At 42.6% G+C, this 56,317-nt stretch carries 32 protein-coding genes (1 of these 32 running past the window's edge); 17 read left to right on the top strand and 15 right to left on the bottom strand.

Annotation, left to right across the window (positions count from 1 at the left end; translation table 11 throughout):
- Positions 1-169: 169 nt before the first annotated feature.
- Both T497_RS0114960 and T497_RS0114955 read left to right on the top strand, forming a co-directional pair.
- Entirely contained in the window at positions 170-736 is a 567-nt protein-coding gene (locus T497_RS0114960) for a sigma-70 family RNA polymerase sigma factor (protein WP_028516309.1), read from the top strand.
- 12 nt (positions 737-748) lie between these two features.
- Positions 749-1,822, top strand: coding sequence for a hypothetical protein (locus T497_RS0114955; protein ID WP_028516308.1), 1,074 nt, complete (start codon positions 749-751; stop codon positions 1,820-1,822).
- A 289-nt stretch (positions 1,823-2,111) separates the two neighbouring features.
- Here T497_RS0114955 and T497_RS0114950 read toward each other — a convergent pair whose 3' ends face one another.
- The 4 genes from T497_RS0114950 to T497_RS18890 form a co-directional block, all read right to left on the bottom strand.
- On the bottom strand, positions 2,112-4,397 hold the full coding sequence (locus tag T497_RS0114950; protein WP_028516307.1) for a hypothetical protein: 2,286 nt from the start codon (positions 4,395-4,397) through the stop codon (positions 2,112-2,114).
- Positions 4,398-4,739: 342 nt separating this feature from the next.
- Positions 4,740-5,945 carry a hypothetical protein gene (locus T497_RS0114945; RefSeq protein WP_028516306.1) on the bottom strand — a complete coding sequence of 402 codons (1,206 nt, stop codon included), beginning with the start codon at positions 5,943-5,945 and terminating at the stop codon, positions 4,740-4,742.
- Between the two features lie 19 nt (positions 5,946-5,964).
- Positions 5,965-7,317, bottom strand: a complete 1,353-nt coding sequence (locus tag T497_RS17835) for a leucine-rich repeat domain-containing protein (RefSeq protein WP_051530709.1) — start codon at positions 7,315-7,317, stop codon at positions 5,965-5,967.
- 390 nt (positions 7,318-7,707) lie between these two features.
- Entirely contained in the window at positions 7,708-10,284 is a 2,577-nt protein-coding gene (locus T497_RS18890; RefSeq protein ID WP_080693407.1) for a dockerin type I domain-containing protein, read from the bottom strand.
- A gap of 364 nt (positions 10,285-10,648) precedes the next feature.
- On the opposite strand from T497_RS18890, the gene T497_RS0114925 reads away from it, so the two are divergent.
- Positions 10,649-11,161 (top strand): hypothetical protein, encoded by a 513-nt coding sequence (locus T497_RS0114925; protein WP_196243054.1) that lies wholly within the window; start codon positions 10,649-10,651, stop codon positions 11,159-11,161.
- A gap of 54 nt (positions 11,162-11,215) precedes the next feature.
- Here T497_RS0114925 and T497_RS18885 read toward each other — a convergent pair whose 3' ends face one another.
- Positions 11,216-13,783: a dockerin type I repeat-containing protein gene (locus T497_RS18885; protein ID WP_242840031.1), complete on the bottom strand. Its 2,568-nt coding sequence runs from the start codon at positions 13,781-13,783 to the stop codon at positions 11,216-11,218.
- A 537-nt stretch (positions 13,784-14,320) separates the two neighbouring features.
- Here T497_RS18885 and T497_RS0114915 point away from each other — a divergent pair.
- Entirely contained in the window at positions 14,321-15,181 is an 861-nt protein-coding gene (locus T497_RS0114915; RefSeq protein WP_155266929.1) for a hypothetical protein, read from the top strand.
- 133 nt (positions 15,182-15,314) lie between these two features.
- Here T497_RS0114915 and T497_RS0114910 read toward each other — a convergent pair whose 3' ends face one another.
- Positions 15,315-16,868 (bottom strand): ABC-F family ATP-binding cassette domain-containing protein, encoded by a 1,554-nt coding sequence (locus T497_RS0114910; protein ID WP_028516301.1) that lies wholly within the window; start codon positions 16,866-16,868, stop codon positions 15,315-15,317.
- 206 nt (positions 16,869-17,074) lie between these two features.
- Here T497_RS0114910 and T497_RS0114905 point away from each other — a divergent pair, with 206 nt between their 5' ends.
- Positions 17,075-18,613, top strand: coding sequence for a sodium/proline symporter (locus tag T497_RS0114905; RefSeq protein ID WP_028516300.1), 1,539 nt, complete (start codon positions 17,075-17,077; stop codon positions 18,611-18,613).
- 384 nt (positions 18,614-18,997) lie between these two features.
- Here the strand turns inward: T497_RS0114905 and T497_RS0114895 are convergent, their stop codons facing one another.
- The 4 genes from T497_RS0114895 to T497_RS0114880 all read right to left on the bottom strand — a co-directional run bounded on the left by T497_RS0114895 (position 18,998) and on the right by T497_RS0114880 (position 26,152).
- Positions 18,998-21,706 carry a calcium-binding protein gene (locus tag T497_RS0114895; protein ID WP_028516299.1) on the bottom strand — a complete coding sequence of 903 codons (2,709 nt, stop codon included), beginning with the start codon at positions 21,704-21,706 and terminating at the stop codon, positions 18,998-19,000.
- Between the two features lie 291 nt (positions 21,707-21,997).
- Complete coding sequence (gene metF, locus T497_RS0114890; RefSeq protein ID WP_028516298.1) at positions 21,998-22,879, bottom strand: methylenetetrahydrofolate reductase [NAD(P)H]; 882 nt, start codon at positions 22,877-22,879, stop codon at positions 21,998-22,000.
- Positions 22,866-25,139 (bottom strand): 5-methyltetrahydropteroyltriglutamate--homocysteine S-methyltransferase, encoded by a 2,274-nt coding sequence (gene metE, locus T497_RS0114885; protein WP_028516297.1) that lies wholly within the window; start codon positions 25,137-25,139, stop codon positions 22,866-22,868. The genes metF and metE overlap by 14 nt, the downstream gene beginning before the upstream one ends.
- A gap of 101 nt (positions 25,140-25,240) precedes the next feature.
- The gene (locus T497_RS0114880) at positions 25,241-26,152 is read right to left on the bottom strand and encodes a LysR family transcriptional regulator (RefSeq protein ID WP_028516296.1); all 912 of its coding nucleotides are present in this window, start codon (positions 26,150-26,152) and stop codon (positions 25,241-25,243) included.
- A 253-nt stretch (positions 26,153-26,405) separates the two neighbouring features.
- Here T497_RS0114880 and T497_RS0114870 point away from each other — a divergent pair, with 253 nt between their 5' ends.
- A complete protein-coding gene (locus T497_RS0114870) occupies positions 26,406-26,984 on the top strand; it encodes an RNA polymerase sigma factor (RefSeq protein ID WP_028516295.1) in 579 nt (192 codons plus the stop codon).
- Positions 26,981-28,906 carry a hypothetical protein gene (locus tag T497_RS0114865; protein ID WP_028516294.1) on the top strand — a complete coding sequence of 642 codons (1,926 nt, stop codon included), beginning with the start codon at positions 26,981-26,983 and terminating at the stop codon, positions 28,904-28,906. Before T497_RS0114870 ends, T497_RS0114865 begins: the two co-directional genes overlap by 4 nt.
- A 125-nt stretch (positions 28,907-29,031) precedes the next feature.
- On the opposite strand, the gene T497_RS0114860 is transcribed toward T497_RS0114865, so the two are convergent.
- Together T497_RS0114860 and T497_RS0114855 are read right to left on the bottom strand one after the other, a co-directional pair.
- A complete protein-coding gene (locus T497_RS0114860; RefSeq protein ID WP_028516293.1) occupies positions 29,032-32,901 on the bottom strand; it encodes a leucine-rich repeat protein in 3,870 nt (1,289 codons plus the stop codon).
- Between the two features lie 432 nt (positions 32,902-33,333).
- Complete coding sequence (locus T497_RS0114855) at positions 33,334-37,899, bottom strand: leucine-rich repeat protein (protein ID WP_028516292.1); 4,566 nt, start codon at positions 37,897-37,899, stop codon at positions 33,334-33,336.
- 307 nt (positions 37,900-38,206) lie between these two features.
- Here T497_RS0114855 and T497_RS17830 point away from each other — a divergent pair, with 307 nt between their 5' ends.
- The gene (locus T497_RS17830) at positions 38,207-40,852 is read left to right on the top strand and encodes a BspA family leucine-rich repeat surface protein (protein ID WP_051530708.1); all 2,646 of its coding nucleotides are present in this window, start codon (positions 38,207-38,209) and stop codon (positions 40,850-40,852) included.
- A gap of 245 nt (positions 40,853-41,097) precedes the next feature.
- Positions 41,098-42,849 (top strand): BspA family leucine-rich repeat surface protein, encoded by a 1,752-nt coding sequence (locus T497_RS0114845; protein ID WP_028516291.1) that lies wholly within the window; start codon positions 41,098-41,100, stop codon positions 42,847-42,849.
- A gap of 66 nt (positions 42,850-42,915) precedes the next feature.
- On the opposite strand, the gene T497_RS17825 is transcribed toward T497_RS0114845, so the two are convergent.
- On the bottom strand, positions 42,916-44,427 hold the full coding sequence (locus T497_RS17825; RefSeq protein ID WP_028516290.1) for an SGNH/GDSL hydrolase family protein: 1,512 nt from the start codon (positions 44,425-44,427) through the stop codon (positions 42,916-42,918).
- Between the two features lie 293 nt (positions 44,428-44,720).
- Here T497_RS17825 and T497_RS0114835 point away from each other — a divergent pair, with 293 nt between their 5' ends.
- The 5 genes from T497_RS0114835 to T497_RS0114820 all read left to right on the top strand — a co-directional run bounded on the left by T497_RS0114835 (position 44,721) and on the right by T497_RS0114820 (position 48,448).
- Positions 44,721-46,301 carry a hypothetical protein gene (locus T497_RS0114835; RefSeq protein WP_051530707.1) on the top strand — a complete coding sequence of 527 codons (1,581 nt, stop codon included), beginning with the start codon at positions 44,721-44,723 and terminating at the stop codon, positions 46,299-46,301.
- 195 nt (positions 46,302-46,496) lie between these two features.
- Positions 46,497-46,634 (top strand): hypothetical protein, encoded by a 138-nt coding sequence (locus tag T497_RS18880; RefSeq protein ID WP_242840030.1) that lies wholly within the window; start codon positions 46,497-46,499, stop codon positions 46,632-46,634.
- On the top strand, positions 46,589-47,062 hold the full coding sequence (locus T497_RS17110) for a sigma-70 family RNA polymerase sigma factor (protein WP_242840032.1): 474 nt from the start codon (positions 46,589-46,591) through the stop codon (positions 47,060-47,062). Before T497_RS18880 ends, T497_RS17110 begins: the two co-directional genes overlap by 46 nt.
- 15 nt (positions 47,063-47,077) lie before the next feature.
- Complete coding sequence (locus T497_RS0114825) at positions 47,078-47,938, top strand: hypothetical protein (RefSeq protein ID WP_028516288.1); 861 nt, start codon at positions 47,078-47,080, stop codon at positions 47,936-47,938.
- A gap of 66 nt (positions 47,939-48,004) precedes the next feature.
- Positions 48,005-48,448 (top strand): hypothetical protein, encoded by a 444-nt coding sequence (locus T497_RS0114820; RefSeq protein WP_028516287.1) that lies wholly within the window; start codon positions 48,005-48,007, stop codon positions 48,446-48,448.
- Positions 48,449-48,489: 41 nt separating this feature from the next.
- On the opposite strand, the gene T497_RS0114815 is transcribed toward T497_RS0114820, so the two are convergent.
- Positions 48,490-50,406, bottom strand: coding sequence for a fructose-bisphosphatase class III (locus T497_RS0114815; RefSeq protein ID WP_028516286.1), 1,917 nt, complete (start codon positions 50,404-50,406; stop codon positions 48,490-48,492).
- A gap of 267 nt (positions 50,407-50,673) precedes the next feature.
- Here T497_RS0114815 and T497_RS0114810 point away from each other — a divergent pair, with 267 nt between their 5' ends.
- Positions 50,674-51,480 (top strand): hypothetical protein, encoded by an 807-nt coding sequence (locus T497_RS0114810; protein ID WP_028516285.1) that lies wholly within the window; start codon positions 50,674-50,676, stop codon positions 51,478-51,480.
- 98 nt (positions 51,481-51,578) lie between these two features.
- On the opposite strand, the gene T497_RS0114805 is transcribed toward T497_RS0114810, so the two are convergent.
- Positions 51,579-52,202 carry a tyrosine-protein phosphatase gene (locus T497_RS0114805; RefSeq protein WP_028516284.1) on the bottom strand — a complete coding sequence of 208 codons (624 nt, stop codon included), beginning with the start codon at positions 52,200-52,202 and terminating at the stop codon, positions 51,579-51,581.
- Between the two features lie 529 nt (positions 52,203-52,731).
- Here T497_RS0114805 and T497_RS17820 point away from each other — a divergent pair.
- Positions 52,732-54,978, top strand: coding sequence for a putative bifunctional diguanylate cyclase/phosphodiesterase (locus T497_RS17820; protein WP_051530706.1), 2,247 nt, complete (start codon positions 52,732-52,734; stop codon positions 54,976-54,978).
- A gap of 88 nt (positions 54,979-55,066) precedes the next feature.
- Positions 55,067-56,317, top strand: the 5' portion of a protein-coding gene (locus T497_RS0114795; protein WP_028516283.1) for a GGDEF domain-containing protein. 174 nt of this gene lie beyond the right edge of the window; the window shows 1,251 of its 1,425 coding nt (coding positions 1-1,251); its start codon is at positions 55,067-55,069; the stop codon falls past the right edge of the window.

Here is a 56,317-nt window from a genome sequence, read left to right as displayed (position 1 = left end):
TTTGAAAAAATACATTTGTGATTATTTAAATGCTTTTTTTCTTTTCAAAACATTGAAAGTCCCCCAAAAATGTGATAAAATATTTTTTTAGAAAAAATGTCCTACTTGATATCACAAGTACGAGTGTATATAATGAAAGCGATTGCTGAACTGAATAGGAGGAATACATATGACAGATCAGGAGTTCAAGAAATACATGGAACGATCTCCGGAAGAGTGCATGAGAGTAGTTTTTGATGAATACTGCAATTATGTATACGTAATAGCTGCAACTAAACTAAAAAACTGCGGTACTACGGAAGATATAGAGGAATGTGTGAGTGATGTTTTTACTGAGGTATTCAAAAGGATAAATTATATTGGTGAGCGCAATGGCGACCTGAAAGGATTTATCGGAGTTATCGCCAAACGCAAAGCAATAGATATGTACAGAAAACTTAGTGTAAAAGCTGATAGAACCATATCAACCGATGATGAAGGATTCATAGAAATATCGTCCGGAGAAAACATAATAGAATCTACTGAGATGTCAGAACGTAATTCCATCTTACTTAATAAAATAAAAGAATTAGGTGAACCTGACACGACGATCATAATAAAGCAGTACTACTACAATATGACAGTAGCTGAAATAGGGAAAGCAATTTCAATGACATCAGCCGCAGTACAGAAACGAAGCGTTCGGGCAAGACAAAAGCTGAAAACGATGCTTTGTGAAGTCGGCATAAATTATTAAGGAGGGATATGTATGAATAAGAAAGACGAAATGTTCAATGAATTCGACATTGATCTTGAAACTGCAAACAGAATTGCGAAAGAGTACCCGTCCCTGTCAGATTCAGCCAGAGAGAGGATGTTTAATATGACTAAGGAAAAAATGAATATATCAAATTATACTGATGAGGGAAACAATAACAGCGTATATGGTGTGGAAAGATACAATCGTCCAAGATGGATAAAATTTGCAAGTATGGCAGCGACATTTGCTATAATCGCAGGTGGCATCGGTGGCGGAGGATATCTGCTCCGCAATATGAAGAAGCCGGTTCCGGCTGTAAGCTCATCATCAGAGACAGAAGTTACTACTACATCTTCTGTAACAACAAATGTTACCACAACTACAGCAGTTGCTGAGACAACTACAGCGACAACTGAGTCAAAGAGACTGACTCCTGAAGAGGCAGCGCATAAGCTTACAGATAGTTATTGGGATTATGAGTGCTTCTTTGATAGTGTTGCACATACAAAGGCTGATTATGATGCTGAAAGCTTAAAGTTCAATTACACTATGCAGTATGCTGGATATACACCTGATATTGAGCTAATATATTACAAAACTATTGATGAAAGACTTACAGAGAAAACTATGGACGGTCTGAAGAAGATATACAATACTTATTTCAGCAAAAACTACGATCCATTCTATTCTGTAAATGCTGAATATACCAATAACAATGAGTTATTCGGACCTTCATTTACAGCAGATACTCTTCCTGCTGACGGCAAATTGGATCGTGCATATACCTACATCATGTATGAGGGTGAATTATACCAGTATTGTCCGGGTAAAGGCTATTTTGGCGGTTATTATTGGACAGATGAGCAGATAGATATATCTGATATTACAGAAGGCTCCTTTACATTGAATAGAAAATTTAAAAATGATGGAAATGAGGTATATGAGCCATCAAAGGGCGAAGTAACATTCAGAATAGCATTCGATGAAGATGCTCAGGATTGGAGAATTGAGCAGAAAGATGTTGAATATGAATACCAAGATAATTCCACAACAACTGAGACTAATTCTACATCTATCGAATAAGCTGCACATAAGCTTACTGATGATTATTAATCAGGGCAATGGTGCTCGTCCGAATGAAGCGCCATTCAGCTTATAATACATAATAAGGAAGCCATTAATGACGATAATTATGAGTTCATTGACCTTGTAAAAGAATATAACGATGGACTGATATTATTCTTGAATACTTCAGATATGAAAACTCTTGCAAGCGCATATAGGAATTTCAAAAACCAGCTATTTTACAAGAAGAAAGACGAGAAAAATAAAAATAGGGGACGGTAAGTTTATCGTCCCCTTTGTTATTTAATCAATATTTGTCAAGAACCTGTCTTCTGAGCTCTATCATATCGAAATTATCAAATACTCCGTCATAATTGAGGTCGAAATTCTTGTTATTAAGATCGCATTCCTCGCCAAGGAGATATTTCTGGAAAAGACATATATCATCTGATGTGAACTTCTCCCTGTTAAGTCTCTCAACTATAATATCATTACGGACAAGCTCTATTTCTCCGCCGCCAATGCCGCATATATTAGCATTAAGAGCTACATTTGTGATAGGGCCTACTTCAAGTCCAGCATTTTTCCATGCTATAACAGCGTCAAGAAGATAGATAGTTCCTGATGCAATTGTATCATTAGGAGTCTTGGTTTTAGCTATACAATAATATTTCACATTCTTTTTGCCACCGGCAGTGACAACATGATCGTTATAGTACACATAGATATCGTATTCCCGATCGGTAAACTCCTCCGTACCGAGATACTTGGCTTCTTTTGGAACAGCATCATAATTCAGCACAGGATACATATAAAAATCTATGTATTCCTCGCCGTGCTCATCACACATTCGGCCCTCAGCACCTATGCTGTAATTGTTATCCGTGCTTATATTAGCCTTGAAATTCATATTGATAAAGTCGCCCTTATCATTGTCTATCTGCTCGTCCGCCATTTCAAAGTTCATGCTCTTTCCAAACTTGAAAATACTGTCATCATAATTCTGGAAACAGTCACCGACAATAGTTCCGTTCTTTTTGAGAGTACACTTTCCATTCTCTGTGCAGAATACCATGCTGCCGCCCTCAATAATAGGCTCGGCAGGAGCGTTTATCGATGTATTGTCAATCACTCTGTCATATACGTCATCTTTCTTTACAAGATCAAATTCAGCATTTTCAAGGTCAAATTCACCTGTTCCGGCACCAAATGATTCAGCAAACATTAATATTTCGCTTATCTTGTTTGTCTTTTCCAAATAGTTCTTTAGCCAAACATCGTAATGTTTCTTGAGATCAATATCGCCAACTGCTCCGTATGCCTCCTGTTCAAAGCTAACCTGTGATATGCACCATATCTGAGGTGCAGGCAAGCCCATACAGGACTCATAGTTAAATGTCCTTGAATAAATATCATACTTTATACCGTCTACCTCAACACAGTCAAGGTGTTTAACATCAGCCCTGTCATGACCGTCGTCTACAAAGTCCTTTGTATTGCTGAACTGAACAATATTTATGGTAGTTAAACTGTCACGGTCAAAGAGCTCAACTCCTACCGCATATTTATCCTTAGCCTTGACGGAAGCCTCATAGTGAACGTTCATCTTTTCATATTCATCAAAAGACACCGCCTTTTCGTCAAGAATACCTCTGAAAAACTCACTGTCCGAATTAGTTGAACTATTTTCATACACACAGTGAGCTGTTCCGTCATCAGAGACCGTCATTCCGTTGCGTAAGCCTTTATCCAACGACGAATAGGCGTAATACTGTCCATTAAGCCAGACAGGGTTGCGTGAGTCATAATGGTTCTCAACTTTTATACTCTCCTTGTGAGGAACATTGGCCAAAGTAACATCATTTACGAATATCTTTCCCTTTTCGCCTGTTCCGCGGACATAAAGCTTAGGTTGCTTACCTATTTCTATTTTAAAGCCATTATTCTTTAACTCGGCGTCTATCGCCTTAAAGTCTATCTTTTCGCTTATGCTGCCACCGTCAAGGCTCTCGCAGCGAACAATATATATGATTTCAACAGGAACATTCTCCTCCTCGGTGATAATTACGTAATAATCAGTGCCGTTTATGCTTATTTTTTTTGCATTATCGGTATCTGCACTGAAAGCATCCTCTGTATATGAGTCAAGAACTCTTATTTCTGCTGCTTTTTTATTCTCAGCATCGTAACATTCCACCACAGCTCCAATAGCATAGCTTTCTGTGCCTTTAAGGGCTGCCTCATATTTTACGAAGCAATCCTTGACATCGTCTATAGACTGTACCTTTCCCTCACCGACAAGGAACTCCGCATGTCTTGTACCATCCCAGTTACAAACGTAATAACCGCCCACAGAATTACGAACGATTGTTGCCTCGCCATCATCGTCATCAGCCTTCCATGCTATGAGGTCATTGCACGAATAAGGAGCCTTGAATTCCTCGTCATAATAAGTAAGACTCACCGCGGCACTGTTTGTCACCTCCGAAGATTCCGTCTCTCCCACAGCATTTACAGGAAAAACAGTCATAGCTGCCGCTGTTACAGCGCAGGCAGTCAAAGCTGACAAAAAAAGCTTTATTTTTTTGTACATTGTCACACCCTCCCTAAACATAAAAAACATATATATATTTATTATATCTACGCCAGAAAGTTTTTACAAGTCCTTTATTGCGGCATTCTGCAAAGGTATTATTATTTCTAGCAAAATGTATTACTGTTCTATCGCAATTATCGTAAAGTCGAAACGGAATAACACTAATTAGGTTGTGATTAATTCATTTATGTTATATTATATAATATTAATATTGATGGTAATAATGAATCTAAACGAACTTATAGTGGCGGTATTGTCGCTCTCTGCGGTTGCTACAACAAAAGCATCTGCGCCCACAGTTGCTGCGACACAAAAGGCAGTCTTGGTACTGAGTTGACTTTAAGTGATTTCGGATTCGTGCTTACGGGTAAGGCGGAATGCCTCTGTTCTACATTCAGGGTAATGTTCATAGAGTCCCAAAAACCGTGTTTCATCTACCGGAATGATGTTTATGTCGAACAGATTGTTTGTGTATGGGACGTAGTAGTCGTCCGGTATCATAATTTGCGTATCAAGGTCAGAGGAATCAATGTCGATTAGCAAGTCCTGTGTGCCATCGTCTTTTATGCCAATCAGTTCGCTGTATGTGTTAATGAAAAAACGGTACTCACCGCATCCTTTAAGAACACTAATTTTCGTTTTGTTCCAATTATCTCCAGCGGTGTATATCGTCTGTCCACAGCTACATGATTCAAGATCAAATTCAGAAACGACAGCTTCATTGATTGTATGTTTGTCCGGAGCATAACTCACTTTTTCCTGAAGCAGCACCGGCTTATCATCTCTGTCAAAGCAGAGGAGTTTATAGTTGTAATATGTGTCATCTTTGAGCAGATCCATTACGCCAGAAACTTCTGCTGTTTTTTTGTCAATCTGCAAGACGCTGCTGTCAGGCAGCGTCATATACAACACATCGCCCACACAGACAAAACTTTCATTGATTCGGTAATCAATTTGGTAATCCTGAAAATCATTTATCGGAATGGCAGATAGCAATGTTCCATCTTCAGCATAGTGGCTAAGAAGATATTTCTCTCCACGGGTAATTGACCATATCTCGCCTTTTCCGAGTGCAAACCATTGGTCAGCACGTGTGTAATCCCCCTGATTTTCGGGTGGATTGAGCAAAGATAATTCTATCATCTGCATATCCTCGCTGATGTACAGATAAGCCCTGCCCAGCCCCTTACCGTAGCAGACTATGCCTCTGAATCCGTCTGCTGAACGTTCTAATTTGTCAAAGCTTCTGATATCATCCGGCAGCTTGATCGATTCACATCGAACAATATTGGATAGAGGAGAAGTATCCTGCACAGTCGTTCCGGTATCTGCAAATGTTTGAGTGATGATGATATGTTCCGGTGTAGTCGTTTGAGTTTCTGTCGCTGTCTGTGTGCTGATGTTATCTTTTGTTGCAGGCTGTTGAGTTTCTGTCAACGTTTGTGTACTGGTGTCCTGTTCCGGTTCGGTAGTATGTTTCTGCTGACAGCCTGTGAGCAAGAGTGCTGCTGATATCATGGCAGCAAAGTAGTGTTTGTGTTTCAATTTCATTCTCCTTTATTATTCAGATCTTATGCTTTTTTCTGCTAATAACAAAAATCGCCGCTGCTGCAATGCCTATAACTGCAAAACCTGCTGCTCCTCTGTCTCCTGTTTTCGGAGAATTTGTCTTTGTTTTTGCTGTAGTTGTAGTAACAACAGGATCGAGAGCCGAGAATTTGATGTTGTTATCCTTAGCGTACCGTTCGGCTAAAGTTCCCTTATATCCGTAGATAGTAAGATTCGGGCTGCAATCGAGAAATACATCTTTTTCAATCGTATCTATGCCCTCAGTTGACTCTTTTATCTTAGGAATAGTGACCTTAGCCAGATTTGAGCAGCCCGTAAAGGCATTATTTGAAATGGATTCTACTCCCTCGGGAATAGCTACTTCGGTCAGACTTGTACAATTACTGAAAGCATATGAGCAGATTATCTTAATACTTTTCGCGAGCTTAACCGAATTCAGCGCTGTACAGCCATCGAAAGCAGCGTTCTGAATATTTTCGACACCCTCATTGATAGTAAGGGAAGTCAGACCTGTACAATCGGCAAACGCTGAAGCTCCTATCATCTTAACAGTACCTGGAATAGTTAACGAAGTAAGCCCCGTACAGCCTTTAAAAGCATATGAACCTATGTCCGCAACGCCCTCGGGAATAGTAACAGAGGTCATATTTGCGCAGTTCTCAAATGCATTAAAATTGATGACTCTGACACCCTCAGGTATATCTACCGATGTATTCTCGGGCATTGCGCCTTTATACTTATATAAAACGTGTGCTGCGATAACAAGTCCGTCAGGCTGATCGTCGTACCATTTTGTATTCTTGAAAGCATCACGCAGGATCATCTCGATATTTTCAGGAATATTTATAGTATCCAATTCAGTGCAGTTCTCAAAAGCGTTAAAGCCTATATAGCGAATGTTTTCAGGCAGAATAACAGACTTTAAATTAGTACAATCCTTGAATGTTTCATCATCTATATGCGGAACACTGTCGGGTATCGTTACGGAGGTCAGACCTGTACAGCCCTTAAATGCTCCGCCTGCTATTCTCGAAACGCTGTCCGGGATGGTTACCGAGGTCATTTCCGTACAGTCTCTGAACGCAGTGCCTGATATAGTCTCAACTTTTTTTCCGTTGATCTCAGACGGTATCTTCACCTCAGCGGCATTACCATTATACTTTGATATGATCACTTCGCCGCTGTCCGTGACTTTATAGTCAACAGACGAACTGTCATCGAGCGCATATGTACCCTCTTCAACAATGGTATATGCTGTTACCGCCGAACATTCAAGTGAATTAGCATTGAATACAATTAATGAGCCTGCAACTGTAATTGACGTAATTAATGATATTGCCTTTTTCATAGCTTTACTCCTTATCGTTTTTATTTGGTTTTATTCTTTAATACTTTCCTGAATTCTGCATTAATATCCAAAAATAGCAATTAGATACTGCGCAGTTATTCTTTTTCTTATTTGACGATATAAAAAGAGAAAACTACGCGCTTTTCATAATTACATACTGCATATTTCTACAAAAGCAACATAGAATGCATTAATCGCCCCCCGAAATTAAGCAAATATACCATATCGTTTTTTTAACATGCATTCATTCTGTCTTACTAAGCAAAATAAGTAACCAGAGACAGACATAAAGAAATAGGCTCAAAGAGCTAAGGAAAAATATGGTTTTATGCACCAGAAATAAAAAAGCAGGGGCAATTTGCCCCTGCAAATTCTTAAGTATATACGTTTTTATTGTATCTTGCTGCCGCCCCATTCAACAACGGTAAAGCCCTTTCTCTCAAAGGTCACAAGCTGCTGAGGCTCGATATCCACGGCTTCTTCAAGCGGAACATAAGCCATGAATACACGCAGTAAGCTGTCGGGGGCGGGAGTTATGTTCAGCTTTGCAGAATTTGTATACACATCACCTTGGAAAGATATGAGATTATACTTGTTATGCTCCATTAAAGGCAGCCAGTATACGATGAATTCGTTCATTTCGTCTTCTGTTAAGCCCATATATGCGAGCTTTTCTTTGAGGAAGCTCTCTGTATCACTGCCTGCAACACAGAAGCCTTTGGAAAAATCAAATCTTGTACGGCAGTTTGCTGCGTCCCAGAACAGATATCTGTGATTTGTACCGTCAGCTTTGTTCACGAGTTTTCCGTCGGGATAAGCTGTTACGTCCCAGCCGTTATTATACTTTGGGTATGTTGTTGAAAGCTCTGCTTCTGTCAGTTCAAGCTCCACATGAACATCTGTCGTTTCTTCGGGATAGAGATAAATTACAGGCTTATCAAGATACTCATCAAAATAAATCGTAACAGTCCTGTTATCATCTTCAATAGTCTTTATCCAGCCATACCTGCCTTTATATTCAGTAAACAGCCATTTATCATTATCTGTCTGATACCCCAGTTCATGAAGCCGTGTTCCATTCGGGATCAAAGTTATAGCTTGGTAGCTTTCATTCGGTCCGGAATATAGTTTAAGGTCATTTACCATAACGCGTAATGGCGAACCATTTGTAGTACGTTTATCAGGCTCAACATAGGTTGTTGAGCTGAGATATTTATCCAGAAGCTTTTCCAGTTTCACAAGTACATTGGTCATATCAGCTCTGGTTTCTTTTTCGTCTCCATTTTCATAAGAAAGAATCGTTTTGTAGTTGAATCCGTCTATTACCTTTTCGTGTGGAGTTTTGTTGTATTTGTCAATGATCCAATCATAATTCAGAGACATTATCTCGCTATAATCAGCTTCGGATATCTCAACGATCATCGGCTCGGTATCATCATAGCCCTTCTGATCATCATAAGAGAGAATGTACTTTCCATCATCTTTATAAACTTTCCATACTATGTGTACTCCTGCATATCCACCTGTTTTAGTAATGCTGAGTGAAACAGGTATATTGAGCGGCTGAATGAGAGCTTTCCTCATCAGACACAGGTCAAATACATTCAGCACATTGTCATTACAGAAGTCTGCTGCTTTCCAATTTATGAGCTTAACATCAGCTGAGCCGAGCAGCCATTTCTGCAGCAGTACCAAATCGGCAACATTGAATTCATCGTCATCGTTGATATCGCCTGTGGGTGTAAACTTCAGCTTGAATACAACGTCCGCAGAGCCGTTATCATACTTTTTAATAATAATATGATCATCAGGCACAACAGTTCCGTTGTAGTAACCTGCTGATTTACCATTAGTATCTTGCAGATAATATCCAACAGGCAGATTATGGATATCCAAGCCAAACGAGAAATTGTAACCGTCAAAGAAATTGCCTAAATCTACAACCGCAGGGTTAGTTCTGAATCCAACCGGAAACATATTACAGTTGATCTTGCCCTCAGGAGTATCTTTGCTGATATCTGTCCATATTCTTTGTATTGCCATCTCAGGAAGCGTAAGGAGTTCTCCGGTGTCATAATCAACAAGGGAAACTCGCATATTCCCCGAAAGAAGGATACTCTTTGCATCGTTTATAACTGCACAGTCAGCAACAAGAGATTTTTTGCCCTCATCATCACTTGCGTGCAATAACACGAAATCGTAGGATATCTTGTCATAACCGTCCTTGACTGCCTTGTATACGCAGACTTTATTGATCTCTCCGCCGTCAACAGGAACAGAAGATTCGGGGCTGCAATCGCTTACTGTTTCAAGCTCAAAGCACTCTTTTCCGGTATCATTCAGAACCCAGTCATAGGCAGTGCCTGCGTCATGAGAAAGGCAGAATACAACATAATTATCTTTTACTGATAAATTGGTATTGCTTTCTGCATATTTCCGATATTCCTCCTCACAGTCAGGCAGCCAGCTGTAGATATCAGTCTCTACGACCTGAGTTCCGATACTTGTAAAGGAGTATTCCTTCTGCAATTCCGCGTCGCAGCTGAATTGCACCTTGAAATCAGGCTTTGATGTCGACGCGTTTTTGTATGTCATTACTTCATAGGCAGTATCAGTATCTTCGTCTACAAAAGTATTATGATAGAATACTGTAACAAGACCGCCTGTGTTCTTAATGTCATATTTCTTTGTACTGTAAGAAGTCTCTTTAAATACAACACAAAGCAGATCGCTGTCATAAAACGGATAGCTGTCATTCTCATCGCCTATATGCACAACTCCATACTTATTGCGGAAGTTTACTGCATCATCAAAGCTTTGCGGGATCCAGTCAGGAAATGAAGATACATCAGCCGTTTCTTCTGAATAAGCATTCAGAGGTGTGAATACATTCAGCGTTCCTGCTGTAAAGGGAATAATTGCCGTTGAAGCTGCTATAAAAGCAGCTGTGAGTTTCTTTAAGATCATTATGTTCACCTGCCATTTTTCAGATTTGCAGCATATAACTGCTTAATCACATTATACAATGATATCTCACTGAATGCAAGAGATAATTGCATTTTAGTCTATATATGCATTAACGTATGAGGAAAGCAAAATGTGCGGCTTAAACCGTAAACTTTCTGTGAACACACAGCAGTATGTTTCAGCAATCGGAGAATACTGTTCGGAACAGGCTGAAGCTCATACTTAATAATCAACAGACCGTTTATTGATTTTTCCTATGTTCTTGATTGAAAACGAATAATGTTGTATAATTACCTACAGCAGCGGCGTAGATCAGGTAATCGACGGATATATGAGCTATGACGCTAAAAATGAGAAACTGTACATGAAAGGTGACGGACACCTTTTCTATCAGGAAAAAGAAAACACCATAGAGCTTATAATGAACGGTCATGATACGTCTGCTTTCAGGACTGTGGAAAAGGAAACAGGAAATACAGACCGTCTCGGATTATACAGATACAGCAACGGATATGCTTCTCCTCCGCCTGATAATTACATCTATCTGTGCAAGGGATTAGAGAAAGGTTTTACGCCGAAATTTCTTCATATTTATAATGAAAATAGTGATTCTAAATATGACATCAGAGAGTCAGACGGATTTATTGAATTATACCACCCAAAAGAGGACGGTTACTCGCGTATTGTTCTGACTGAAAAAGTACAGCTGATATCTTTAGAAAGCATTTGGGGAGAAGGAAAGAGTATATTCAGGCTTGATGACTATGTATTCGATTCGCCTGATTTCACTATGGAGGACGTTGAACAGATATATGAAAGCATAAAGGCAGAAGATGAAAAACAGATAGAAGAGATCAGAAAAAAGAATGAAAGCTGAAAAGAAATCCGCCCGTTAAAGGGCGGATTTTCGCTTTATTGTATGTGATAACTATTATTGTATCTTGCTGCCGCCCCATTCAACAACGGTAAAGCCTTTTCTCTCAAAGGTCTCAAGCTGCTGAGGCTCGATATTCACGGCTTCTTCAAGAGGAACATAAGCCATGAATACGCGGAGCAGACTATCAGGTGCAGGTGTGATGTCAAGCTTTGCGGAATCGGTATACGCATCGCCCTGGAAGGTAATGAGATTGTACTTATTATGCTCCATTAACGGCAGCCAGTATACTATGAACTCGTTCATTTCGTCTTCTTTCAGTCCCATATATGCGAGCTTTTCCTTGAGAAAACTCTCTGTATCACTGCCTGCAACACAGAAGCCTTTGGAAAAGTCGAATCTTGTACGGCAGTTTACTGCGTCCCAGAACAGATATCTGTGATGTGTACCGTCTGCCTTGTTCATGAGCTTTCCGTCGGGATACGCTGTAACGTCCCAGCCGCCATTATACTTGGGATAGGTTGTTGAGAGCTCTGCTTCCGTAAGTTCAAGCTCAACATGAACATCTGTCTCCTGCTGCGGATACAGATATATCACAGGCTTTTTCGCAGCTTGTTCAAAAAAGATCGTCGGAGTTTTGCCGTCCTCTTTAACCACTTTTATCCAGCCATAATGGCCGTTGTATTCCGTAAACAGCCATTCGTTGTTGCTTTTATGAACGCCCTTTTCGATCAGACGAGTATCCGCTGGAATGTATGCAACGGTGCTGTACCTCTCATCGGGACCTTGGTAAAGTTTAAGACCGTCTTTCAGAACAAAGAATGGAACACCGTACTCGAAGCTCTCATCAGGCTCAACATAAAAGGAATACTTATCCTTCAGATCTCTGAGTTTTGTCGTGATACCCGGCGTTCTGTCTGAAACCGTCTTTATCTTAGAACCGTCTGAATAGCCGAGTTCGAGCACAAACTCACATTCACTCCATCCGGGTCCGTCGTGATCTTTCATGTTCCGGATCATACTGTCATAATCCTGAGCCATTATCTCACGATATTCCTGCTCTGAGATCTGAATAACATCAGACTGTGGCTCCTGATCAAATGTCATATCCTGATAAGACAGAAAATATTTTTCGCCTTCACAGTACACTTTATATATGATCATTGCGCCTGCGACTCCGCCGGATTCCGTGACGCTGACCTCGACAGGCAGATCTATTGATTTAAGAAGTGCTTTTCTCATCAGACACAGGTCGAATACATTAAGAACATTGTCGTTGCAGAAGTCTGCCGCTTTCCAGTTATCAAGCTTAGCATCAGCTGAGCCAAGGAGCCACTTTTGCAGCATTACCACATCGGCAACATTGAATTCACCGTCATCGTTTACATCGCCTGTGGGAACGAATTTCAGCTTGAATACCACATCAGCAGAGCCGTTTTCATACTCTGTAACGTTAATATGATCGTGCAGAAAACCTCCTTTGGAATAAACTACAAAAGCTGTATCAGCAGGTGCAGCATATCCTTCAGGAATATCATTGCTGCCCAATTTGAATGCAAAATGATCCGCTTTGGAATAATTCCATAAATTATCAATAATCGTAGGATTTGTTTCTATTCTATAGATAGGACCTGTTGCCTTTTCACCTTCAGGTGTATAATATCTGATATCCGTCTCAATGGCTGCCATCGAATTTTCAGCGATTTTCAGCGGTTCTCCTGTATCATAGTCAACGAGGGTGACTCTCATATTACCGGAAAGCAGTATGTTCTGAGCATCATCGACTATCGCGCAGTCTGCGACCATAGTCTTTTCAACCTCTTCGGGAAGATATGGCTTTCCATAGTTCGCAGCATAATCATGCGATATCTTTGCCATACCGTCTTTTTTAGCTTGATATACAACTACTCTGTGCTGCTCTCCGCCGTCAAGAAGCTCAGGCGTTTCTTCATTGCAGTATTCTGTCATTACATAATCAATGACAGAGCGGTCATAATCGTTATCAGGAGTTGGATACCAGTCAAATGCCGTGCCCGCAGCTGAATCAAAACAGAACACTAAATAATTATCTTTTGCAAATATCTCACGGCCCGTTAGATAATAATTCCTGTACTCTTTAAAACAATCTGGCAGCCAGCTGTATATATCTGTCTCAACTGCATTAAGCGAGTCATCTATTGAGAAAGTGTATTTCTTTTCGCCATTTACGTTTACCCAGGTATCCAAAAAAGAGATCTCAAATTCACCCGGCATTATGGGCTTATAGACTATGACTTCATAATTGAAGTCACCGTCCTTTGAGGCGAAGATATCATGCCTCATACACTGTGTCATGCCTTTTGTAGTATTTACATCATAACGCAGTACACCCCGTGGTTCGCCTTCGGGTACTTTTTCTGCCTGTTCCTGAAACACAGCACAGATGAGCCCGTCCTCAATATGTATTGCTCCATAGGTATTTCTGAACTCCAGAGCAGAATCAAAATCAGACGGAAGCCAGTCCGGGGGTGGAGCTATACCATTTATTTCCTCTGCATACGAAATAGGTGCAGTAGCATTAAATGAAAGCGGCGTAATTGCGGTTGCAGCTGCTATTAGAGCGGCGGTCAGTTTTGTGAGCTTCATATCATTCACCTGCCATTCTTCAGATTTGCAGTATATGACTGCATGATATCATTGTATTTAGTCTATATATGCTTTAACGTTTGAGAAAGGCAAAATGTGCGGCTGAAATCGTAAACTTTTTATGAACTTATGAAGAAATCGTATTATTATATCTATTGATGAGGCTTTTTATAAAGCAGCAGATCAAAAGCTGCTATGAATCCTATTCGGGATTAATGCCCTGACAGCTTCGCTGACTATCCGCTCAACGCCCTTTGTCAGGTATTTCAGAAGTTCAGATTTTCGTTCTTATCCTCATCCAATCAATTCTTCAACAGCCTTGCGAACCTCTGCCATAGAAGAACTTTTCAGCATCGTCTCTAATTTAAATTTAATAGTATATAATCAATCGACTTTACGCATTTACTTGCTTTTGATTACATAATATGATATAATATCAACATTAACTGATGGACTAAAATTACAATATCAGATATAATTTCAAACGTACCGAAAGGAGAAAACATGTAAAAAGTAATTTTTGCGGCCATGTTATGTATGGCAATATTTACAGCTTGCAGTGATAATAACAGCTCGGAGTATCCGGAAAAAGGACAAGTTCAAACAACAGCTGTTACTTCTTCGACTACCGCTGCAACAACAACTACGACTGTAACAACTACAGCCGTTACTACTACAAAAGCATTTCATGCTGAGCATTCCGTAACGTTTACACCAAATGACCTTGACAAAATCCAATTAAAGGATGACTTTAAAATAGAAGAAGGGCGTAAAAGCTCTTATGGTGAAATGCGTGATGAATACCTCTCACAGTTGTTGAAAAACGGAAGCGAAATACCTGTGTACGTCGGTGACATAGCCGTGGATCATCAGATTAACTGCGTTTATGTTATCGGGATATACGATTGGTGTACTATAGAAGAACCATACTTCGGAGATGTTGCGGTATTCCGAATAGACGAGGCTTCCGGAGATATAACTCAGTGCTGCCGCAAAAAGTTAACAAATCCGGGACGGAAAAATGGTTTTGGGCTGTTTAATGTGCGCGGAAAGACCTTTATGGATTCAACCATGGGCTTATATCTGGTCGATGAAAAGAATAATGAGTTCATATCTCTCGAACCTGACTTCAATCCACAGGTCTGCTCCATTTATGTAAGCGATGAACGTGTAATCGTTCAGGTGCCCGTTATGAATGAAGGCAGCAGTACATATGACCTACGTACTACCGAGTTTGATTTTGAATCAAATACCATGAAGGAAATCAAGCTCAATGAGGAAGATACAAAGAACATGGAATACTTTAATGTATATGATTCGCAAAACATAAACGTTGAATACGAATTTGCAATCCCTGAAAACTATTACTCCAAAACGAAGATAAAAGTAGAATGGTAACCAAAATGATACAGCAGCAATTGTATTATATGTCTTAAAGACCGCATATCCGGAAAAATACCCATATAGAAATTTTGCTCCTGAACAGCATGAAAAAGTCTCACTGAAATTTGCAGTGAGACTTTTTTAATTATTATATTATCTTTGTGGACCATTCCTCGATATTCCAGATATTATCGGCAATATCCATATAGAACTCGGGTTCGTGGCTTACGATCAATACCGTGCCCTTGTAGTCCTTTATAGCCTTTTTCAGCGACTCCTTTGCGTCAACGTCAAGGTGATTGGTGGGCTCGTCGAGAACAAGGAGATTTACTTCCTTGAGCATTATTCTACAAATCCTGACCTTTGCGTTTTCACCGCCTGAGAGAACCCTCATCTGTGAGGTTATATGCTCCGTGGTAAGTCCGCACTGGGCGAGAGCGGCACGTACCTCTGCATTGGTCATTGAGGGATATTCCTCCCATATAACGTCCAGAGCGGTTTTGGAAGTGCTTTCCTCCTCCTGCTCGAAGTAGCCATACTCTACGAACTGATCGTGCTCCACATATCCCGATACAGGCGGTATTATTTTAAGCAGAGTTTTCAGCAGAGTGGACTTTCCTATGCCGTTTACACCACGTATCGCTATCTTCTGACCATTCTCCACCTTGACCGAGATAGGCTTGGTGAGCGGCTCGTCGTAGCCGAGAACCACGTTCTGACAATCTATGACGACACGCCCGGGAGTACGGGCTTTTCTGAATGAGAAGGTGGGCTTGGGCTTTTCACGCATAAGGGTTATCTTGTCCATTTTGTCCAGCTTTTTCTGGCGTGATTTAGCCATGTTCGTTGTAGCGACACGCGCCTTATTGCGGGCGATGAAGTCCTCAAGGTCAGCGATCTCCTTCTGCTGTTTTTCGTAAGCCTGTTCAAGCTGTTTCTTTTTCAGCTCGTACATTCTCACGAAGTTATCGTAATCTCCCGTATATCTTGTCATAACGGCATTCTCCACATGATATACCACGTTGATGACGCTGTTCATGAAAGGAACGTCATGTGATACAAGAATGAATGCGTTTTCGTAGTTTTGCAGGAAATTTGTCAGCCACCTGATATGATTCTCGTCGAGGAAGTTTGTGGGCTCGTCGAGAATGAGTATCATCGGATTTTCAAGGAGCACCTTGGCAAGAAGCACCTTTGCTCTCTGACCGCCAGAAAGCTCCGCAACGTCCCTGTCGAGACCTATCTCGTTGAGTCCGAGACCGTTGGCATATTCGGATATCTTAGCGTCTATGGTATAGAAGCCGCTGTAGTCGAGAATGCTCTGTATTTCGCCTACTTCCTCCATAAGAGCGTTCATTTCCTCGTCGGAGCAGTCCGACATCTTCTCATAGAGCCCCAGCATTTCGGTTTCAAGGTTGGAAAGGTGGTCGAAGGCTTCACGGAGCACATCGCGTATAGTTTTTCCCTTTGCAAGGGTACTGTACTGGTCGAGATAGCCTGTGGTAATGTGCCTGCACCACTCTATCCTGCCTTCGTCTGGCTGTAATTTGCCCATGATTATATTCAGGAACGTGGACTTTCCCTCGCCGTTGGCTCCCACAAGTCCTACGTGTTCGCCCTTCAGCAGGCGGAATGAGGCGTCATTGAGTATCTGTCTCGCTCCGAAGCCGTGGGTAACGTGTTCAACATTAAGTATGCTCATATTATTCTCCTTTTTCTCAGTCATGCAATCCATTATAACACAAATGCAGGTCTGTGTAAAGTGTATTTTTCAAGGCTGTCCTGACCTGTATCGGAATGCTGTGCATATAAATTGCGGCAACAGCTGTTTTTTTGTTGACTTATTACGAAATATGGGATATAATTAAAGTACTTTTTACATTATTCTATTATATAAAGGAGTAAGACATGAACACTACTGACATTATCATCATCGGGACGATAATTGCCTATCTCATTGTCATGGTCGGTGTAGGCTTTATCTTCTCAAAGAAAAACGAAAACGTCGGAGATTTCTATCTTGGCGGACGTAAGCTGGGACCTCTGGTCACAGCTATGAGCGCAGAGGCTTCCGACATGAGCAGCTGGCTCCTCATGGGCCTTCCGGGAGTTGCTTATCTCACAGGCGGTGCAGAAGCAGGCTGGACAGCTATCGGACTTGCTATCGGCACCTATCTCAACTGGCTCTTTGTGGCTAAGCGCCTGAGAGTCTATAGTCAGCAATGCGGTGCTATAACCATTCCCGATTTCTTCTCTCAGCGTTACAAGGACAAAAGCAGGATACTTATGGGAGTTTCGGCACTCATAATCCTCATATTCTTCGTTCCGTATACTGCTTCGGGATTTTCAGCCTGCGGAAAGCTTTTCAGCTCCCTTTTCGGCTGGGATTACCACCTTGCAATGATAATCAGTGCGGTCATTATCATTTCATATACCTGTACAGGCGGATTCCTTGCAGCAAGTACAACTGACCTTATCCAGAGTATAGTTATGACAGTTGCACTCATAAGCATAGTTATCTTCGGAGTAAATGCAGCAGGCGGTTTCAGCAATGTATTGGACAATGCAGACTCTATGGCAGGCTATTTCTCCCTCAGCCACATATTCAATCCCGAAACAGAAGCTGCTGACAAGTACACCGGACTTACCATAGCTTCAACACTTGCATGGGGACTCGGCTACTTCGGTATGCCTCATATACTCCTCCGATTCATGGCTATCGAGAACAAGAACAAAATAAAGACCTCAAGAAGAATAGCTTCCATATGGGTAGTTATCTCAATGGGTATCGCAATAATAATCGGCTTCATCGGAAATGCACTTTCCAAGAGCGGAAAGCTGGAGATGCTTGACGGCAGCAACTCGGAAAAGGTAGTCATAAAGATAGCTCAGTATATGAGCGAGCATCACGCAGGTCTTGCAGTTATCGCAGGACTCGTATTTGCAGGTATCCTTGCTTGTACAATGTCGACCTCGGATTCACAGCTTCTTGCAGCTTCATCTTCTATGTCCGAGAATATCCTCAAGGGTGTATTCAATGTTAAAATGAGCGACAAGATATCCATGTTGGTTGCGAGAATAGTGCTCCTCGTTATAGCAGCCTGCGGAATAATTCTTGCATGGGATCAGGACAGCTCGGTATTCAGAGTCGTATCCTTCGCGTGGGCAGGCTTCGGAGCTACATTCGGACCTGTAATGCTGACAGCTCTCTTCTGGAAGCGTTCAAATAAGTGGGGCGCTATGGCAGGACTTATCGTAGGTGCGGTAATGGTATTCGTATGGAAATTTGTAATTGCTCCTATGGGCGGAGTGCTTGCTATATATGAGCTCCTCCCCGCATTCCTCTGCGCATTTGCCGCTATCATACTGGTTTCGCTTGTTACGGGCTCTCCCGACAATGAAGTTAAGATCGAATATGATTCGGTAAAGCGTGAACTCAGCAAGTAATATCAAATGCCTCCGTATATTGTCTTTCGGCAGTATACGGAGGCATTCTTATTCTGTTTCTTAAACGAAAGGGGTGAGATCACGGTTGCAGCTGAGATCAGAGCAGCGGTCAGTCTTGTGAGCTTCATATCATTCACCTGCCATTCTTCAGATTTGCAGCATATAACTGCTTGATCACATTATACGACGATATTTCGCTGGATGAGAGAGATAATCGCACTTTAGTCTATATATGCTTTAATGTTTGCGGAAGGCGAAATGTGCGGCTGAGATCGTAAGCTTTTTGTGAAAACAGGCTTTGCCTTGGGGATATGTGTAATGAACTCATAATAAATTTACAGGCAGCCGTTGGCTGCCTGTAAATCTTTGTTTATCTTTTTCTGCTTAAAAAAGCTCCGAAGCAGGCTTTGCAGCATTCTTGAATTCATCGAATGTCAGCTTGCTGCCGTCTGCAAATTCCACTTCATTTATACCGATGACCTGTACATAGCTGTCAAGGCCTCCGATATAGAAACGGGTATATTTCTGACCATCGTAAACAGAAGATTCGGTATAGATGTCATCTATAGATATACCATTGCCAAACTGCAAGGTGTTATATCCGTTGCCCCATAAAGTGCTGTCATTAATAGTGTCACAACCATCGCCTAAATTATAAATATAGCGGTCATCACCCTGTCTGCCTTTGATATAGTCATTTCCCATGCCACAGAATACGGTATCATTATCGCCTGTATCATTTATAGTATCGTCGCCGTCAGTACCGCGGATATACTTGACAAAGTTATCCTGCAAATACTGCTGATCCCAGACCGTTCCATCATCAAAGTAAATCGCCTTCATAGGCAGATTATAGTCAAAGAATCCCATAACATTGCCTGATATGGAAACAGATTCGCCTGTTTTATTAATGTGGAGAATATAGGTATAATTATCAACTGAACGCTCGATAGTTACTTCGTCAGGATTAATGCCCTCGCCCAATAAAAGTATATTATTGCCGCCTTGATTTCCAAGGTCAATGAGGTCATTTCCGTCGCCGAGATCGTATAAGAATATGTCGTCGCCGTCTCCGCCACGCATGATGTCGTCGCCTTCGCCGCCCCAGATCATGTCATTTCCCTTTGCGCCTGTGAGCACGTCGTTGCCTCCAAAACCGAAAAGAATAGAATCAGGAACGTAATCCTTACGGAATTCTGCGTCAGTGTCAACTACAGCTGTAAGGACATCATCACCGTTTGAACCATAGTGGTAGCGTGTGCGCTCAAGCAGGTCAAGACGATCCCATGTAGTTCCGTTAGCAAAGTGTATCTCCTCGATAGGGAATACAGGTGTAAGGCCCGAATACATATTTCCGGGGATTGTAATAGTATCTCCTGTTCTCATGATATGGAGATTATACTCGTAATAGTTGTCAGAGAATGATACCTGTACCTGCTCAGGAAGGATACCCTCTCCGAGCCAGAGAACGTCTTTGCCGCTTGAAGGGTAAGTGAATCTTCCTGTTGTATCGTCGATGTAGTCGTTACCGTCGCCCAGCTCGTAGTAAATGATATCGCTGCCGCTGCCGCTGCCGCTCTTGATAATATCGTCGCCCTTGCCGCCCCATATGAAGTCGTTGCCGTCACTGAGTATTATAGTATCATTGCCGTCCATTCCATAAGCGTAATTATTTCCTACCTGAGTAAAAAGCAGTCCGAAGCAGCTATCTGCAAGTGTGATAGTATCGTCACCGTCGCCGCCAAACAGATAATCGTCGCTCTTGTTTCCGTAAATGGTATCGTTACCGCCCATACCCCAGATATAGTTTGTCTCGGGATAGCCCTCGATAGTATCATCTTCCTCTGTGCCTACAACCGAGTTTGTTATATAGCAGACATCATCGTAGGTCATAACAGAGCCGTCCTTGAATCGGATATTCTCGATACGCTTTGCAGGATCAGAGAAATACTTGCTGCAAATGATATAGACCTCATTATTGATATCGTTGATGAACAGATCTTTACCAATGCGCAGGAATTCCAGAGAATCCTTATCGGTATCGAAATCAAGGAACAGTGTATCGTTTCCTGCTTCGCCGTTGCCTTTTTCATTAATTATTGCGTATATAGGCTCATCAGTATCGATAATATGATAAGTGTCATCGCCTGAAGTCAGGTCATAGAAAAGATGCGGAAGCGAATCCAGCCATGCCTTCAATTCTTCAATTGAAGGATTTGAGGATAAAGGAAGCACCTCCTGTGGTCCTTTTCCAGGATCATAGGGTATCATTACCTCCTCAGGCTCAACATTCCATAGTCCCATTTCTGTCATTTCATGGACTATATAATCAATTTCACGGTTTTGCTCGTTCTGTGCCAAAATCGCGTTTTTCAGCGGGCCTGTAAGTGTTGTAAACTCCAGCTTATCAATATCCCAGTCGACCTTATAAGGTTCTGTGTAATAAAGCTCAAGCTGGAACTGAGCACTTTCGTCTACTGCACCGCCCTGGAAAGGTACTCCCGATACAACAAGAATAGCTCCGTCTATGTAATACAATGCGAAATTTCCACTGCTGACCATTTCTTCAAATCTGTCGGGAGGCATTACATCACGGACTGCCTTGACGACATCAGGAGAAATAAAGCTGCCGTCCATATGTGTTACTTCAAGACCTCTGTAGTCATCATATGGTGAGGTAGTAGTTGTTGTAACTGTTGTGACCGGTGATGCCTGAGTTGTAGTTACAGCAGGCTCAGCTTCTGTACCGTTAGTCTTTGCTGCTTCAGCTGCCTCTTCCTCTTTTTCCTTTCTGGACATTTCAGCCCAGCACTCAAGGAAGTATTCCTTCAGAGACTGATTTGCGTCCAGTTCCTTGAGGTAGCGCTCATTGAAATCAGCAATATAGGCGTTCCAGCGAGCGATAGTTTCTTCCTGTGAAAAAGCCTTGACTTCATTACGGTGTTCAAGCTCGCGCTCATAGACTGCAATTCCGTCAGCAACGCGTTCTTCGGTTGTTGGAGCAGTATTAGTCGTATCATCGGCAAATGCTGTGAGTGCAGTTGATGAAGCTATAAGGCTCATGGCTGCAACGAGTGAAAATAGTTTCTTCATGGTTTTCATTCCTTTCTGCTGTTTTGTACAGCGATCATCAGTGTGTTTTACTATACGTATAGTTCAGTTCGATTTCTCCAAATCATAATAATATTAGCATATATTCAATCATTTGTCAATAGAGATAATATTTTTTAAACTTCTGCAATCATTTTGTTACATTATTATTACCGAAATGAAATAATCTTTTAAGGCATTAATAACGATCCTGAAAAGATAAGAGTCGGTGCAATTGCACCGACTCATTAATCTGACATGATTCAAAAATAGATTTTTTCGCTATTGAATCGCTTATGCTAAAGCGCATGAACTTACGGATATAAGGCTTTCTACAGCTGAGAATATCTTATGCGCAACATATGGGTTGTTCATTGTATAAAGGTGGATACCGTCAACACCCTCGGCGATGAGGTCTGTTATCTGATCTATGGCATAGGCAATGCCTGCGTCCCGAAGAGCTGTTTCGTTGTGCTCGTACTTTTCGAGGACTCGGACGAATTTCTTGGGCAGCTGTACTCCGCAGAGCTTCACCATGCGCTCTATCTGGCGCTTGTTGGTCACAGGCATGATACCTGCTTCTATCGGAATATCAACGCCTGCGATACGAGCCTTTTCGCTGAAATCCATGAAGTACTTATTATCAAGGAAAAGCTGTGTTATCAGGTGGTCGGCACCGCAGTCCACCTTATGGCGAAGCCATTTCAGGTCGTCAACTGCGCTGACGCTCTCGGGGTGTACCTCGGGATAGCAGGCAGCTATGATATTGAAGTCGTAACGCTCCTTTATAAATGAGATAAGGTCGCTGGCATGGCGGAAATCTCCTGTTGCCGGCAAATCCCCTCTCCTGTCGCCGCGAAGTGCAAGAACATTCTCTATGCCGTGTGCCTGCAAACTGTCGAGTATCTCCACAGCCTGAGCTTTTGTCAAGTCAATACAGGGCAGGTGCGCAACGCTCTCCACGCCATAGCGTTCCTTTATGTCGGAGGCTATCTGTATGGTCTTGCAGCCGTTCTGACCGCCCCCTGCGCCGTAGGTGACGCTGATGAAATCGGGAGATATGCCCGAAAGCTCATTAAGTGTATCGTATATGACGCTCTCATCAGTGTCGGGCTTCGGCGGAAAGACCTCCAGCGAAAACACGGTTTTGTGTTCAAATAATTCAGCAGTTTTCATTTCGCACCTCTCTTGCCGCATTTACCAGATTTTTAAGGCTTGGGACAGTCTCCTCGTTTCCTCTGGTTTTAAGTCCGCAGTCGGGATTTACCCAGAGCTTTTCGACAGGGATACGCTCCAGCATTTTGCCGATAGCAGCCTTTATCTCCTCCTTTGAGGGAACTCTCGGGGAGTGGATATCGTAAACTCCCGGACCAACCTCTGTGCGGAAGTTATTTTCTTTGAGCACATCGAGAATGGTAAGGTCGGAGCGTGAAGCCTCAAATGTGATGACGTCTGCGTCCATGTCGTCGATATCTTTGATTATATCGGCAAATTCACTGTAACACATATGTGTGTGTATCTGAGTTTCGGGCTTTACGCCGCTGTGAACGTATCTGAATGCAGGTATCGCCCAGTCGAGATAGTCCTCGCGCCAGTCAGCCCTGCGGAGAGGGAGCTTCTCACGGAGAGCCGCTTCGTCTACCTGAATAATGCTTATACCGTTAGCTTCAAGGTCAAGCACCTCCTCGCGGATAGCAAGAGCAATCTGCAAAGCGCTCTCTCTGAGGGAGATATCTTCTCTGGGGAATGACCAGTTGAGTATAGTTACAGGACCTGTGAGCATACCCTTCATTGGCTTGTCAGTGAGGCTCTGAGCGTACACCGACCACCTTACTGTCATCGGCTTTGCACGGGATATATCGCCCCATACTACAGGGGGCTTTACGCAGCGTGTACCGTAGGATTGAACCCATGCCTTTTCGGTAAAGAGATAGCCGTCAAGGCACTCGCCGAAATACTCTACCATGTCGTTGCGCTCAAATTCGCCGTGAACAAGGACGTCCAGACCTATCTCCTCCTGCAATGCGATACACTCGGCGGTCTTTTTCTCAATGAAGAACTCGTAGTCGCTGTCGGAGAGCTCGCCCTTGCGGTGTGCGTTGCGGGCAGATTTTATCTCGGCGGTCTGCGGGAATGAACCAATTGTTGTAGTGGGCAGCAGCGGCAGCTTAAAGCGTCCTTTCTGTATGCGCTCGCGCTCTGCAAACTCGGGAAGTCTCACGAAATCCTTTTCGGTAAGGGCTGCCACCTTTTTTCTGACAGTTTCGTTGCCTGTAGTTCTGGGCTCGCTGTGAAGCTCTGCATTTCTGTGGTATTCTTCGGTTTCAGCATAGTTCTCAGCAGAGGTTATTTTTTTCAGCTCTGCAAGCTCTGTAAGCTTTTCCTCGGCGTATGCGAAATGCTTCTTGTACTTATTATCAAGCTTTGTCTCGTTTGCAAGGGTGCACGGAACATGAAGCAGCGAGCATGAGGTGCTGATAACGATATTGCTTGTATGCTTCGCAAGCTCGGAAAGAGTTGACAGCGTGGAAGCATAATTATTGCGCCAGATGTTTTTGCCGTTCACAACGCCTGCAAAGAGAGTTTTCCCCTGTGGGAAGCCGTTTTTCTGTACAAGTTCAAGAGACTTCTTACCCTCGGTGAAATCAAGACCGATACCGTCGAAATCAAGTCCGCACAGCTCATTACAGCAGTCGCGGACATCGCCGAAATAGGTCTGTGCGAGAACTTTTACCGCCCCCTTGCTTTTGAGGATATTCTCGTAAAGCGATACGAAAAGCTGTATATCCTCGGCAGTCATATCCATTACAAGTGAGGGCTCGTCAAACTGAACCCATTCTGCGCCGAGAGCATTGAACTTTTTCAGCAGCTCCGAATATGCTGCGGCAGTCTGCTCCGCAAAATCAGCAGCCTTTTTGCTGCCCTTGTAACGCGCAAGCTTCAGAAATGTGTAAGCTCCGATGATGACGGGCTTGGTCTTTACGCCATTTTCAAGAGCTTCGCTGAAAAGCTCAAACGGCTTTGTGCCGACAAGCTTTATAACGGTGCTGTCATCAATTTCGGGGACCATGTAGTGATAATTTGTATTGAACCACTTCTTCATGGCAAGAGCCTTAACGTCGCCCTTTTCGCCCTGATATCCTCTTGCAGCCGCAAAGTATGTATCAAGCTTTGAAAGTCCCAGAGATATGTATCTTTCGGGAACTGCATTCAGCAGAAAAGCCGTGTCGAGGACTCCGTCATAGAATGAGAAGTCATTGGACGGGATAAAGTCAAGTCCGCTGTTTTTCTGTAAGGATAAATTATATGAGCGGATATCCTTTGCTGCTTTTTCAAGGTCTGCGGCATTTATCTCGCCGCGGAAGTACATCTCGCTTGCAAATTTGAGTTCACGTAAATTGCCTATTCTTGGGTATCCGATAATTGATGTCTGCATTTCCTATTCCTCCGATATGTTTATTGCTTTCTCATTATATCACATCGGTCAGAAATGTGTTAATATCAAAAAGAAATGCAGTCCCATAGCTAAAAGCTATATCAGGAAGAATAATTTTCGATGTATTCTCTGAGATGCTCCAGATAGCGCTCCGTCAGCTCATTAATTGGGCGGTCAGTTGTAGTTATATAGCCTATCTCCATTTCTTCGTCGCTTTCAAGAGGTATGGAAACGATGTTGCTGCCGTTGAGGTCTGAGCTTAGGATACCCGACGAAATAGTATACCCGTCAAGTCCTATCAACAGATTGAACAGTGTGGCTCTGTCGGAAACTACTACATTTTTCTGGCTTTCAGCCGTAATATGAAGCTCCTCTGCAAAGTAAAAGGAGTTCTTCACGCCCTGATCGTAGGTAAGTCTCGGAAAAGCCTTCAGGTCGTCGAGAGTGACGTAGCTTCGTCCCACAAGAGGATTGCTCCTGCTGACGAAAACGTGGGGCTTTGCTGTAAACAGCGGCACGAATTTTATTTCCTCATTCTGCAAAATATGCCTTATGACCTCGCGGTTGAAGCTGCTGAGGAAGAGAACTCCTATATCGCTTCTGTGGGTGCGGACGTCCTCGATTATCTCCGCAGTTTTCAGCTCGCGGAGCGAAAACTCGTACTTGTCCCTGCCGTACTCGCGGACGAGCTCAACAAATGCATTTACCACAAAGGCATAATGCTGAGCTGATACCGCAAAGGCTCTTCTCGGCGGTGCTGTGGACTTATATTCGTTTTCGAGAAGCTCCGCCTGCTCAACTATCTGACGGGCATAGGACAGGAACTTTGTACCGTCCTCGGAAAGATATACTCCCCTGTTGCTTCGGTTGAAAATGGTGATGCCCATTTCCTTTTCAAGCTCTGCCACGGACTTGGAAAGGCTTGGCTGTGCGATGAAAAGCCGCTGCGCCGCAGTGGTTATGGAGCCTGTTTCTGCTATTGTGATTATGTATTTCAATTGCTGTAAAGTCATTTATAACGCCTCCTTCAACTTTGTCATTATAGCATAATGTCACCGAAAATACAAGAGAATGGACTTCATGTTCTGCAGCGGCGGCAACCTCAGCATTTTCACTTTCGGCGATAAATTCGGTCTTTTTAATAAAGAAGCGCCTTTTATCAAAGAACTTGTATTTTTTTTCAAAAAATGCTAAAATTATATGTCTGATTCTTTCTCTCACTTTCGTTTATATTAGTGAATGCATTCAATAAAGGAGGATTTCCTGATGACAGACAACGAGCTGCGCTTACTGATGGCGAACTCAGTTCAGAAATGCCACAGGGCGGTCTTTGACAAATACTGCAACTACGTCTATACTATCGCATTCAGCGTCCTTAAAAGCTGCGGAAGCCGCGAGGACGTTGAAGAATGCGTCAGTGACGTGTTTATGAAGATATACAGGCTTCTTGATAATAATACGGACTTTTCCGACAATGTCAAGGGCTTTATAGGAGCTGTTGCGCGGAATACCGCTATAGATTCATTCCGCAGGATAGTCTCACGCAGCAGCAGGACAGCTTATGTTGATGAAAACACTATCAACGAGCTCCGCGATGACGATGACATCACCGAGAAAACAGAGCTCAAGGAGCAGTCCAGCATTATTCTCGGCAAGATAAAAGAGCTTGGCGATCCCGATTCTACTATCATCATACAGCAGTATTACTACAACCGCACAGCAAAAGAAATAGCAAAAAGCATCTCTATGTCGGCGGCAGCTGTACAGAAACGCAGCAGCCGTGCAAAGCAAAAGCTCCGGATATTGCTCACAGAAGCAGGTATAAACAAGGAGGGCTTGATATGAAAGACAACGATCTTTTATTTGATCTCGATGACGAGGCAATAGAAAAGCTTGCTCAGGAATTCCCCGTACTCACTGATGAAGAGAAGGAGAGAATGTATGCCATGAGCGAGAGAAAGTACAATATAACAGAAGATACAAATACAGGATTCAATTCAGAAACAGAGGTAAGCGGCGTTGACGTATACAAGCGTCCCAAGTGGAGGACAGCTTCCATTGCGGCTTCTTTAGCGCTGCTTATAGGCGCAGGAAGCTTCGGCGGTTACAATATCGCAAAGCAGTTCAGCAACGGTAATAACAATGATCCTGACGGTCCTACAACTTCAGCTGAGGATATGTCTCAGGCTCTTACTGAAACTGCCGAGGATCCCCGTACTGAGGAATACCGTCAGACCGCAGAGAGTCTCCTTGCGGAATATGAGGACTTCCTTGAGCCTTTCGACTACGATATCATGCCTAAGTATCCCGATGAAGATATGGAAAGTGAAGAGCTTGGTAAGATGTCCGAGGAAGAATATAACGCTTATTTAGATAAAATATATAAAGAACGCCAAAGAATAGACGAAGAAGCAGGTCAGTCATTTGATTACCTCTATTATGAGCTCGGTAATGGCGATCCCCTCGATTACCCGAATTATACTTTTCTTGGTCGCTGGGAATATCAGCACTACGAAATAGGAATGAAATTCAGCAATACCGATGAGGTAATGGATAAGGCTCTTTCCTTTATGTCACAGAGCCTTATAGACAAACAGTTCCCCGATCTTATAGGCGAGGAGCTTACAAACTATGAGTCTAACCGCACATACAGAAAGGATATTGAGCAGTGCCCTGATTTCGGCACCTATGCAATATACAACGGTAAGCTCTACTGTTCTTCATTAGGTTGTGACAATGAAGGCAATGATCACATCAATTCCACCTACAAATTCTATAAATACAAGAACGAGCCTGCGGAAATATACGACATCACCGATGATTCATTCACTGCTGTCGTAAAGTACGAATTCACCAATATTCCCAACAAGTACGATATGACCATGAAGATAGTCAACAAGGACGGAAACTGGATAATCGACGACATAGAGCCCACAGGTCCCGAGCTTGATGCTCAGAAGCTTGATATTGTTGACAAGATGATGAACAGCGTAAAGCTTTATGACAAGATAAGCGCAAAAAATGCAAGTTTCTATAAAGCTCCAGAGGGTTCTCCTGCTGAAGTTAAGGACTATTCCGTAAGCTACCGTATTTTATGTGCAGATAACAGAGCAGCAAGATCATATGACTTTGGATATTACGGCGACGGATACAACGGCAGTGATGACATTACAAGCATGACTGAATATGCTAAAAAGAACATTGATCCCGAACATGAAAAAGAAAGCGAAGACTACTGTGACGGCGAAAAACTTTATTACTGGCATAATCCAATGGACCTTGACAGAGACGAATCCAACGGAAAAGAATACAGCTGGTACGACTGGAATAATTACTTTTATCGTGACAGCGACGCCGATAAATACAAAGGCTTTGAAGCGATCAGATTAAATTCCACACATGATGTATGCTATGATTCTCCTATATATAAGGGTGCTCTTTGCCCTGACGGAACAGGACTTGTGACTAATTATCTCTACGACTTCAGTACATGGAATATCACGGGAGACATAAACTTTGAGGGCAGAGACTGCTATATTATTGAAGGAAAGCGTCCCGAAAAGGATTATGATGAATATGAAAGAGATAGATATTTACTCTACATCGACAAGGAAACAGGAATACCAATGTTAGATATTTTGTACCTTGAAAACGGAGATATAAACTCTGTTGATTTGTACTTCGATGTAAAGTTAAATGACAAGGCAGAACCTGTTCCCGAAAAGGATATGAGCTGGTTCGACACCAGCCTGGAAAACTATAAATAACAGAAAAAGCTCCCCTCGGGGAGCTTTTCGTTTATATGTTTTTTTCGAAATTTGGTCAGTGAATTATATGAGGAATTACGAGAATATATGCAAAAACTCCGACCAATTGGTCGGAGTTTTTGGGTTTACTCATCAAAGCTTTTGATAAGACCTAAAAGGAATTTCTGGATACGAAGTGCGTCATTTACAGTAAGACCGTTTCCGTCCGTATCAGCGTATTTGAAGCCGGCAGCAGTAATATGTGTCGGGCTTGTGCCACTGGTTCCGTATTTATTCGGATTTGCCAATGCCTGCATGATAAGAACTGCGTCTGACATATCTACCTGACCGTCACCGTTAGCGTCGCCGCGAACAGTTATTGTATCATCGACCTCATCCGTAAAGTCGCCTTCATGGAAGGTCATTTTATGATCAATAGCAAACTTTTCAGCAGCGCTTCCTTTTTCGCCATAGATCTCATATTTACTATTATTTCCACCGAAAGCATAATTGTCTATTTCAACAACAGATGCAGGAATATAAACCTTGACTTTATCACATTGATAATTTGCAGATGGCTGGTCGTAATCATAAAATGCAACGCGTTCAATTTTAGTCATGGTATCAGGTAAATGGATGTATTCAAAAGTGACGAGACTAACTAATGCATCTTCCGGTAAAGTTTCACCGCCTGTGATATAAAGTTTTTTCAAATTTATAGGTATGTATGAAACTTTAGGATGGTCTAAATGAACGCTGGTATCACTTTGTGTGGATACGTAGTATTTCCCCAAATCTTTAAGATTTTTTACAACATACCAATCAGGTGTTCCGCCGTTGCCTTCTCCGTCAAGACCAAAAAAGGTTCTTACAGCAAATCCTTTATCTACATACGGAACTGAGAATGACTCTAAGTCTTGACAATACTTAATACATTCATAACCATATTTTTTTACTGTATCAGGAATGATGATGTTCTTTATTTGAAAACATCCTGAAAAAGCAGAATCTCCGATTTCTTCAATTGTTGGTGGGATCTCAAATACATCTTCCTTATCTGCATTTGGGGAGCCTTCATATGTCATGCGTTTAAGATTAGTACAATACTGGAGCATTCCGCTACCAATACTTGTAATGACTTTGTCGCTAAGTCCGTCGATCAGTTCCTTCTTGAATTCAACAAGCTTGCCTGCATATTCAGTTTTATTCTCTTCATAATATTCACGGGCAATTTCTTTTGAATTTGCATAGATATAATCATTTACCATCTCGTCAAGATATGGATCGTCTTTTTCGACTTCATAATCCTTATTGAGTATATCAACAATTTTATCTCTATGTTTTTCAAGATACAGCTTGGACATATCCTCGTGATACTTTTCAATATATTCATCAAGAAGAATTTCATTATCTGTATCAACAGCTAACTCGCTCATTAAACAGTGTGAATAATCTTCAAAAATGACATTTTTAACAAGTTCCCTGTTATTGATCGGATCACTTGTAATATTCATCGGACCATATCCTGATATGTACAGAAGTCCATCAGGATATAATGAATAGAATACATTATCACCGAGCTGACCATATTCTAACATTAAGTGATCCGGGTTTTCTTCCTTGATCTTAGATATTACTGATTCAACTGTGTGTATCTCAGGATTTTGTGGCGGAGCAGCTGTAGTTGTTACTACGGGAGAGCTTCCTTCCTTTTTCACGCCACTATCAAGATCAACCTTTATTGATGAATACTCAGAACCAACTGAGAAAGAACCGCTCTTTATAACCTTTTCATCGGAATATACCTTATAACTATGGCTCTGATTAGGAGAAAGGAATAAGCTTACGCCGCCGCCAATTCCTGTATTGACCTTTTCATTATCGACTTCCAAAACAAGATTCGAGAGCTTCTCATCTTCTTTTCCTGTAATAGAGATATCTGTCGGATACAGGTAATGCTGGCATTCGCCTGATTTAAACTCGCCATATGACAGCGACCAGTGTAACGGAGTAAAATTCCATGTACGTTCAAGCAAGTCAAGATTGTAATTCTTTATAAACTTTAATGTAACAGAAATTTTGATTGTAAGACTTGGTTCAATACGGAAACAAGCCTTGCACGCATGGATAGGCTCAGATTTAGATGAACCGCTTGGTGCAACCATAGCAACAGTTCCGACTTTGACATTTAAATCGTCCAAATCCGGATCTTCATTACTTGCACTAAAGAAAGTAGCCTTTACCTGGTATTTAATAGGTGTTTCTATACCCACCTTTACAACCCCAAGGAATGACACCTTGAGCGAAGGAGTAAATGTTAAATAAAAATTACCGCTAACTTTCGCCTCGCTTTTTTGCTCTGAATTTTTATGTTCTGCAAAATCGCTGTCACTGTACAGTACTTCTCTGTCAGGTTTATCAGCATAATCCGCACTATGAGTATTAAAATAATACGTTCTGTTCGCAGAGATAGATATAGAGCATTCTGCTCCGATCTTGATCTCAGCACCTACTTCAAGGCTTAAACCAAGGAAAAGCGGTATAGGTACGACTGGATTGCCCAAAGTTAAGCATCCGCTTATAGCGCCCTTTGCTGTAAAATTAAAATCCAATGAACCGTCTATGCCAAGCTCTTTATTATTTTTAACCTTATAAATCGTAATATCCGCTTTAATAGTTATTGTTATCGAAGCTGAAAAATTAATTTTTCCGTCGATATCACAGTAATTCAGATTTTTGGTAACATAACTATGCTCTTTTTTAAAGCCGTCCCAATCTTCTCCTTTTTCATTTTTTTTCTCATACTTTTTGAATTTCTTATTACCATTTTCGTCGGTCTCGACATTTCCATTTTCATCGGTTTTATATGGAGCTATCTCAAATCTGAGAGGAACATTTAAAGTATTTCTTTTATCAGGATTTGAAAGAACGTTCCACAAGCCTGCTGACTTTGGCGTCTGTGTATCAGCATAGCTCAACATACTGTATCCTAAAGCAGGCTGACCGCTTTCATCTTCTACTACTCCTTCATACACAACGGAATAGTCTTCATTTTCGCTTGCCGGAACACCATTTACAGTAAGTTCCTTCTCTCCTGCAGCTTCTTCAAGTTTGTCAGGATCAATACTATCTTCGCCTATTTCGATCTTGATAACATCAAACATATCATCAATATCGATGCCGCCCTTGATGGTAGCTGTATCACCATCAACATCAATGCTCTCAACATTTACTGCAACTACATCCGTATCATCAGGCTGTGCATAAAAATAATCGCCTTCCGAAAGATAGCGGATACTGTCATTAATATTCTCGAAAACATATATTCCATTATCATAATCAGCAGAAACAAGAGTGTTTTCTTCCTCTGTGCTGACTGCTCTGATCGTATCTTCACTCAATACAAAGAAATTAGTATCTTCGTTTTCATCAAGATTTACTAAACGATCATCATTATAATCATAAATGGTAGCTTCATTAAGCTCCTGCATAAAACGCATATACTTACTTAAAATATATCGTTCGCTAAGCTCATTGCCATAATTATCAACAAGAACAGCCCTGACTTCAAAGAATTCAGGCAATACGGCAGTGTCAACAGTAAGAACTGTTTCACTTCTTTCACCGACGCCTACAGGTGCTTTCATTTCATAAATATCCTGCGCATTATCATCATTTATAAATTCAATTTTCAGTGTGCAGGCTTTACTCTGTGTTGTAATTGCTGTAAGCTTCCTTGTACTAAGATCGAAATCAATACCTGCGACCTTGTATTCATCAACAGAAGCTTTGAGATTTAATGGCTGAATGCCATCTTTCTCTTCCTGCAAGGACATTTTCTCAATATATTTTCCGATTGAATTATTGCCCTTAACTGCTGCGTCATTTGCATTGTTGGATGTACTTTTGTCAATGTTTAGACCATTATCTGCATTTTGGATATCATTTGTACTGAAAGCCGTTGCAGTAATGAGTAAAGAAACACTTGCCAAAGCAGAAATAAATTTTTTTAACATTTCTTATCCTCCTTTATTATTGTTATTTTTTTCATTTTTTACCTCCTATAATAAAATTGATAAAATTATTATAGTATATTGTCAGATACTTGTCAACAATTTTATTACTAATACATATTTTTTTCATTCTTTTGCACTATAGGCGGAATTTCCCTGCTATTGCATTTATTACTTTTTTGAACTATTTTTAAGCTCGTCTGACACGTATAACACAACTAAATATAAAAAAGCTCCCCTCGGGGAGCTTTTCTGTTTATATGAACTTTGTTTTCAGCAATACGTGAAGCTCCGGACAGCGTGAACAGCGCACAGCCGCACAAAAGTGCTCCGCTGACTATCTTTCTGTGTGTTATGTGCAATTCAGCATTATACGCTATTACTTTTTTACAATTAAAAAGAATAGCTGCCCATTACGGGCAGCTATTATAATTCTTATTTCAAGAATTCTTCAAGTGTTTTCTTCGGTGTATCCTTAGTTGTGGAGGTATATGCGTAATATGAAAGAATACACGAAGCATCAACGGCGTTTATCAAACTGTCATGGTTTACGTCTGCTGCCGCCTTTTGAGCATCATCAAATCCGCCATCCTTATTTGTTGATATCATTGCATAATACGATAGAACAGTAGAAGCGTCAACGGCATTTATATTTCCGTCATTATTGACATCTCCCAGCATCATTTCAGGCTCGTTATCAACAATAAGAGAGTCCTTTATCTTGACAATCTTCTCACTTGAAGGCTCCGAAGGCACACCGCTGTAGCTAAGCAATCCTTTGGTTATATGCAGCTCAGCCTCCGAGATAGTTCCCTTAGCGGAAATAAGAGTAATAATGTCAGAATAGCCTGTTTCGTTGGTTTCAGACTTTGAAAAGCTTATCTTACACGGAATAACATTTCCCTTGCTGTCGGTCAGGTAAACGTTATCCGCTATCGCCGTACTGTCAGTGATATACTGAGACATTTTTATATGTACGCCGTTTGAATAAGCGTCAATACTTTCTATCTTGGCTGCCGAGGTGCTCTTCAGCGGAATATTGACATCGGTCTGAACAGGAAGAACGGGAAGCCATTCGGTAGCATAGTTCTCATAGCCCTCGGCTTCTATCCTTACCTGCCATAGTCCCTCGGGAACGTCCCACATGAACCAGCCTGATGAGTCGGTGATCTGCGGATTGACCTGATCGTAATCCTCAGCATTCCATTTTACTGCATTACCGCTCTTATCCTTATAGTAGATAGTAGCTGTTGCACCCTTTATTCGGTTATCGGGAACAGCCGCATAAACGTAGCCGCTGGGATCGATACCAACATTAATCTTACCGTCAGAAGTCACAGGATCAATGACATCATCAAGTTCTTTTTCAAGCTTGTTGTATGCCAGTTTCATTGCCCATACTCCAAACGTCAATGCTGCACCTGCAAGAAGCGCAGGCCAGAATGCCAGACCAGCCGCACCTGCTGCTGCAAGCGTGAAAGCGCCTTTTACTGCGAATGCTGCTATAGCTGCGCGTCCAGCAAACAATGCCGCAGATGTTACCATGAGCTGAGGCGCCTTATCCTGAACGAATGTGTCCTTTGAATAGGCTATTTTATTTACGCGATCACTGTGTGTGTAATAGTGGTCGTAAAGTTCATAACCTTCCTGAACAGCTGTAATAACTGCTCCTCCATATCCTGCTACATCGTTCAAACCTTTGGATTCAACACCCCATTTAAGAATGAACGCAGTACTTGCACCTACGTCAAGACTTTCAGCCAGTTCATCAAGGTCATCGTCGCCTGTCAGAGAAGTAGAATACGCAACCGTCATCAGTTCGGCTGTTTGAGTAAATGTGTTATAGTCCGCTATGGCTATTCCTTCGATTATACGTCCTATTTCCTTATCTGTCAGGAAGTCATTGACTGTTCTTGTATCAGAGCCATTGCTCGAAAGAGGGATACTCTTTGTGAGACTCTGAGCAAACTCACTGTCATCTTTGGTGAATACCCTTGCATAGTATTCGTGGACATTTCCGTTCTCATCGGTAACGCTGGTGTTGGACTTTTCAAAATTATAGTCGTTGTGATCCTCGATTATATCTATCGGCTTAAGTGTTTTTCCGCCGATATTTACTGTCTCCGCCTTGCCCTCATAGACATTGAGAGTATCCTCGTCATCATCGTCATCAGGATCTTCGTCATCTGGCTCGGTCTTATTCGGAGGATCAGTCTTGGTCTTTGACTTCTTTTTGAAGCTTACAGCGATATTGTTTCCGCCTGTATCAACTATTTTAGTTTCATGCTCCTCAGCAAATTTTTCAGCAGGATCCTTCGGAGCTTCTTCATCTTGTTTGAAAAGCTCCTTTCCGTCCTTGTTCTTTACAGAGCTGAGTGCGCCTTCACTGTCCTTTTTGACTGTCAGCATATCCGACTTGTTTTTCGGGATCGATTTTATTGAAAGATCTCCAGGGATAGATGTATCAAAGAAGCCGCTTCCTGTCCATTTGCCTGTTTCAGAGTTTCGCTCAAGCGGTACAAATGACTGTTTATCGCCTGTCTTTGATGCAACGAGTATTTGCTGAGAATTATCATCATTGTCGAGATCAACATCAAATTGCAGCGGATGATGAGGATTATACGAAACATATGGTGTATAGCCTGTTCGGAAAATATCAGTCATATTTTTACGCCATACGTCAACGTGTGTTTCGTGTGATACTTCAAAGTCCACAAGCACAGGCATATTCTCGTCAACGCTTATCTGCTTCTTGTCGGATTTTTTGCTGCCGCATACAGCCTGAAGAGTGATAACACCGTCAACTGGCTCGCAATTGACCGCGGCACTGTATTTTCCTGTATAAGCATTTGTATCAACTGTTGAGTATTCCTCTCCGTTGACCATTATGGTGACCTTGCTTCCGATATCGGCATATCCGTAGATGTTGAAACTTGATTTTCCGTCCTTGACGCTTACTGTATCGGGTACATTAATAGTTACAGGTTCAAATGTTGCATCAGTAACTGTAAAGCACTTTTTATCCCATTCATAGCTTGGTTCCTTATGGACTCTCGCGCATAGCTCTGCGGTCACTTTTACAACATCGTTTTCAGGATTTCTTACGCTGAAACGGAAGATACCCGTTGTCGAGGTGAGATTGACTTTGAAGCCTACATCACCGGCTTTCAGTCCGTCAGGAAGGCTCTCGTCAATTACAAGATGCTTCCATGGCTGTACAGATACATCGAGACTTGCCGTATCAAATGTGTCGAGAAAATTCGGATTGATGGAATAGTAAATTGTATAATTGGTGATACCGCCTTCTGTATTTGAAGAAGACGATTTTGTCATAAAAAGGTCGCCCTTTTTGCAAATGCTGAATCTCTCGTCCCAGAGAGCGTCACATCTGCTGAACGCACTGTTCTCTACCTCTACATTATCCTGCTTCATTTCGACTGTTTCAAGTTCATAGCAGTTTGCAAAAGCATTTGCCTTTATCTTGGTAACGCCTTCGGGAATAACAACTTTTTTCAGCACATTACAGTTGATGAAGAGTCTGTCCGGGATCTCAGTGCGTCCCTCTGAAATGTATAAGGTATCAAGAGCGGGTGCACTTGAAAAAGCATATCCTTCGCCTTTGAGTGTTGATGGAACAGTCAGTTCCTTAAGGCTTTTACAGTCAGAGAATACACTCTGTCCTTCTATGGTAGTGATACCTTCATGCAGATCTATATTTGCCAGAGATTCATTGCCGTTAAAAGCATAACTACGAATAGCAGTAACAGATTTAGGTATAACTATTTCTGTCAGATTCGGGTGACCGCTTGCAGTCATTGCATTGATCTCGGTTATGCCCTCTGCGAATTCCAATTTTTCGATCCCGCTCTTCCAGAAAGCTGAAACCTCCTTATAGTTGCCTTTTGTAGGAAGTTCCATAGGAACATACAGGTACTTCAGCGATTTCAGGTTTCCGAAGCTTCGCGAAGTCAGCTCTTTCAGATCAGTGGGCAGATCAAGGTGGGTTATCCCCTTACAGCCATCGAACGCGTAGGAATCAATTATCTCAACACTGTTAGGTATCTTAGGATCCTTCAGAGCATAACAATCCTCAAAGGCACGGGAACCTATCTTTGTCGGAGCCGTTGGCCAGTTTATGGTTTCGAGACTTTCACAATACAGACATATACCCTGAGGTATCTCTTTTCTGTCAGGGCCGAAGGTTATCTCTTTCAGACCGCATTTCTGAAAGAAACCATCTTTTCCCTCTCCGAATGTCCATGTATCAGGAACAGTAACAGAAGTGAGCTTCGGATTCTCAGCAAATGCGTAGCTATCAATGAAATCGAGGGTATCAGGCAGGTCGAGCACCTCAAGGTCGGGATTGTTATTGAACGCGCAGTATCCGATGCTCTTGACGCTGTCGGGAACGTGTATCTCCTTCAGCCCACTGATACTGGTAAAAGAACTATCACCGATTGTCACGACAGAATCAGGGATAACAAGCTCGCCCATATAGTCCGTACAGGAAAAGAGCGACTTGGGCACTGTCTTCATGCCGTCCTCGATTATGACCTTGTTTATCTTACAGTATGTGAAAGGGCGTTCCGCCTCTTTCAGCGTTGCAGGAATAACGAGAGTATCCAATGCTTTATAGTCGTTAAAGCACCAGTTGTTGATCTTTTCAATGTGGTCAGGCAGCACTATTTCAGTGACAGTAGAATTGCTTCCGTAGGTGCTGTGACCGAAATAATTTGTATCTATCTCTGTCACATATTTACCGTCTATTTTAGACGGCAATACGATTTTTGTCTTGTCGTACTCATCTTCTCGCTCGGGATCGCGTCCTTTGAGCGTAATGCTGCCTTCATCATTGACTATGTAGGCGAAACCATCGTCTGTATAGAGATATTTCTCTTCTTCAGCACGGATCGACTGGGGCATACCAGTCATTAATGTTGTGACTGAGAAAACAGTGCTAAGCATCGCAGATGTTAAACGTTTGGCGAAAGATAGCTTCATATAAACACTCCTTTTATTCAAATTACAATCGCTCGTATAAGTAGCGTTATTGAATAAATTTACCGCAATTGTTGATTAAATTATATCTATATGATAGATAATATTCAACTATTTTGTATTAATTAGCAATCATATTTTACAATAAATCCAAAAGAATAATAAAGCAGTGATATTACTGAACCATTCAAGCATTGAGCAATACATCAAAAACAGCAAAAACGATATTGACTTTATGGTAAAAAAATCGTATAATACTTATATAAAAAGACAAATCCATGATATGAGATTTTTATGGGAGGAATCATTAATGAAACCAAGCAAGATAACAGCCGCAATACTTGCGCTTTCCATTGCAAGCAGTGCAATGCCTGCTTTTGAAGTATCTGCGGCAGACGCTGTAACTACCACCACAGCAAAGGCGGCTGCGACTACCACCACAACTGTACAGACCACAACTGCCGCAAAACAGACAACAACGGCAACAACTGCTAAAGCCGCAGCAAAGACTACAGCTAAAACTACAGCACAGACAACAGCTAAGGCTACTGCTGCCACTACAACAAAGACAGCCGTTACAACTGCCGATAAACAAGAGCACCTTGTCTATGACGAGGCAACAGGCACTCTCACTCTCCACGGCGATTTTACAAGCAGCGAGATAAGAAGCTTCAGATATGCGGGAAAGGTACAGAGCATAATCGCGGCTGAGGACGCGGTATTTCCCGAAAATTGCAGCAATATATTCTATTTCTGCAATAAATGCAAAAAAATGGACTTCTCAAAGGCTGATGCATCTAAAATCACAAATATGCAGTCCATGTTCTCTGGCTGCACCGAGCTTTCCGAGCTTGTTTTTGGCAAATTCGATACAAGCAATGTAACTAAGATGTCCTATCTGTTCAGCAACTGTAAGTCCCTTGAAAAAGTTGACATTTCATGCTTTGATACCAGCAAGGTCGAGACCATGACAGGTATGTTCTCGAATTGCGGTTCGCTGAAAAGCATAGACCTGAGCAAAATGAACACATCAAGCCTGAAAAGCATTGACAATATGTTTTCGGGCTGCTACTCTCTGTCCTCACTGGACCTCAGTAACTTCATTCTGTCCGATATCACTTTCAAGCGAAATGTATTCGAGAACTGCTACGGACTCAGCTCAATAACACTCGGAGAAAAAACAGGAAATATCACTGAGGCTATGGGACTTATCAATTACGGCTGGGTAAACGAAAAGGAGCCCTCTGTAAAGGTCAGCGGAGACAAGGAATTTGCAGTTATCCAGAATACAGGTGCAAATACTTACGTATATAACAAGCTGCCCGAGGACCAGCTCTGCTATTCATTCGACGCAGCAACAAAAACACTTACTCTCCGCGGCAAGGTTGACAGAGAACAGATAAGCAATTTTGTTACTAAGCGCACTGTCCTCAAAGTTACCGCAGAGGAGGGCACAGTTCTTCCCGAGGATTGCAGCGAGCTCTTCAAGTTATACAAAGCCTGCACACTGATAGACCTTTCAAATGTTACAGGTTCTCCGACAAATACAAGCTCGATGTTCGACAGCTGCGAAAATCTCGGAACTATCAATTGGGGCAAGGTAGATACATCAAAGGTCACAGATATGAGCAGTATGTTTGAATACTGCACAAAGCTCAGCGCTTCATGCGTAGAAAAGCTCAACACATCAAGCGCAACAAATATGTCTCATATGCTGGACGGCTGCTGGAGCTTCTACGACCTTGACCTTTCAGGATATGACACCTCAAATGTTACGGATATGAGCTATTTTCTTGCAAGAAGCTCCGCTATCACATCTGTTGATCTCAGCAGCTTTGACACCTCAAAGGTAACAAATATGAGCAATATGTTCTTTTATGACCATGAAATAACAAAGCTTGACCTCAAAAACTTCGACACTTCAAATGTCACCGATATGCATAGTATGTTCGATAGCTGCAATGGGCTTACATACCTCGACACAAGCAGTTTTGACACCTCAAATGTCACAAATATGTACGCAATGTTCATCAACTGTGAAAATCTTACTTTTATAGATGTTTCTAACTTCGATACAAGCAAGACGGAGAATATGAACCTTATGTTCAGCGCCTGCCGTGCTGCGGAGACAATAAAGCTTGGTAAAATGAACACCTCATCTGTAAAATCAATGCATGGAATGTTCATTTCGTGCAAGTCGCTTAAAACAGTAGACCTGAGCAGCTTCAATACCAAAAATGTCGTGAGCATGGAAGATATGTTCAGATACTGTAATTCTCTTACAAAGCTCGATCTCAGTTCGTTTGACACATCAAGCGTAAAGAATATGTCGTATATGTTCGGAGAGTGTTCAAATATCGAAAGCCTTGACGTCAGCAGCTTCAGTACGGCAAATGCTGAAGATCTAAGCGGAATGTTCGCAGGCTGCATGAAGCTTAAAAACATTGAAGTCGGCGGCTTTGAGACAAGCAGGGTTACCGATATTGATTTTGTTTTCGCAAACTGTTCGTCTCTTGAAGCCTTGGATCTCAGCGGTTTTGATACTACAGCCGTAACACACGGAAAAAATGTATTTGCAGGCTGCAATGAGCTCAATACGATCACTCTCGGCGAGAAATTCAAGAGTATAGACAGCAATATGAAGCTCCGTAACGGCGGCTGGGCAAATAAGAGCGCTCCCGATAAATGCGTAAGCGGCAGCGGTCAGTATGCAGTTATCTCCAACAGCGGAAAGAACACCTACATCTTCACAGGCAAGGCTGAGCCCATATCAGTGGGCGACTGCAACTTTGACGGTGATGTGAATGCCGCAGACCTTGTTACACTGAGCAATTTCCTGCTCGGCAAAAAGACGGCAGCTGTTATAACTACTGAAAGCTCCGACCTTAACGGCGACGGCGCTATTGATATCTTTGATGTGGTCGCACTGAGGAAGCTTCTCATACAAAAAAATTAAACTGCGCAATACCAATATAAACTGATACAAACGAAGCTCCCCTCGGGGAGCTTCGCTGTTTATGTATTCTCGCGATCATGCAGGATACAATTGTTTTTGGCGGCTTCATGCCGTCCATTTGGTGTATCACGCCTTTATCAATGCTGAAACAGCAAAAACGATATTGACTTTTTGACAAAAAAATCGTATAATACTTATATAAAATAACTAAACAATGATATGAGATTTTTATGGGAGGAATTATCATGAAACCAATCAGAATCACAGCCGCAATGCTTGCACTTTCCATTGTAAGCAGTGCAATGCCTGCTTTTGAGGTATCTGCGGCAGACGCTGTAACTACCACCACAACTGCCGCACAGACCACAACAACTCAGACAACAACATCTGAATCAACAACAACGACAACGACGACTGCAGCGGTCAGCAGTACCGACAGCGACACAAAGCTATATGCTCTTGATACAAAATCATGGTGTGAGTTTAACGAGAAAACAGGTGAACTCATTCTTCATGGCGAATTAAACACTATAGCTCTCCTTTTTTTCACAAGAGACACCGAAATAAAAAGTATAACCGCAGCTGATGACGCAGTATTTCCTGAGATCTGCGCAAGATTCTTCGGTTACGAAAAATGTAAGGGCTGTACTAAGATAGACCTCTCAAAAGCTGATACATCAAAGGTCACAAATATGTCTTCTATGTTTTACGGCTGCTGTTCTCTGAAAGAAGTCGTTCTTGGTAATATCGACACAAGCAAAGTCAAAACCATGTCATATATGTTCTCAAGGTGCTATTCGATTGAAAAAATTGATATAAGCGGTCTTGATACAAGCAGCGTCGAAGAAATGGACGCAATGTTTAAGGAGTGCTATGCTCTTGAAAGCGTAGATTTCGGCAATATTAACACATCAAATGTTAATGATATTTCAGGTATTTTTTCGGAATGCTATTCGTTGACCGAGGCTGACCTTAGTGCTTTTTCTCTTTCCAATATCAAAAAGAATTATAGCATTTTTGAATCCTGTAATCGGCTAAAAACATTAAAGCTTGGCGAAAAAACAGGCAGCATAACAGATGTGATGCTTTTACCGAATTCTGGCTGGTATAATGTAAATGATCCCTCTGATCCCTCGGTCAAAGCAAGCAGATTCACATATTATTGTATAATTGAAAACACGGGTGAAAACATCTATGCCTGTGAACCTTCTCCCGAGAAGCTTCTCTGTTACAGTTATGATTCCGAGGAAAAAATGCTGGTTATCCGCGGAACAGCTGATAAAAAGCAGATACAGGATTTTCCTTATAAGGAAGAAGTAAAGAAAATAAACGTTCCTGCATATCTGCCCGACGATTGCAGCGGATTTTTCAGCGGCTTTACTTCCTGTGAGACTATAGACATCGCCTATGCTAAAGGTTATCCTGTTGATATGAGTTCAATGTTCAAGGGCTGTGAAAGCCTTAAAAGTATTGCACATACTAACTATTCATATCCCGAGCTTGATACAGCACGTACAGAAAATATGAGCAGTATGTTTGAGGGCTGCAAAGCCTTAACAACTCTTGATATTCCTGCTTTTGACACATCAAAGGTGACAAAAGCCGACTCCATGTTCGCAGGCTGCGAGCAGCTCAGCACTATCACTCTCGGCGAGAAATTCAATAGCATAGACGAAGCTATGAAGCTCCGCAACGGCGGCTGGGCAAACAAGAGAACTCCGGATAAATGCGTAAGCGGAAACGATCAGTTTGCAGTTATCTCCAATAGTGGAAAGAACACCTACATCTTCACAGGCAAGGCTGAGCCAGTATCATTAGGCGACTGCAACCTTGACGGCGCTGTGAATGCCGCAGACCTTGTAACACTGAGCAATTTCCTGCTCGGCAAAAAGACGGCAGCTGTTATAACTACTGAGAGTTCAGACCTTAACGGCGACGGCACAGTTGATATCTTTGATGTGGTCGCACTGAGAAAGCTTCTCATACAGAAAAATTAAACTGCGCAATACCAACATAAACCGATACAAGCAAAACTCCGACCAAATGGTCGGAGTTTTTTATGCTTAATCAAAGTTTTTAATAATGCCTAAAAGGTACTGTTGTATTTTCAGAGCGTCATTTACAGTAAGTCCCTCAACGCTCTTATCAACGTCAGCATTTGCATTGCCCTGAGAAGTAAGAGCCCTCGGCTCTGTTCCGCCAACGCCGTATTTGTTCGGATTTGCAAGTGACTGCATTATCAGTACAACGTCTGACATATCAAGCTGTCCGTCACAGTTTGTATCGCCTGCCATAGTAACTTTGAGCTGTGCAGAAGTTGTGGCTGTAGTTGTTTCCGTCTCGGAAGCTGTGGTGGTGGCAGTAGTTGTTGTAGTTGTAGTAGTGGTAGTGGTAGTTGTTGTTGCTGTTGTAGTAGTTGTTGTTACAGCAGGTTTTGATGACTTGAGGTACTCATCAACGACGCCTGCCCAGTATTTGCCCATTTTCTCATATCCCACAGCGTTAGGGTGAACACCGTCGCCGAGGTCGGCAGTACCGTTGAGACAGCTGTGGATATCGGCAAATGTTACCTGCTTGCCATTGCTGTTATATTCGTTTGCAACTTTTTTTACAAGATCATTGTAGCTTGCTACCTGAGCGGTCTTGTCTCCGCCGCCCATGAACATTCCGCCGCCAAGCTCGGGAATAGTTGAGAGGAATATCATACCGTCGGAAGGCATATCAGCTATCATAAAGTCAAGCAATGTATGGAGGTCTTTCTCCAGTTCGCTTTCGGTATGGTTATAGTTCATGTCATTTGTGCCGATTATAAGCAGTATGATATTTGGCTGAGTCTTTTTTACGGCATCTGTTTCCTTTAGGACATCGTATAAGCCTCCGCCGTAGCCGCCTTGCTGTTTTATTATAGTGTATCCGCTGTAACCGGCGTGATTGTCATCATAGGTCACGCTTTTTCCGTTATAATTGAAGCTTGCGCTGTTCTTTCCCTCGGGACCTACAAAATCAAAGTTTGTATATCCCTTTTCCTTCAGGAAATAGTCGAGATACTTTCTGTATCCGCCCGTATCGCCCATACCAAAGGTTATGGAGTCGCCTGCGGGCATTATTCTGATGACGTCGCTGCTCATGGAAATATTTTCCATGTTCTGCTTCTGAGTTTCGCTGTTGCTGCCCTGACCGCCGAACTGGCTCATGTCGAAACCGCCAGCGCCGCCTTGTCCGCCAAACTGACTAAAGTCAAAGCCGCCTGCTCCGCCTTGTCCACCGAACTGGCTGAAGTCAAAACCGCCTGCTCCGTCCTGTCCGCCAAACTGACTAAAGTCAAAGCCGCCAGCGCCGCCTTGTCCGCCAAACTGACTAAAATCGAAGCCGCCAGCTCCGCCCTGTCCGCCGAACTGACTAAAATCGAAGCCGCCAGCTCCGCCTTGTCCGCCGAACTGACTAAAATCGAAGCCGCCTGCATTTCCTGCCGCAGGCTCATCATCGGCTGCGATAGTGGTGTAGGGAACGCTTGCTGCGATCATCAGAGCTGAAACGATACAGCTGATGACCTTTTTGAGTCTGGACTTTTTCACTAAAATCACTCCTTGTTATTTGTCCGCAAATATTATTGCAGAATAAAATAGAACGTAATTTAGTAGTCCCCCAAAAATATTTATTTCTAATTTAATTATATCATTGAAAAAACGTTTGTCAAGTATTATTCCAACAACTATTGACCATAAAAAGCTATCTCACGGGAGTTTACCTTGTTTTTCTTCTGTGCTTTAACTTTTTTTACAAAAGCACTTGTGTAATGCATTTGTATTTGGTATAATTAAAACATATAAACCTATATACAAATTTCAAACCATAGGAGGTATTAATCATGAACTTCAAACGCAATATCACAAATATTTCTGTCCTCGGCATAATCGGCGCTCTGTCATTAACTGCGGTGCCGATGTTCAATAATACTGATAATTCCGCTGATACTGTCAATGCAGATTCAAAATACGGCGATATAAACTCTGACGGCTACATCAACGCTGTTGACGCTTCGATAATACTGAGCTACTATGCTTACACAGCAACTACCAAAGACACGCCCATGACTTTAGAAAAGTTCATTGCAAACGGTTCGGGAACTACAGAACCCACAACTTCAGAGCCGTCAGATAAAAATGTCAGCCTCAAAACAGGCGGCGACACGTTTACCATCGTATCATGGAACCATGACGAAGCACCAAGTCTTATCTCAAACTGGACAGGTATCAAAACAGAAGACGTAATAGAGCGTATGTATTCAGGAGCAGATGATCCGATAACTGCTCCGTCAGGTGCTAAAATAAACTTTGTCAACTTAAGTACCGGCGGAGCAACCGCTTCGGAAAAATATGATGAACTGTTCAATCAGGGCTATGACATAGATGTATATTTCGCCGAACCATACTGGGCATTAAAATATATGGATAATGACGCATTTTCTGCTCCCCTTTCTTCTGTGGGCATAACAGAAAAGGATATGGGCGAATGGTATCCGTACACATTAAAGCTTGCTAAAAACAGCAAGGGCGAATGCAAAGCCATTCCTTATAACGTTTGTCCCGGAGCTTTTGTGTACCGTTCAGACATTGCCGAAAAGTACCTTGGCGTTGACTCTCCTGAAAAAATGCAGGCTGCTATAGGAAATTGGAGCCTGTTTGCAAGTTCGGCAAAAACAATTGCTGAAAAAAGCGAAGGAAGAATGGCTCTTGCCGATTCTCTTGCAGGTATGTGGCAGGCATATTCCTGCGGAAGATTTGATTACGTAGCAAGCGGAAATAAGCTGGATCTGAGCAGTGATGTCAAGCAATTTGCTGACATGGCAAAGGAGCTCTGGAACAACGGCGGCGTTGCAAAGAACAGCCAGTGGGAAGATGCATGGACAGAAGCAGGTCAGAAAGGTCAGTGCGTAGGATATTTCGTACCTTCATGGACATTCTTTAATGACAGCAGCTTCGTGTATGATGCAACTAATAAACAGTCAGGAAAATGGAGCATATGTACAGGTCCGCAGGCTTATTACTGGGGCGGTACTGATATGCTCGTCAATGCGTCTACAGATAACGGCGATGATGTGAGAAGCTTTATTCTGTCTACCGTTTTCAATCCCGATAATATGAAGAAGTATGCATACTCTAATAATATGCCAAACAATATATATGTCAATGCGCAGCTTGCAAAGGATAATTCGTATCATAAAATAAGTATGTCAGAAATACTGAATAAACAGAATTATTACTCTGTTTTTGAGCAAAGCGCCAGAAGCATTGATATAAAGAAGTATTCACCTTATGATGATAAAATCAATTCCGATATTATAGAACAAATAAAGGACTCATACATTAAGAGAAATCAAGCATGGAATGACACCCTGACAGAAATACAGGATAAGATCTGCGAGGATTATCCTGAGCTGAAACAGTAATAAAGTCTCCTGTTTTCAAGCCTGTCTGACATATTTGACGCATCTAAAGATACAAAGCTCCCCTCGGGGAGCTTTGCTGCTTAATATCATTGACCGCAAAAAATATTGCCAACAATGTAACACTTGAAAAGGCTGCTCCGATTGTTGTTTATGAAAGGCAGTACCTTACAAAATTTATCGCAGGGAGGAATGAAAATGACAAGCAGAGAACTGGCAGCTATGATGGAAAGATCCCCCGTCGACTGTCATAAAGTCTCGTCAAGGAATACGGCAGATACGTTTACGCTATCGCCTACAATAAACTCAGAGGCTGCGGCACGAATGAAGATATAGAGGAATGTGTCAGTGATGTTTTTGCAGCTCTTTTCATGCAGTGTGAATATGACCTGTCATCTGAGAACGATCTGAAATACCTCATCGGAACTATCGCAAAAAGAAAGGCTATCGACTACTTCCGAAGCCTTACTGCAAGAGAAAGCCATATATCCGAGACTGACGAGGACGATATGAGAGCGCTTGTCTCGGACTTCAGCGTTGACGAACGCGTTGACCGCTCGGAACTCCGCCGCGTGCTCCTCGACAAGATAGACGAGCTGGGCGAGCCCGATTCGACTATACTTATCCAGAAATTCTATTACAACCGAAATTCCAAGGAAATAGCAGAGAGCGTTTCTATGACGGCTACGGCTGTCAGACAGAGATGCTCAAGAGCTATGGACAAGCTGCGCACTAAGCTTGTGGAAGTCGGATTGGGAAGATAAGGAGGGTAAGAAGTAATGAAAGAGAAAAATCTATTCGATATTCTTGAGAATTCAGAGAACGATTCTATGGAAAGACTTATCGATAAATACCCCGAGATCTCAGACGAACAGCTCGACAGGATATTCAAGATGAGCGAAAAGAAATTCAGAAAGCAAAGGGCAGAAAAAGAAAGAACAGAGAGAGATAATACTATAAAAATGACCGAAAACGACGTAGTTGAGGGCGTTGAGCACAGCAAAAGACCTGTATGGCTCACACCGCTTACAACAGCGGCTTCTGTACTGCTTATTGCAGGTATCGCTATCGGCAGCACAGCAATGATGAAAAGACACACCAAGCCAAACGGAGGGGGCGGCGGTGTGACTCCTGCCGTTACGGTCTCAACATCAACAGGAACAGGCACAAATATCGTATCCACAGACAAAAACGGCTCAACTATCACAGGAACTGACGTAACAACAACTACTACGGCTGTAACATCAGTTTGTGACGGCAGTGCGGAAAACACAGCCGATACTGAGTTCATCAAGCCGTTTGTGGGCAGGTGGAGATATGAGATGTCAAGCATAAATGACCTTGATGTCCCCGAATCTGCGGGTTATATGGGTACAGTTGAAATAACAGCTGACGCAACATACATCATGACAGACAACAGCGGTAATGTCTCACACGGCACTATCAGCAATGCTACAGAGGAAATCGGCGGAACAAGTATACAGTGTCTCGATTTCTCTGTAAATGAAAACGGAGCAAGCGATTTCCTGACCAGACGTGCTTATTATGATGAATCCAGACCTTATGAGCTCCATTTCGGCAACGGTTATGCGGCTCGTCTTGTTCGCGAGGAACACGTCGAGCCCACAGATACGAGCTAGAAGGCATTATACAGAAAAGAGCTTCTAAAACATTATAACAAAGCAGGAATACCATATAATGATCCGATGTGGGATCTTCAGGATATAGACGGCAACGGTATACCTGAACTTCTGATATCATCAGGCAAAACTCAAAATGACTATTTATATATATCATATTATGATAACGGCGATCTGAGGACTGTGGCAAATGCTTATGCTGTAAGTCAGTTAGGTGAATACGGCGTTATGGGATTATGCAGGGAAGAACACCTTCTGGGCTGGAAGAAATCCTTTGACAGCTTGTACCAGACTTATATGGCAAGGTTTGACAGCCACCAGTTCACAAATGAAGTATATGGCTATGATCCCGAAGCTCCCTCATACGGCGGAAGCACCTACACCTTCAACGGCACAGATATCACAGAAGAAGAGTATACCGCAGGAGTCGCAAGATATAACTCCAAGAACTGGGTAACAGTAGGCAGACATTATCGTGTCGGTGACTTCTCACCGCTGATGGACAAATAATATCACACAAAAAGCTCCCGAAAAATCGGGAGCTTTTCTTCTTATTTTATAGTTCCTGCCTTGTATGCTTCAAGAAGCTGGCGCAGGTCGTTTATCTTATCCAATATCTCCTCGCCCTTGTCGGTATCGGAGATATTGGCGCGGTGCTCCAGCTTTTCCACAAGGTGTATAGTCGGAGTATTGCCGCTCTCCCCTGCCACGAAGGGCTTATGCTCGGCAAGATTGAGACTGTGGGAGTCGTATATCAGCGTATATCCTGCGATACCCGTTGTGGACTGGTAAGCCTTTGAGATTCCGCCGTCAATGACGAAAAGCTTTCCCTCTGCCTTTACGGGGCTCTCGCCGTTCTTGATCTTTACAGGCACATGACCATTGATGATATGTCCCTTTTCGGAGTCCAGCCCGAACATATCAAGGAGAGACATACAGACCTCGGCTCTTTCCGAGAATGTATAATAGGCGTTGTAATTCTCGGTATGGAGAGACTTATCCGCAAGCAGTCCGCGCTCGAAGAACGCCATTTTGTCCTTGCCGTAAAGTGGAGACTTTGCTCCGCACCAGAGATACCACATGAAGTCGTTTGCGTAGTCCTTTTCCTCTCCGCTGCTGAAATAAGCCTGATTCACCAGCTCTCCCAGCTTGTCGAGAAGCGCCTTTCCCGAGTATTTCTGACCGCGGATATTCACGCTTTGCAGCTCGCCGTTTTCGTCCATAGGGATACAGCCGTGGAAAAGGAGATTATTGTTGCAGGTCTTGTACATAGCGCCCTTTGCGTATATGAAGCGGATATGCCTCTGGAGCTTTTCGCTGTGTCGGAATGTGGCATTAAGCACCTTCATAAGCTCCGCCTCGCCCTCTGAGAGCGTCAGCGGCGACTCAGGAGCAACTGTGGGGAAGCTCTTGTCAAGGAGCTCATGCTCTCTGCCGTCTATGGTAACAGTTCCCTTTATGAAGTCAGTCCTGCCGAAAAGGTCGCGGTCTGACATTTCCCATTCGGGATGCTTTGCTATGAGCTGTCCCTCTAATTTCATCTGTATGACAGTGATAGCCTTGTGCATTTTTGCAGCAAGCTTTAAATCAACGGGATCGTAGATATTGTCGTCGAGAGCATTGGGCATATAGAGCCTGCAATCGTCGTTTTCATAGGTCTCGGCAGCAAATACAGCAAGAGCACGGAGATTGAGTCCGTAGCCGTCCTCAAGTACGTCGAAATTGTTGTATCTCATGGCAATACGGATAACATTTGCAATGAGAGCGTCATTTCCTGCGGCAGCTCCCATCCATGAGATATCGTGGTTGCCCCACTGTATATCGACGTCGTGCATTTTCATCAGCTCGTCCAGTATCACGTCCGCACGGGGACCTCTGTCAAAGATATCGCCTATGATATGGAGCCTGTCGATACATACAGACTGTATCAGCCTGCACAGGGAGATGATAAAGGTCTCGGCAATGCCTGTGCTGATTATTGCGCTTATTATCTCGTCATAGTAGTAGTCCTTATTTACGTCGTCGGTGACGTTGAGGAGCTCGTCAAGTATGTACACCATATCCTCGGGGATACGCTTGCGGATACGTGAGCGTGTGTACTTTGCGGAAACGGTCTCGCAAACCAGTATCAGGCGGTATATGGTCAGCCTTTTCCACTCGTCGGACAGCTCACCGCTGTTTGTGAGCCTTGCTATCTCCTTTTCGGGATAGTATATGAGCTCCGCTAATTTTTCGCGGTCAGCGGCGGAAACGGTCTTGCCGAGAACAAGGTCTATTTTTATCTTTATCATGCCCGAAGCGCTTCTCAGCATATGCAGAAAGGCTTCATATTCGCCGTGAATGTCGCTGAAAAAGTATTCCGTGCCCTTTGGAAGGCTTCGTATAGCCGAAAGATTGATTATCTCGCTTGCTGCGCTCTCTATAGTAGGGTACTCCTTTGCAAGAAGTCTCAGGTATTTTTTATCCATGTCATCACTCCGTTTTGAAACTGCGTCTGAGCTGTTGAATAATTCATAATTTTCAAACAAATTTTATATATTATATCATAAAAACAGGAAAAGCGCAACATTCGCGGAAAATCTTCCTTTTTTATCTGCAAGAACATCAATGATATTTAAATCAAAAAATTATTTCCCGAGATGTAACACTTGTCATTGCAGCTCCGATTATTGTTTATGAAAACCGATTTGATACGACATCGGTACAATTCAGACAATAAAGAAGGAGTTATATTTATGAAAAAGAATGCTATTATTATTACATTTGCAGCTGCGCTCTGCGCACTTACATCATGCAGCAAGGAAGTCGGTTCACTTCCTGATATGGCTGTGTCACCTGCTGACAGCACAAGCGCTGTAGCCATTTCCGCAGGAACAGAGCTCGCTGCTAAAGCAGAAATCAGTCCAGTCACAACTACTGCCGCTTTGCTTGAAGCCACAACAGCAGAAACGACTGCCTCAGAAGCAATATCCGAGGACGTACAGGCACCTGCTGTCAGCGAAACAGTACAGAACAATGCAACTGTATACAACGGCTTCAAAAGCAGTACCGTAAACGGCAATGTATACACCTCAGAGTATGCAGGAATAAAGATAACACTTCCCGAAGATGCAAATTTCCTTGACGTTGACAATCTTCATACTCATTATATAATGCCAACAAGATTTATGAGCGAAGATGAAAAGAGCTTCTACATGACAGGCGAATTAGACGCTTCTGCCTGCTATGGTTATGCGGTAAACAGAGTTGATGTATGGTTTTACAATACAAAACAGAGATATCCGAGCAATCCCGATATGTCCGCCGAGGAGTTTTTAAAGACCGATGAAATGAATTTCGATCCCGAAACCGAGGTGTCAGATGTAGCTGGTCCCGAATATGTAAAAATCTGCGGCAAGGACTACGTAAAGGTCAGCTATACTGCTTTTTCACAGCCTCATATCACCTATGCAAGAAGAATAGACGCTGAACACATCATGGAGATAAGAACCGCAGGTCTTACAGCTGAGGATTTTGAAAGCAGGATAAGCGCTCTCTGCTGATACGGACAAACTCAGTAAAAACTGCGTGATACAGGATTTATAACAACGAAAAAACGCCTGCACCGAATCATCAGTGCAGACGTTTTTGTTATATACTGTCAATCCTCAAGATAGAGCTTTCTGAGCTTTGTAAAGTCATCGTCTGTAAGTCCTACCTTTTCGCGGAGGAAGTTCTTTACAGAGCCGTACTGCTTGGTCAGGTCGTCGATGTTAGTCTCCATGACCTCAGGATAAACTGCGGCAGTATAAATGATGTTATAGCGAAGGTCAGCGTCCTCGGGTTTATTGAGGATAATATTGAATACGTCACGGTAATAGCCTACAGCTTCATCGGATTCAAAGTACTCGATGTGCTTCTGAACATTGATAACGCTTACCTCTGCCTGGAAAATAGAAAGCTTCAGGCTTCCGCCGGGCTTGCCTGCATTTTTCTGGAGCTCCTGCATTTTCTCAAAGAGCTCGGGGTGCTGTGAGAATGCCTGTCCTGCGGTATCCTTTGTAGCAGACATGGGAACACTGCGGTGATTTACGCCTTCGATATCCTTATCTGTTGTATGCGCATTGAGCTCGCGGTCATAGCGCAGGTCAATGATATCGGAAACCTTGTACTTGTTCTTCAGAGCGTTGATGCCGCCGTCTGTGATGTGCGAAAGGTTAGCTGTACGGAGAAGAACGTTCTGCTTTATCTTCCCGCCCTCGGTATTGATGTAGCCCCTCTGCACGGATAACTACCTTGTTATAGCCCTCTGCAAGTCCGAGATTGGAGATGTTTCCTCTGCAAAGGCGGCAATACTGCACATTGAAGCTATGCATAGCACTACTGCAAAGAAAACAGAAAAAAGTTTTGTGATTTTTTTAGTAAAAACCTCCTGAAAATTATGTTTTTGAATCTGTCTGAAATAGCAGTTCAATTAACATTATAACATTAAAATGCACATATTTCAATGTTCTTTTTGTGTTATGATATTATTTTTTCACTTTATTGAAGCCGATGGTCAATAGCTCCCGAAAAAGCCATATTCAGGCTTTACACTGACATTTGCACTCACCAGAAGTCACGGTAACATTTTCCGATACTGTGACTTTTCTGCTTTTCATTAAAATAATGATATCAGGCAAAATAACGGCTTTTTCTCAATTTTAATACTTTGTTAATTGCAATTTAAAATTTATGGGATATAATATAATTGTATTATTATGCTGGATAAGATGCTTATTAAAGCAGACTGCCTGTAAAAGAAAGGAGTCAATATGGATATACAGAAATTTGCTGATACCTTTTTTTCTCCTACTTGCATTATATCAGTACAAAAAACAGCTGACGGCGGCTATGGAGATATCCGTATTGCTGCCTGTAACAGAAAATATATGGAAATGATCGAAATACGGCTCAGAGAGGAAGAATACTATGTCTCGCCCGAAGCAGGCAACGTTTTTGAGCCCGGTTCGCTTTATTACAGATATTTCCCGAAAAGCCGCAGCTTCGAGGACGTATGCTTCCGTGCCGCCGTACAGAAAACTCCTATTCATACCTATTCTCACATTGACAATGTTGATATCTGGTTCGATATCTATGTCATACCTGTGGACTATGAAGACGGCGACGTCTGTTACTGCGCATATACAGCTTCTCCAAGCCATAACCCCGATATCATTCTTGATACTGTAAACACGGTCCAGACCTCAAACGACGTCCTCAAGACCTGTATAAAGCTCCACAAAGCAAACAATCTGAAGGACGCCATGGAAAATATCATCTCGGAGATACGTCAGATATGCAAAGCCGAATGCTGTACTGTACTTCTGCTCAACGACGCCGATGAGACATACTCTATCCTTGCAACCGACTTCAAGGAAAACAGCACTATCAAGCGTGTTACGGAATTTCAGGACTTCTATAATATCGCAGCCTCATGGATAAATATGATAGGCAATGAAAACGACTGCGTCATAATTCAGGATAAGAATGACATGGAATACTACAGCAGGATAAACAATCCATGGTATCTGACTCTTGTGGAAGCAGGTGTAGAAAGCGTTGTTCTCTTCCCTCTCCGTCAGGGACATGAAACGCTCGGCTTCATATGGGCTACTAACTTTGACACCAGCGAAACCAGACGTATCAAGGAAACTCTGGAGCTTACAACGTTTTTCGTTTCTTCGCATATCTCCCGATACAAGGTTCTGAAGCGTCTGAAGCATATGAGCTATACCGACGCACTGACAGGACTGCCTAACCGCTTTGCCTGCAACGAGCATATTTCCCAGCTGATAAGTAAAAACGACAGATTCACAGCTGTTTCCATTGACCTGAACCATTTCAAGAGCGTTAATGATTCCCTCGGACAAGACGCAGGAGACAAGGTGCTTATCGGTATCACAGAGCGCTGGAAAACATTATCGGCAGATGAGAGCGCGGCTGTGCAGAACTATTTAACGCGCATAAACGGCGATGAGTTCCTGCTCATCATCTGCGGATATGATACAGAAAAAGAGCTGAGAGATACTATCGACAGATTCGCAGACGCTCTCAGCGAACCGCTGACAGTAGAAGGCTGCGACCTTTATATAAGCGCAAGCTTCGGTTATGCGGAATATCCCACGGACGCCGACTCAGCAGATTCGCTCATATCCCATGCCGACGCAGCCATGAACGAAATAAAAAAGGCTAACAGCAGCGACCATATCCTGCGTTATTCCTCAGATATCCTAAGGAACGAGCATATACTCGAAATTGAGAACAAAATACGTGCTGCCCTTGAAAATGATACCGTTTATTTCAATTTACAGCCCCAGTACAATATGGAGCACAAGCTGCGCGGCTTTGAAGCACTTGCACGTATGAAGGACTCGGACGGCATCTTCATCTCCCCGGGAGAGTTCATACCCATAGCCGAAAAAGTCGGACTTATCGACAAGGTAGACAGCATGGTGTTCAGAAAGGCGGCTGACTGCTTCAGCAGGATAATAAAGAAGTCAGGGCTTGACCTGACGCTCAGCATAAATGCGTCAGTAAGACATCTGCTGAAAAACGGCTTCATTGAAGAAATACAGGAGCTTATAAGCAAAAGCGGCATTTCAGCCTCTCAGCTTGAGATAGAGATAACCGAATCAATACTTATCGACTCGGCAGAAAAGGCTCTGCAATGTATAAATCGGCTCAGAAATATAGGGGTAAAGTTCGCCATTGACGATTTCGGCACAGGCTATTCGTCGCTGAGCTACCTCAGCAAGATACCCGCAGACCTGCTGAAAATAGACAAATCCTTCATTGACAGGATAAATTCCAATGAATCCTCAAAGCAGTATGTTGCCGCAATGATATCAATGGGACATATCATGGGACTTGACGTAATTTCTGAGGGCGTTGAGGAGCAGGAACAGTTAGAAGCTCTCCGAAGTATAGGCTGCGACCTTATACAGGGCTTTATATGGGGACGTCCCCTGTCAGCTGATGACGCCGAAAAACTCGTTGACAGCATTACGGCTCAGACATAACATACATCACGCAAAAACACATTATATCTGATATAAACCTGTTACCCTATCAAGATTGGATTCTTTTTTATGATTTGGAGGTATAGAGATGGATCTTCAACAGCTTGCAGACAGTTTTGAACCAATGACCTGCATAATGTCCGTTCAGGTCTTTGACGACGGCAGCTACGGCAATATCCGCATAGTATGCGGAAACAATCCCTATGTCGCTTCAATAGAAAGCCCTGATAATATTGCGTTTTCGGGTATGCTGAAAAACAAGTTCATCCCTGATTCGCCTTACGAGAAATACATTCCCAAGGACCTGAATTTCGAGGACGCCTGCTACCGCTGTGCCGTTCTCAAAAAGCCCTTCCACACATATATTCACCCCGAAAGATACGATTTCTGGGTAGATATGTATATGATGCCCATTGCAGCAGATGAAGGAAATACGTACTATTTTGCCTATTCTCAGGAGCTTACGGCAGGCGCTATCAGCAGCCGTATGTCAAACGTAGACGCAAATGTTGCAAGCGCAGTTCTTGAGACCTGTATAAAGCTCCGCGGCACAAACGACTTCAAGCATACAATGGACGAGGTCATAAGCGATATCAGAGACCTTTGTGAAGCCGACAAGGTATGCCTGATACTGACTGACGCTCAGAAGCGCAGCTTTTCGGTGCTGAGCGAAGCAGCTTCTTCTCCCGAGCGCAATTATCCTGTAGAAAAATACCTGCGCGATACATACGAGGATTTCTATGATATCATCGAAACATGGGAGGATACCATCGCAGGCAGCACTTGTCTTATCATTCAGAATGAGAACGATATGAAAGTCGTCAGCGAGCGCAACCCTGTATGGTGCGACTCCCTCAAAAAAGTCGATGTGCATACCATTGTGCTCTATCCTCTGAAATACGGCAAAGCAACATTGGGCTATATATGGGCGCTGAACTTCGATACGGAAAAGACTGCCCAGATACGTGCTACTCTCGAAAGCACCACATACTTTATAGCTTCCGAGATAGCCAATCAGCAGCTCATGGACAAGCTGAAGGAAATAAGCTCGTTCGATATCCTTACAGGCGTTATGAACCGAAATGCAATGAATCAGAAAGTAGATTCGGTCATCGCAGGCACAGATAAGCTCCCTCCGCAAACGGCTGTCATATTCGTAGACCTTAACGGCCTTAAACAGATAAACGATAACGGAGGACACGCAAACGGCGACAGGCTTCTTAAACAAGCTGCCGATATACTTAAAGAGACATTCGGCGGCAGCGATATATACCGTGCAGGCGGCGATGAGTTCATGGTTCTGGCAACGGAAATATCAGAAAAAGCCCTTGAAGAAAAG

This window comes from Ruminococcus flavefaciens MA2007 (assembly GCF_000621845.1).
GTDB lineage: Bacteria > Bacillota > Clostridia > Oscillospirales > Ruminococcaceae > Ruminococcus > Ruminococcus flavefaciens_E.
Note: the sequence above shows the minus strand (reverse complement) of the source record. Positions and strands in the feature narration are given on the sequence as shown.

What these genes read in the sequence shown, in the direction of transcription:
- T497_RS0114960 (WP_028516309.1), top strand. Translation starts at nt 170, where the DNA reads ATGACAGATCAGGAGTTCAAGAAATACATGGAACGATCTCCGGAAGAG.
- T497_RS0114955 (WP_028516308.1), top strand. Translation starts at nt 749, where the DNA reads ATGAATAAGAAAGACGAAATGTTCAATGAATTCGACATTGATCTTGAA.
- T497_RS0114950 (WP_028516307.1), bottom strand. Translation starts at nt 4,397, where the DNA reads ATGTACAAAAAAATAAAGCTTTTTTTGTCAGCTTTGACTGCCTGCGCT.
- T497_RS17835 (WP_051530709.1), bottom strand. Translation starts at nt 7,317, where the DNA reads ATGAAAAAGGCAATATCATTAATTACGTCAATTACAGTTGCAGGCTCA.
- T497_RS18890 (WP_080693407.1), bottom strand. Translation starts at nt 10,284, where the DNA reads ATGATCTTAAAGAAACTCACAGCTGCTTTTATAGCAGCTTCAACGGCA.
- T497_RS0114925 (WP_196243054.1), top strand. Translation starts at nt 10,649, where the DNA reads ATGAAAGGTGACGGACACCTTTTCTATCAGGAAAAAGAAAACACCATA.
- T497_RS18885 (WP_242840031.1), bottom strand. Translation starts at nt 13,783, where the DNA reads ATGAAGCTCACAAAACTGACCGCCGCTCTAATAGCAGCTGCAACCGCA.
- T497_RS0114915 (WP_155266929.1), top strand. Translation starts at nt 14,321, where the DNA reads ATGGCAATATTTACAGCTTGCAGTGATAATAACAGCTCGGAGTATCCG.
- T497_RS0114910 (WP_028516301.1), bottom strand. Translation starts at nt 16,868, where the DNA reads ATGAGCATACTTAATGTTGAACACGTTACCCACGGCTTCGGAGCGAGA.
- T497_RS0114905 (WP_028516300.1), top strand. Translation starts at nt 17,075, where the DNA reads ATGAACACTACTGACATTATCATCATCGGGACGATAATTGCCTATCTC.
- T497_RS0114895 (WP_028516299.1), bottom strand. Translation starts at nt 21,706, where the DNA reads ATGAAGAAACTATTTTCACTCGTTGCAGCCATGAGCCTTATAGCTTCA.
- metF (WP_028516298.1), bottom strand. Translation starts at nt 22,879, where the DNA reads ATGAAAACTGCTGAATTATTTGAACACAAAACCGTGTTTTCGCTGGAG.
- metE (WP_028516297.1), bottom strand. Translation starts at nt 25,139, where the DNA reads ATGCAGACATCAATTATCGGATACCCAAGAATAGGCAATTTACGTGAA.
- T497_RS0114880 (WP_028516296.1), bottom strand. Translation starts at nt 26,152, where the DNA reads ATGACTTTACAGCAATTGAAATACATAATCACAATAGCAGAAACAGGC.
- T497_RS0114870 (WP_028516295.1), top strand. Translation starts at nt 26,406, where the DNA reads ATGACAGACAACGAGCTGCGCTTACTGATGGCGAACTCAGTTCAGAAA.
- T497_RS0114865 (WP_028516294.1), top strand. Translation starts at nt 26,981, where the DNA reads ATGAAAGACAACGATCTTTTATTTGATCTCGATGACGAGGCAATAGAA.
- T497_RS0114860 (WP_028516293.1), bottom strand. Translation starts at nt 32,901, where the DNA reads ATGTTAAAAAAATTTATTTCTGCTTTGGCAAGTGTTTCTTTACTCATT.
- T497_RS0114855 (WP_028516292.1), bottom strand. Translation starts at nt 37,899, where the DNA reads ATGAAGCTATCTTTCGCCAAACGTTTAACATCTGCGATGCTTAGCACT.
- T497_RS17830 (WP_051530708.1), top strand. Translation starts at nt 38,207, where the DNA reads ATGAAACCAAGCAAGATAACAGCCGCAATACTTGCGCTTTCCATTGCA.
- T497_RS0114845 (WP_028516291.1), top strand. Translation starts at nt 41,098, where the DNA reads ATGAAACCAATCAGAATCACAGCCGCAATGCTTGCACTTTCCATTGTA.
- T497_RS0114835 (WP_051530707.1), top strand. Translation starts at nt 44,721, where the DNA reads ATGAACTTCAAACGCAATATCACAAATATTTCTGTCCTCGGCATAATC.
- T497_RS18880 (WP_242840030.1), top strand. Translation starts at nt 46,497, where the DNA reads ATGACAAGCAGAGAACTGGCAGCTATGATGGAAAGATCCCCCGTCGAC.
- T497_RS0114825 (WP_028516288.1), top strand. Translation starts at nt 47,078, where the DNA reads ATGAAAGAGAAAAATCTATTCGATATTCTTGAGAATTCAGAGAACGAT.
- T497_RS0114820 (WP_028516287.1), top strand. Translation starts at nt 48,005, where the DNA reads ATGTGGGATCTTCAGGATATAGACGGCAACGGTATACCTGAACTTCTG.
- T497_RS0114815 (WP_028516286.1), bottom strand. Translation starts at nt 50,406, where the DNA reads ATGGATAAAAAATACCTGAGACTTCTTGCAAAGGAGTACCCTACTATA.
- T497_RS0114810 (WP_028516285.1), top strand. Translation starts at nt 50,674, where the DNA reads ATGAAAAAGAATGCTATTATTATTACATTTGCAGCTGCGCTCTGCGCA.
- T497_RS17820 (WP_051530706.1), top strand. Translation starts at nt 52,732, where the DNA reads ATGGATATACAGAAATTTGCTGATACCTTTTTTTCTCCTACTTGCATT.